Annotated in this window: 39 protein-coding genes (1 of these 39 cut by a window edge); 21 read left to right on the top strand and 18 right to left on the bottom strand. The window is 72.3% G+C overall.

Features of this window, described 5'->3' with window-relative positions:
* The first annotated feature begins 95 nt into the window (after positions 1-95).
* Both E6J59_08770 and E6J59_08765 read left to right on the top strand, forming a co-directional pair.
* Positions 96-734: a methyltransferase domain-containing protein gene (locus E6J59_08770; GenBank protein TMB20511.1), complete on the top strand. Its 639-nt coding sequence runs from the start codon at positions 96-98 to the stop codon at positions 732-734.
* A gap of 11 nt (positions 735-745) precedes the next feature.
* Complete coding sequence (locus tag E6J59_08765; GenBank protein ID TMB20510.1) at positions 746-1,465, top strand: 3'-5' exonuclease; 720 nt, start codon at positions 746-748, stop codon at positions 1,463-1,465.
* Between the two features lie 126 nt (positions 1,466-1,591).
* Here E6J59_08765 and E6J59_08760 read toward each other — a convergent pair whose 3' ends face one another.
* Both E6J59_08760 and E6J59_08755 read right to left on the bottom strand, forming a co-directional pair.
* Entirely contained in the window at positions 1,592-2,905 is a 1,314-nt protein-coding gene (locus tag E6J59_08760) for a sigma-54-dependent Fis family transcriptional regulator (protein ID TMB20515.1), read from the bottom strand.
* A 45-nt stretch (positions 2,906-2,950) separates the two neighbouring features.
* Entirely contained in the window at positions 2,951-4,588 is a 1,638-nt protein-coding gene (locus E6J59_08755; GenBank protein ID TMB20509.1) for a PAS domain S-box protein, read from the bottom strand.
* A 155-nt stretch (positions 4,589-4,743) separates the two neighbouring features.
* Between E6J59_08755 and E6J59_08750 the strand changes: the two genes are divergently transcribed.
* The 3 genes from E6J59_08750 to E6J59_08740 are packed head-to-tail and all read left to right on the top strand — an operon-like array spanning position 4,744 to position 6,387.
* Positions 4,744-5,418: a sigma-70 family RNA polymerase sigma factor gene (locus E6J59_08750; GenBank protein ID TMB20508.1), complete on the top strand. Its 675-nt coding sequence runs from the start codon at positions 4,744-4,746 to the stop codon at positions 5,416-5,418.
* 13 nt (positions 5,419-5,431) lie between these two features.
* Complete coding sequence (locus tag E6J59_08745) at positions 5,432-6,037, top strand: hypothetical protein (GenBank protein ID TMB20507.1); 606 nt, start codon at positions 5,432-5,434, stop codon at positions 6,035-6,037.
* Positions 6,034-6,387, top strand: a complete 354-nt coding sequence (locus E6J59_08740; protein ID TMB20506.1) for a DUF3106 domain-containing protein — start codon at positions 6,034-6,036, stop codon at positions 6,385-6,387. Before E6J59_08745 ends, E6J59_08740 begins: the two co-directional genes overlap by 4 nt.
* A 37-nt stretch (positions 6,388-6,424) precedes the next feature.
* Here E6J59_08740 and E6J59_08735 read toward each other — a convergent pair whose 3' ends face one another.
* Positions 6,425-6,793, bottom strand: a complete 369-nt coding sequence (locus E6J59_08735) for a hypothetical protein (GenBank protein TMB20505.1) — start codon at positions 6,791-6,793, stop codon at positions 6,425-6,427.
* A gap of 102 nt (positions 6,794-6,895) precedes the next feature.
* Between E6J59_08735 and uvrB the strand changes: the two genes are divergently transcribed.
* From uvrB to E6J59_08700, 7 genes are all read left to right on the top strand, one after another.
* On the top strand, positions 6,896-8,917 hold the full coding sequence (gene uvrB / locus E6J59_08730) for an excinuclease ABC subunit UvrB (GenBank protein ID TMB20504.1): 2,022 nt from the start codon (positions 6,896-6,898) through the stop codon (positions 8,915-8,917).
* Between the two features lie 147 nt (positions 8,918-9,064).
* Complete coding sequence (locus E6J59_08725) at positions 9,065-9,676, top strand: hypothetical protein (GenBank protein ID TMB20503.1); 612 nt, start codon at positions 9,065-9,067, stop codon at positions 9,674-9,676.
* Positions 9,677-9,706: 30 nt separating this feature from the next.
* Positions 9,707-11,593 carry an excinuclease ABC subunit UvrC gene (gene uvrC, locus E6J59_08720; GenBank protein TMB20502.1) on the top strand — a complete coding sequence of 629 codons (1,887 nt, stop codon included), beginning with the start codon at positions 9,707-9,709 and terminating at the stop codon, positions 11,591-11,593.
* A gap of 33 nt (positions 11,594-11,626) precedes the next feature.
* The gene (locus E6J59_08715) at positions 11,627-14,041 is read left to right on the top strand and encodes a DNA internalization-related competence protein ComEC/Rec2 (GenBank protein ID TMB20501.1); all 2,415 of its coding nucleotides are present in this window, start codon (positions 11,627-11,629) and stop codon (positions 14,039-14,041) included.
* Between the two features lie 167 nt (positions 14,042-14,208).
* Complete coding sequence (gene erpA, locus E6J59_08710) at positions 14,209-14,568, top strand: iron-sulfur cluster insertion protein ErpA (GenBank protein TMB20500.1); 360 nt, start codon at positions 14,209-14,211, stop codon at positions 14,566-14,568.
* Complete coding sequence (locus tag E6J59_08705) at positions 14,459-15,274, top strand: HAD family hydrolase (GenBank protein TMB20499.1); 816 nt, start codon at positions 14,459-14,461, stop codon at positions 15,272-15,274. Before erpA ends, E6J59_08705 begins: the two co-directional genes overlap by 110 nt.
* 116 nt (positions 15,275-15,390) lie before the next feature.
* A complete protein-coding gene (locus E6J59_08700) occupies positions 15,391-16,686 on the top strand; it encodes a DUF445 domain-containing protein (GenBank protein ID TMB20498.1) in 1,296 nt (431 codons plus the stop codon).
* A gap of 116 nt (positions 16,687-16,802) precedes the next feature.
* On the opposite strand, the gene glgA is transcribed toward E6J59_08700, so the two are convergent.
* Positions 16,803-18,260 carry a glycogen synthase GlgA gene (gene glgA, locus E6J59_08695; GenBank protein ID TMB20497.1) on the bottom strand — a complete coding sequence of 486 codons (1,458 nt, stop codon included), beginning with the start codon at positions 18,258-18,260 and terminating at the stop codon, positions 16,803-16,805.
* 21 nt (positions 18,261-18,281) lie between these two features.
* Positions 18,282-20,717, bottom strand: a complete 2,436-nt coding sequence (lon, locus tag E6J59_08690) for an endopeptidase La (GenBank protein ID TMB20496.1) — start codon at positions 20,715-20,717, stop codon at positions 18,282-18,284.
* On the opposite strand from lon, the gene E6J59_08685 reads away from it, so the two are divergent.
* From E6J59_08685 to E6J59_08670, 4 genes are read left to right on the top strand one after another with little or no spacing between them, the layout of a single operon-like run.
* Positions 20,548-21,336 (top strand): DUF2203 family protein, encoded by a 789-nt coding sequence (locus E6J59_08685; protein ID TMB20495.1) that lies wholly within the window; start codon positions 20,548-20,550, stop codon positions 21,334-21,336. The two genes, lon and E6J59_08685, sit on opposite strands and share 170 nt — an antisense overlap.
* Entirely contained in the window at positions 21,333-21,794 is a 462-nt protein-coding gene (locus tag E6J59_08680) for a DUF4149 domain-containing protein (GenBank protein ID TMB20494.1), read from the top strand. Before E6J59_08685 ends, E6J59_08680 begins: the two co-directional genes overlap by 4 nt.
* A complete protein-coding gene (locus E6J59_08675; protein TMB20493.1) occupies positions 21,794-22,537 on the top strand; it encodes an HAD family hydrolase in 744 nt (247 codons plus the stop codon). The genes E6J59_08680 and E6J59_08675 overlap by 1 nt, the downstream gene beginning before the upstream one ends.
* Positions 22,534-23,016, top strand: a complete 483-nt coding sequence (locus tag E6J59_08670; GenBank protein TMB20492.1) for a TIGR00725 family protein — start codon at positions 22,534-22,536, stop codon at positions 23,014-23,016. The genes E6J59_08675 and E6J59_08670 overlap by 4 nt, the downstream gene beginning before the upstream one ends.
* Before the next feature lie 40 nt (positions 23,017-23,056).
* Here the strand turns inward: E6J59_08670 and E6J59_08665 are convergent, their stop codons facing one another.
* From E6J59_08665 to E6J59_08620, 10 genes are all read right to left on the bottom strand, one after another.
* Positions 23,057-24,046 (bottom strand): hypothetical protein, encoded by a 990-nt coding sequence (locus tag E6J59_08665; protein TMB20491.1) that lies wholly within the window; start codon positions 24,044-24,046, stop codon positions 23,057-23,059.
* Positions 24,043-25,101: a DUF1679 domain-containing protein gene (locus tag E6J59_08660; protein ID TMB20490.1), complete on the bottom strand. Its 1,059-nt coding sequence runs from the start codon at positions 25,099-25,101 to the stop codon at positions 24,043-24,045. The genes E6J59_08665 and E6J59_08660 overlap by 4 nt, the downstream gene beginning before the upstream one ends.
* Positions 25,086-26,822 carry an ABC transporter ATP-binding protein gene (locus E6J59_08655; protein ID TMB20489.1) on the bottom strand — a complete coding sequence of 579 codons (1,737 nt, stop codon included), beginning with the start codon at positions 26,820-26,822 and terminating at the stop codon, positions 25,086-25,088. Before E6J59_08655 ends, E6J59_08660 begins: the two co-directional genes overlap by 16 nt.
* Before the next feature lie 32 nt (positions 26,823-26,854).
* Positions 26,855-29,422: a glycosyltransferase gene (locus E6J59_08650; GenBank protein TMB20514.1), complete on the bottom strand. Its 2,568-nt coding sequence runs from the start codon at positions 29,420-29,422 to the stop codon at positions 26,855-26,857.
* Positions 29,423-30,412: 990 nt separating this feature from the next.
* Positions 30,413-30,730 (bottom strand): class I SAM-dependent methyltransferase, encoded by a 318-nt coding sequence (locus E6J59_08645; protein TMB20488.1) that lies wholly within the window; start codon positions 30,728-30,730, stop codon positions 30,413-30,415.
* Between the two features lie 16 nt (positions 30,731-30,746).
* Complete coding sequence (locus E6J59_08640; GenBank protein ID TMB20487.1) at positions 30,747-31,625, bottom strand: hypothetical protein; 879 nt, start codon at positions 31,623-31,625, stop codon at positions 30,747-30,749.
* A 10-nt stretch (positions 31,626-31,635) separates the two neighbouring features.
* Positions 31,636-32,376, bottom strand: a complete 741-nt coding sequence (locus E6J59_08635; GenBank protein TMB20486.1) for a 5-formyltetrahydrofolate cyclo-ligase — start codon at positions 32,374-32,376, stop codon at positions 31,636-31,638.
* Positions 32,377-32,451: 75 nt separating this feature from the next.
* Complete coding sequence (locus E6J59_08630) at positions 32,452-33,381, bottom strand: tRNA (adenine-N1)-methyltransferase (GenBank protein TMB20485.1); 930 nt, start codon at positions 33,379-33,381, stop codon at positions 32,452-32,454.
* Positions 33,273-34,205 carry a TIGR00269 family protein gene (locus tag E6J59_08625; protein TMB20484.1) on the bottom strand — a complete coding sequence of 311 codons (933 nt, stop codon included), beginning with the start codon at positions 34,203-34,205 and terminating at the stop codon, positions 33,273-33,275. Before E6J59_08625 ends, E6J59_08630 begins: the two co-directional genes overlap by 109 nt.
* Complete coding sequence (locus E6J59_08620) at positions 34,202-34,402, bottom strand: thiamine biosynthesis protein ThiS (protein TMB20483.1); 201 nt, start codon at positions 34,400-34,402, stop codon at positions 34,202-34,204. Before E6J59_08620 ends, E6J59_08625 begins: the two co-directional genes overlap by 4 nt.
* Before the next feature lie 366 nt (positions 34,403-34,768).
* On the opposite strand from E6J59_08620, the gene E6J59_08615 reads away from it, so the two are divergent.
* Positions 34,769-35,161, top strand: a complete 393-nt coding sequence (locus E6J59_08615) for a hypothetical protein (GenBank protein TMB20482.1) — start codon at positions 34,769-34,771, stop codon at positions 35,159-35,161.
* Between the two features lie 88 nt (positions 35,162-35,249).
* Here the strand turns inward: E6J59_08615 and E6J59_08610 are convergent, their stop codons facing one another.
* Together E6J59_08610 and E6J59_08605 are read right to left on the bottom strand one after the other, a co-directional pair.
* Positions 35,250-36,341, bottom strand: coding sequence for an RluA family pseudouridine synthase (locus tag E6J59_08610; protein TMB20513.1), 1,092 nt, complete (start codon positions 36,339-36,341; stop codon positions 35,250-35,252).
* Positions 36,131-37,030 (bottom strand): alpha/beta fold hydrolase, encoded by a 900-nt coding sequence (locus E6J59_08605; protein TMB20481.1) that lies wholly within the window; start codon positions 37,028-37,030, stop codon positions 36,131-36,133. The genes E6J59_08610 and E6J59_08605 overlap by 211 nt, the downstream gene beginning before the upstream one ends.
* A gap of 135 nt (positions 37,031-37,165) precedes the next feature.
* On the opposite strand from E6J59_08605, the gene E6J59_08600 reads away from it, so the two are divergent.
* Positions 37,166-38,200 (top strand): mannose-1-phosphate guanylyltransferase, encoded by a 1,035-nt coding sequence (locus E6J59_08600; GenBank protein TMB20480.1) that lies wholly within the window; start codon positions 37,166-37,168, stop codon positions 38,198-38,200.
* Complete coding sequence (locus tag E6J59_08595) at positions 38,200-40,785, top strand: hypothetical protein (protein TMB20479.1); 2,586 nt, start codon at positions 38,200-38,202, stop codon at positions 40,783-40,785. The genes E6J59_08600 and E6J59_08595 overlap by 1 nt, the downstream gene beginning before the upstream one ends.
* 25 nt (positions 40,786-40,810) lie before the next feature.
* Here the strand turns inward: E6J59_08595 and E6J59_08590 are convergent, their stop codons facing one another.
* Positions 40,811-41,881: a ferritin-like domain-containing protein gene (locus E6J59_08590; GenBank protein ID TMB20478.1), complete on the bottom strand. Its 1,071-nt coding sequence runs from the start codon at positions 41,879-41,881 to the stop codon at positions 40,811-40,813.
* A 221-nt stretch (positions 41,882-42,102) separates the two neighbouring features.
* Here E6J59_08590 and lysS point away from each other — a divergent pair, with 221 nt between their 5' ends.
* The gene (gene lysS / locus E6J59_08585) at positions 42,103-43,587 is read left to right on the top strand and encodes a lysine--tRNA ligase (protein ID TMB20477.1); all 1,485 of its coding nucleotides are present in this window, start codon (positions 42,103-42,105) and stop codon (positions 43,585-43,587) included.
* Positions 43,584-44,043, top strand: partial view of an ABC transporter permease gene (locus E6J59_08580; GenBank protein TMB20476.1) — the start only. It continues 803 nt past the right edge of the window; only the first 460 of its 1,263 coding nucleotides appear in the window; its start codon is at positions 43,584-43,586; its stop codon lies beyond the right edge, outside the window. Before lysS ends, E6J59_08580 begins: the two co-directional genes overlap by 4 nt.

The raw sequence follows: 44,043 nt of genomic DNA, 5'->3' as shown, positions 1-44,043 counted from the left end.
TCTGGCGCACCATCTCTTCCATCGGATTCCTCCGTGAGGCGAAGCGGCCGGCGCTCTCGATAGCACCCCCGCGGGGGAGGTGACAATAGAGCGCGATGCGGATCGGTGACTTCGACGCCGTGCTGGAGCGCGTGTCCGTGGGCGACGCCTCCGTCGCGCTCTGGCGGGTCGCCGCGCTCGAGCGTCACCTCGACCGGGCGGCGCTGCTCGCCGCCGACGCGCCGGAGCCGCCGTACTGGGCGCACCTGTGGAGCGGGGCGGTCATCCTCGCCGGCGCGATGCCGCGCGGCGCGGGCACCGTCCTCGAGCTGGGCTGTGGCCTCGGGCTACCCGGCCTGACGGCCGCGTGCCGCGGCGCGCGGGTCACGTTCGTCGACCGCGAGCGGGTGGCCCTCGCCTTCGTGCGCGCGAGCGCGGCGGCGAACGGGCTCGGCGCCGTCGACCTGGTGGCGGCCGACGCGGCCCGGCCCGCGCTCGCGGCCCGCTTCGACCTGGTGCTCGCCGCCGAGCTCGTCTATGACCGGGCCGCCTTCCCGGCGCTCGCCCGCGCGCTCGCGGGCCATCTCGTCCCCGGCGGCCGCGCGCTGCTCGCCGATGCGGGGCGCATCGACACCCGCGCCTTCTACGCCGAGCTGGACGCGGCCGGCCTCGCGTGGCGGGCGCGCGACGTGACCGTGCGCGAGGAGGGCCTGCCCCTCACCATCAAGCTGGTCGAGATCGCGCACCGCTGCTAGAGTGCGCCGCCGTGCACTTCGCGATCTTCGACGTCGAGACCCGCATCGACAAGGCGCTGGTGAAGGCGGTCCTGCACCGCCACGAGGAGATCGGCGAGGAGGAGGCCTACGAGCGCACACGCGCGCAGATGGCCGCGCGCAGCCGCACCGGATCGGACTTCTTCCCCGTCGCCTTCCACGTGCCCGTGTCGATCGTGATCGGCGACGTTAACGACGAGCGCGTGCTGACCGCCGTGCAGGTCCTCGGCGCCGACGGCTACAGCGAGGCCGCGATCGTGCGCGCGTTCTGGGAGCGGCTCGAGCGCTTCCGGGGGACGCTCGTCACCTTCAACGGGCGGAACTTCGATCTGCCCGTGATGGAGCTGGCGGCGCTCCGCCACGGCTGCATCATCCCGCGCTACTTCAAGGGTGGCTTCCGCTACCGCTACTCCGACGTGGACCACTACGACCTCTACGACTTCGTCACCAACTTCGGCGCCTTCAGCGTGCGCGGGGGGTTCCACCTGCTGGCGCAGCTGGTCGGCCTCCCGGGCAAGGGCGCCGTGGACGGCGCCGGCGTGCAGGCGCTCTGGGAGAGCGGGCGCCTCGCCGACATCCACGCCTACTGCCGGCGCGACGTGATCCAGACCTACTTCCTCTTCCTGCGCCTCGAGCTGATGCGCGGGCGGATCACGGCCGAGCAGCACGCCGCCGCGGTCGCCGCGAGCGAGCCGTTCCGGGCGGAGGTTTAGCCAACTCATCTGGGGGCCCGTGCACTGCTCGGGCGCTTCGCGCCCTGCGCGCTTCCGACGCCCCCAGTTCAACTCCCGCGCGGCTCCCGCCGTGCGCAGCTCGAGCGCTCTCGCGCTCGGCCTCCGTTACCCCAGCCCATACTTCTCGATCTTGCGGTACAGGCGCTGGCGGTCGATGCCGAGGAGGCGCGCGGCCTCGTTCTTGTTGCCGCCGCTCCTGCGCAGCGCGGCGGCGACGAGCCGGCGCTCGGCCTCCTCGAGCGTCGGCACGTCGCTCAGGTCGAGGGCGGGGGCGTCGGGGGAGGGAAGCCCGCGCACGGCGGCGGGCAGGTCGTCGAGCGTGATCGTGTCGGCGGCCGAGAGCGCGAAGGCGCGCTCGATCGCGTTCTGCAGCTCGCGCACGTTGCCCGGCCAGGCATAGACCTTGAGGCGCTCCATCGCCTCCGCGGCGAGGCGCTTGGGCGCCACCTGGTACGCGCGGCTGAAGCGCTGGAGGAGGTGCTCGGCGAGGAGCGGGATGTCCTCGGGCCGGTCGCGCAGCGGCGGCAGTGCCACGTGCACCACGTTGAGACGGTAGTAGAGGTCCTGGCGGAAGCGGCCGGCCCGCACCTCGCCCTCGAGGTCGCGGTTGGTGGCGGCGATGAGGCGCACGTCGACCGGCACCGGCAGGCTCGCGCCCAGGGGTGTCACCTCTCGTTGCTCCACGGCGCGGAGGAACTTCGCCTGGAGAGAGAGCGGGATCTCCGCCACCTCATCGAGGAAGAGAGTGCCGCCCTCGGCGGCGCGGAAGACGCCGTCGTGGTCGTGGACCGCCCCGGTGAAGGCGCCGCGCCTGTGGCCGAAGAGCTGGCTGTCGAGGAGGGTCTCGGAGAGCCCTGCGCAGTTGATGGCGACGAAGGGATGGCCGGCCAGCGGGCCGCGCTCGTGGATGGTGCGCGCGACCAGCTCCTTCCCCGTGCCGCTCTCGCCGCTCACCAGGACCGTGCTCTTGTTCTCGGCGACGGAGTTGATGACGCGGTAGATCTCCTTCATCGGCGCGCTCTCGCCGGTCAGCTCGCCGAAGCCGTGCAGCCGCCCGATCTCGCGGCGGAGGCGCGCGTTCTCGCGCCGGAGCGCGTCGAGCTTGAGGACCCGCTCGATGGTGAGCAGGATCTCCTGCGGGCGCGCGTCCTTGATCAGGTAGTCCGCCGCGCCGAGCTTCATGGCCTCGACCGCGCTCTCGATCGTGCCGTAGCCGGTGAGCACGACCACCGCGGGCGGGAGGCCGCGCTCGTGCATGGCGTGGAGGAGGGCCATGCCGTCCATGACCGGCATCTTGAGGTCGGTGAGCACGACGTCGAAGCTCGCCTCGCCCAGGCGGGCGAGCGCCGCCTCCCCATGCGGCGCGTGCTCCACCGCGTGGCCCGCGCGCTCGAGGTTCTTGGCTAGCGTGCGCGCCATGTTGACCTCGTCCTCGACGAGGAGGATGCGCGCGCGCACCGCGGCTCAGCCCTCGGGGCGGTCGGGGAGCACCTCGGCGTGGCACTGGCAGGGCAGGTCGATGGTGAAGGTCGTGCCCACGCCGACCGCGCTCGCCACGCGGATCTCGCCCTGGTAGCGGCGCAGGATCGAGTGCACGACCGAGAGCCCGAGGCCCGTGCCCTGCCCGGGCGCCTTGGTCGTGTAGAAGGGGTTGAAGATGTCCTGCAGGTGCTCGGCCGGGATGCCGACCCCGGTGTCGCGCACCTCGACGCGGATCAGGTTCGGGCCCACCGCGGCGGTGCGGAGCGTCAGGTCGCCCCCCTCGGGCATCGCCTGCACGGCGTTGGTGATCAGGTTGAGCGCGATCTGGCGCATGGCATTCGGGTTGGCGAGGCAGGGCGGGATGGGCCCGAACTCCGTCGTCACGCGCACGCCGTTGTCCTGGAGGTACTTCTGCATCAGCTGGAGGGTGCGCGCGAGGAGGTCGTTCACGTCCAGCCGCTCGAGCTCGACGCCCGACTCACGCGAGAACTCGAGCAGGTTCTTGATGATCGCCTGCGCGCGAACGATCTCCTCCTCTGCGATGCGCAGGTCCTCGGCCACCTCGGCGTTCCTGCCGTCGACCAGCTGGTGGAGGTCGTAGAGCGCGTTCATCACGATGGCGAGCGGGTTGCGCAGCTCGTGCGCGAGACCGGCTGCGAGCTGGCCGATGGCCGCCATCTTCTCGGACTGGATGAGCTGGCTCTCCAGGCGCTTGCGGTCCGAGATGTCTACGCAGATGAGCTGCACCCAGCGGCGCGGGCCGTACTCGATGTAGCCGGCGTTGGCGAACACGGGAACCAGCTCGCCGCGCCGGGTGAGGAGGTGGAGGTCGTCGCGGCTCGCGTGCCCGCGCTCGAGCGCGGTCCGCCACAGGGTGGACGCGCGCCCCCGCTCGCCCGGCGGGTGCAGGTCCTGGAAGGGCCGCCCGCGCAGCTCCTCGCGCCCGTAGCCGAGCAGGCGCTCGGCCACGTGGTTGATGTCGAAGAGCGTGCCGGCGGCGGCGTCGACCATCAGGATGCAGGCCGGGGCGCCGTCGATGGCGCGCCGATAGCTCGCCTCCTGCTCGAGCAGCTCCTCGCGGTAGGCGGCCTCCTGGCGACGCAGCTCGTCCTCGCGTGCCTGGACGAAGAAGTCGGTGATGTGCAGCACGCGCTCCTGGAACTCCTGCACGAGGAGCTGGCGGAGCTGGTCCGCCTGGGCGGGATCGTCGGCGAACTCGCGCTTGATGTCCTCGGCGAGGAGCTGCGTCAGGCGGATCTGTGCCGCCAGGAAGCGGGAGGCGGGGAAGCGCGAGATGAACCCCTGGCGGGTGTGGCGCGAGAGCATCACGTAGGTCTCGAGGTCCGCGGGGTGTGCGATGTGCCGCGCCCAGCGGCCGACGGCCGCGCTCTGGTCGTCGCGGATGCGCGGCCAGTCCGCCTCCGGGATGCCCAGGGCAGGGCCGATGGCCCGCAGCCACGACTCCAGGACCGCCGGGGTGCGCCTCTGCATGAAGTCTGCGAGGGTCTGCCTGAGATCGGTGCGCTCGGGAGGAATCTGGCGCAGGCCCGCGTCCCGCAGGTAGCCGGTGATGCGCTCGAGATGGCGGACGAGCGCGGGCTCGAGCGGGAAGCGGCTCACGCTCTCGCGGTTAGCAGCTTCCCGGACCCCATGGAAGCCGCCGGCCGGGCCCGGGCGGGCGCAACCTGGCGGCGGGTCCTGTGTTTGCCGGCCGCGTGTCGGCGTGCGTCCTCGTCTGGGAAGGCCCGGTCCCTTCGCGTAGAATCCTGCCGCGCATGGCGCCTGCCAGCGTGGGTGAGCCGGGGCGTCCCGGAGAGCCGATCGTGCCGGGCGAGGGCGCCCGAGCGGCCGCCCCGACGGTTGCGGCCGGGGCCGCGGCCGACCCCGACGTGGCCCTGATGCTCCGCCTCCAGGCGGGGGACCAGGCGGCCTTCCAGGATCTCTTCCAGAAGTTCAGCCCGCGCGTTCTCCAGTACGCGCGCCGGCTGGTCGGCAGTGAGGCCCGGGCCGAGGAGGTGACCCAGGACGTCTTCGTGCAGGTCTTCCGCTTCCGGCAGCGCTACCGCCCCGAGAGTCGCTTCTCGACCTGGCTGTTCACCATCGCGACCAACCTCTGCCTGAACGAGATCCGGCGCCCCGAGCGTCGCCTGCGGGTGGACCTCTGGCAGCGACGGGGCGAGGACGAGGATCGCCGCGAGGGCCCGCAGCTCCCCGACCCCGCGGCGGCGACGCCCGAGGAGGGCGCGTCGAGCCGCGAGCTGGCGCGCCAGCTGGAAGCCGCGGTCGAGGAGCTGCCTCCGAAGCAGCGGGCGGCGCTGCTCCTCTCGCGGGTCGACGGCCTCGCCTACCGCGACGTGGCCGAGGCGCTCGGCTGCACGGAGGGCGCGGTGAAGGCGCTCCTCTTCCGCGCCACCCAGTCGCTCAAGAGGACGCTGCGGGAGTACCTCTAGGAGGAACGTGATCATGCGATGTCAGCGCGCGCAGAAGTTGATGACGGCCGCCGTGGACGGTGAGCTCTCGCCGCGGCGCCGCCGCGCGCTCGATGGGCACGTCGCGGTCTGCGCGGCGTGCCGCCGCGAGCTCGGGGTGACGGAGCGGATGCTCGCCGCGCTCGAGGGGCTGCCGACGGAGGCCCCCGTGTCCGCGAGCCTGGAGCAGGCCACGCTGCGCCGCGTCCGGCTGGCGGCAGCGGGCGAGGTGGAGCGTGCGCCCGCCAGCCGCTGGAAGCTCTGGCTCCCGGTGCCCGTGTTCGCCCTGGGGACGGCTGCGGTCCTGGCCCTCGCGATCGGCATCGTGCGGCGGACGGACCAGATGCCGGGCACGCTCCTGCTCCCGGCGCACCGGGCGGCCCAGGCCCCGCCGCGGCCGACGCGCGCGCCGAGCCGGATGGTGAAGGTCCCTCCGCCCGCCGAGCCGCCTGCCAAGCTGGCCGAGGCGCCGGATCTCTTCATGGACCTCCCCATCATCCGCAACCTGGACAAGCTCACGCACTTCGAGGCCATCCAGACGACCACGCTCGACGACGAGTCCGCCACCCCCGACGGGCAGGAGCCGCCCTCGAACGGATGAGGCGCGCGGCCGCCATCGCCGGCCTCGTGCTCGCGCTCGGCGCGCCGGGCGCGCAGGCCCAGGACTGGCACCAGCCCTGGCGGATGGCGCAGGCCCAGGAGCGGCACGGGCGGCCCTGGCAGTCGCTCACCCCGGAGGAGCAGTGGCGCGCGTGGGAGAACTACCAGCGCTACCAGCAGCTCCCCGAGCAGCGCCAGCGCATGCTCCAGAAGCGCTGGGAGCAGTTCCGCGCCATGCCGCCGCAGGAACGGCAGCGCCTGCGCCAGAACTGGCAGACCTACCGCGACTTCCCCCCGGGCCAGCGGCGGCAGTTCATCGACAAGTACGACCGCTGGAAGGGCCGCAAGTGACGGGGTCGGGGGGCCCGAGCCGCCCCGGCGTGCCGCGCTACTCCAGCACGACCAGCTCCCCGCCCACGTGCGCCGGATGGAGCTGGCAGATGAAGGGGAAGACCCCCGCCTTGTTGGCGACGAACTCGACCGTCTTCGCCTCGCCGCGGTTCACGACCTCGGCGACGTTGTAGTCCGGGATCGCGAAGCCGTGCTGGCTCGGCTCGGACTTCACGTTGTTGATCAGCTTCAGCGTGACCTTGGTCCCCTTCTTCACGACGATCGTCCCGGGCACCCAGATCTTCGTGCCCTCGTACTCGAGGTTGACGACGGTGAAGGTCATGGTGCCGGGCTCCCCGGCCGGCGCCCGGCTGGCCAGCGCGACCAGGCAGGCGAGTCCGGCGAGCGTTCCCACTAGCGTCCGCATGCGTGCCCTCCTCGGTTGGGGTTGTGGTGCCTCTTGCAACCACACCGCCGCCCGCAGTGCAACGTTGAGTCGCCGCCGCGCGCTGCTATGATCGGCCGCCGCATGCGCCGCGAGGGCACGTTCGGGCTGCGCGCCGACTTCGTTCCCCAGGGCGATCAGCCGCCGGCGATCGCCGCCTTGACCGAGGGCGTGCGGCAGGGCGTGCCCCACCAGGTCCTCCTCGGCGTCACGGGGAGCGGCAAGACCTTCACCGTCTCGCACGTGATCGCGAACGTGAACAAGCCAACGCTCGTGATCGCGCCCAACAAGACGCTGGCGGCGCAGCTCTACCACGAGTTCCGCACGCTCTTCCCCGACAACGCCGTGCGCTACTTCGTGAGCTACTACGACTACTACCAGCCCGAGGCCTACGTCCCCTCGACCGACACCTACATCGAGAAGGACGCCTCCATCAACGACGAGATCGACAAGATGCGCCACGCCGCCACCAAGGCGCTCCTCGAGCGCAACGACGTGGTCGTGGTGGCGAGCGTGTCCTGCATCTACGGCCTGGGCTCGCCGGCGAGCTACTTCGACATGCTCGTCTTCCTGGACCGCGAGACCCGGGTCGAGCGCGACACGATGCTGCGCAAGCTGGTCGACATGCAGTACCAGCGCAACGACTACGACTTCCACCGCGGCACCTTCCGGGTGCGGGGCGACGTGGTGGAGATCTTCCCGGCCTACGAGGAGGCCCGGGCGATCCGCGTCGAGCTCTTCGGCGACACGGTGGAGACCCTCTCGGAGGTCGATCCCCTCCGCGGCACCGTTCTGCGCAGGCTCGAGCGCGTGGCGATCTACCCCGCGAGCCACTACGTGGCGGGCGAGGAGGTCATGAAGCGCGCCGTCGAGACGATCCGGGCCGAGCTGGCCGAGCGGCTCGCGGTGCTCAAGCGCGAGCACAAGCTGCTCGAGGCGCAGCGCCTCGAGCAGCGCACGCGCTACGACCTCGAGCTCCTCGCCGAGATGGGCTTCTGCCCCGGCATCGAGAACTACTCGCGGCACCTCGACGGCCGCGCCCCGGGGCAGCCGCCCTACACGCTCCTCGACTACTTTCCCGAGGACTACCTCCTCGTCATCGACGAGAGCCACGTGACCGTGCCGCAGATCGGCGGCATGTACAGAGGAGACCGCTCCCGAAAGGAAACGCTGGTCGAGTTCGGCTTCCGCCTCCCGTCCGCGCTCGACAACCGCCCGCTCAACTTCGAGGAGTTCACGCGCCACGTCCGGCAGAGGATCTACGTCTCGGCCACGCCCGGCGAGTGGGAGATCCGCCAGGCCCGCGGCCGGGTCGTGGAGCAGCTCATCCGCCCGACGGGGCTCACCGACCCCGCGGTGGTCGTCCGCCCGGCGCGCCACCAGGTGGACGACCTGCTCGAGGAAATCCGCAAGCGGGTCGCCGCCCAGGAGCGCGTCCTCGTCACCACCCTCACCAAGAAAATGGCCGAGGACCTGACCGACTACCTGCAGGAGGTCGGCATCCGCGTGCGCTACATCCACTCCGACATCGAGACGATCGAGCGCGTCGACATCATCCGCGACCTCCGGCGCGGCGAGTTCGACGTGCTGGTCGGCATCAACCTGCTGCGCGAGGGCCTCGACCTGCCCGAGGTGTCGCTGGTTGCCATCCTCGACGCCGACAAGGAAGGCTACCTCCGCTCCGAGCGCTCGCTCATCCAGACGATCGGCCGCGCGGCGCGCAACGTGAACGGCACGGTGTTCATGTACGCCGACGCCGTCACCGACTCGATGCGGAAGGCGATCGACGAGACCACCCGTCGCCGCGCCGTGCAGCAGGAGTACAACCACATCCACGGCATCACCCCGCAGACCATCCAGAAGGCCATCGCCGAGCCGCTGGCCGCGGTGTGCGAGGCGGACTACCTGACCGTGCCGGTCGCCGAGGAGGAGGACGCGCTCGCGGCGCTGGCCCCGGCCGAGCTCGCGAAGCGCGTGACCGCGCTGCGCAAGGAGATGCGCGACGCCGCGAAGCAGCTCGAGTTCGAGCGCGCGGCGGAGATCCGCGACCGCATCAAGACGCTCGAGGCGCGGGCGCTGGGGGTGGCGTCGGCCGACGCGGGGTAGCGCGGCGTGCGCGTTTCAGCCGGGGTGGAACGCGCCGCTGCGGCGCAACGCCGCGCAGGCGGCGCGGGGACGCACTTCGCTGGCACGCTCCTCGCTTGCGAGGTCCTCGTCTTGCCCCCTCGGATACGCCGTGCCACCATCCCCGCCATGGCCTCGGAGCCGTCCTCCGAGACGATCCCCGTCCCCGCCTCGGTCCGCTTCCCGGTCGAGCTCGAGCCGCCCGAGGGCTTCTGCCCGGAAGAGCCGGCGTCGTGGCCGCGTATCGAGGGGCGCCTCGAGTGGGTGGGCGGGAGGCTCCTCTACATGCCCCCCTGCGGCGGCATCCAGCAGGGCGTGAGCGTCAGCGTGGTCGGCATCCTCGACCGCTGGCAGGAAGAGCATCCCGACTTCTTCGTGGGCGGCAACGAGGCCGGCATGATCCTGGGCGCGGACGTCCGCGGCGCCGAGGGCGCGGTGTGGCCGCGGGAGGCCGTCCTCCCGCTGACCGGACGTTACATCCGAGTCCCGCCGATCCTCGCCGTCGAGGTCGGCGGGCGCGAGGAGGGCGAGCCCGAGCTGCGCGCGAAGGCCAAGTGGTACCTCGGCCATGGCGTCGCCGTCGTGTGGCTCGTGCTGCCGAAGACCCGCGACGTGCTCGTGGTCACCGCCGGCGGCGAGACGCATCACGCCGTCGGCGATCGCCTGCCGCCACATCCCGCGCTGCCCGGGCTCGAGCCGCTCGTCGAGCGCTTCTTCCGCCAGCTGCCGCCCGCATCGTGAGCGCCCCGCCCGGCGCCTCGCTATAATCCCGTGCTCGTGAGCCCCGAAGAGGAGATCGCGCCGCCAGCGGCGGACTGCGCGCCCCGGCCGCTCGAGGAGAAGCTCGCCGCGGTGCCGCCGCGGCCGGGCGTCTACCTCCTCAAGGACAAGCACGGCAAGATCATCTACGTCGGCAAGGCGGCGAGCCTCCGTGCGCGCGTGCGCACCTATCTCCGCGGCGGCGACGAGCGCAGCCAGGTGCGCTTCCTGGTCGAGCGCCTCGCGGACTTCGAGACCATCGTCACCGCCAACGACAAGGAAGCGCTCATCCTCGAGAACAACCTCATCAAGCAGTACCGGCCGCGCTACAACATCCGGCTGAAGGACGACAAGAGCTACGTGAGCGTCAAGGTCACGGTCGGGGACCCGTGGCCGCGCGTGCTGGTGACGCGCCGGATCGTCAAGGACGGGAGTCGCTACTTCGGCCCCTTCGCGAGCGCGTCCGCGGTGCGCGACACGCTCGACACGATCCGCAAGGTGTTCCCGCTCCGCACGTGCAGCGACCCCGTGTTCCGCAACCGCAGCCGCCCCTGCATCGAGTACGACATCAAGCGCTGCCTCGGCCCCTGCGTGCTGCCGGTCGACCGCGGCGCGTACGAGGAGCACCTCCGGCAGGTGATGCTCCTCCTCGAGGGGCGCAACCACGAGGTGGTCGCGGGATTGCGCCACCGGATGGCCGCCGCTGCGGAGGCCGAGCGCTTCGAGGAGGCGGCCCGCCTGCGCGACCAGATCCAGGCGATCGAGAAGACGCAGGAGCGCCAGCAGGTGGTCGAGCACTGGGGCGCCAACCAGGACGTCTTCGGCCTCTACCGCGAGGGTGGCGCGATCGAGGTCCAGGTCCTCTTCGTGCGCAGCGGCAAGCTGGTCTCCAACCGCAGCTACAGCTTCAACGACTGGGAGTTCCCCGACGCGGAGGTCCTGGAGGCCGTCCTCACGCAGTTCTACCAGGCGACCAACCACGACGTGCCGGACGAGATCCTCCTCCCGGTCGCGATCTCCGACGCCGAGGTGCGCGCCGAGTACCTGAGCGAGCGGCGCGGGAAGAAGGTCGCGATCCTGGTCCCCCGGCGCGGCGACAAGCTCCGCCTGGTCGAGATGGCGGGCGAGAACGCGCGCCAGAGCTTCGCCGAGCGGCGCGACGTGAGCAGAGAGGGCGAGCGCATGGCGGCCGAGCTGCAGGCGCGCCTGCGTCTCGCCAACGCGCCCAAGCGCATCGAGTGCCTCGACATCGCCACCTTCCAGGGGGGCGAGACCGCGGGCGCCATCGTCGCCTTCGACGAGGGGGCGCCGCACAAGGACGGCTACCGCCGCTACCGCATCCGCACCGTCGAGGGCACGGACGACTTCGCGGCGGTGGCCGAGGTGCTGCGCCGGCGCTTCCGCGAGGCGCGCGAGCGCGGCGGGCTGCCGGACCTGCTCGTGATCGACGGCGGCCTCGGCCAGCTCGGGGTCGCGCGTGCGGTGCTCGCCGAGCTCGGCCTGACGGACCTCGAGGTCGTCGGCCTCGCCAAGGAGCGCGTCGAGCGCGACCCGACGGCGAGCGAGATCCGCCGCCGGCCCGAGCGGGTCTTCCTGCCGGGCCGGAAGAATCCCGTGGTGCTCAAACCCAACTCGAGCGCGCTCTTCCTCCTCCAGCGCGTGCGCGACGAGGCGCACCGCTTCGTGAACCTCTATCACCGAAAGCTCCGGGCCCGCGCCCGGCTCTGCTCGCGGCTCGACGCGATCGCGGGCATCGGTCCGCGGCGGCGGCGGGCCCTGCTCCGGCGCTTCGGGAGCCTCCGCCGCATCGGCGAGGCGAGCGCGGAGGAGCTGGCGGCAGTCCCCGGCATCACGCTCACGCTCGCGGCACAGATCAAGGAGGAGCTCGCCCGGACCTGAGCGGCCGTCGTCGTCCCGCCCCGGAGGAGACGCGTGGTGGAGGTGCGGGCCGGGCTCGGGGTGGTGACGGTCGGGGTGCTCGCGGGCGAGATCGGCGCGGCGGCGTGGGCGCCGCCGCCGGCGGTGCTGCTCGGGGCGCCCGCCCTGCCGCTCGTCCTCTGGATCGCGACGGGCAGGCGCTGGCGCAGCCTCGCGTGGGCAACCGTGGGCGTGGCCGCGCTCGCGCTCGGAGCTGGCCGCATGCACCCCGTCACGTCGCCCTTCCTGCAGGCGGCCGACGTGGCCCGCCTGCGGCTCCCGCTTGCGACCGTGCTCGAGGGCCGCATCGTGGCGGCACCCGAGCGGCACCCGGGCCGCGCGGTGCTCGTGGTCGAAGCCGAGGCGGTGGGCCGCGGGGCGGCGCGGCGCCGGGTGTGCGGCCTCGTGCGGCTCGCCGTCCGCCACCCGGCGCGCCGCTGGCGCTACGGCGAGCGGCTGCGGGTGGAGACGACGCTCCGCGCGCCGCACAACTTCGAGAACCCGGGCCGCTTCGACAACGTCGGGTACCTCGCCCGGCGGGGCGTGCGTGTGACCGCGTCGGCGTGGAGGGGCGGCGAGGTCGAGCGGCTGCCGGGGCGCACCCGCAGCCTCCGGGCGCGCCTCGAGCGATGGCGCGACCGCCTCGCGGCGGCGATGGCCGCGGCCGTGCCGCCCCCCGAGGGCGCGGTGCTGCGCGCCCTCATCGTGGGCGACGAGGAGGGTATCGACGCGGACCTGCGCGAGGCGTTCACGCGCGCCGGCGTGGTGCACGTGCTCTCCATCTCGGGCCTGCACGTCGGCCTGGTCGCGGTGGCCGGCTTCGCGCTCGCGCGCTGGCTCCTCGCGCGGAGCGAGCGGCTGCTGCTCGCCGCGGACGTCGAGCGGCTCGCCTCGGCGCTGAGCCTCGGGCCGGTGGCCCTCTACACGGCGCTCGCGGGCCTCGGGGTCGCGACGCTGCGCTCGGCGATCATGGTCACGGCCGCGGTCCTGGCGGGGCTCCTCGGCCGCCGGGCGGACGTGCTCCGCACCCTCGCGCTCGCGGCGCTCGTGCTGGCGCTCGCCTGGCCGGGAACGCCGCTCGAGATCGGCTTTCAGCTCTCCTTCGTGTCCGTCGGGGCGATCGTGTATGGAATGCGGCGGCTCGCGCCCGGCGCGCCGGTGGGGTCGTGGCGCGCGCGCCTCGGCGCGGCCGCGCTCGTCTCCCCCTGCGCGCTCCTCGGGACGGCCCCGCTGACCGCCTTCCACTTCCACCAGGTGTCACTGGTGGGCCTGGTGGCGAACCCGCTCACCATCCCGATCTTCGGCTCCGCGGTCGTGGTCATCGGGCTGGTCGGTGCGGTCGCGGAGCCCGTGCTGCCCGGCGCCGCCGCGGTGCTCTTTCGGCTCGCGGGCCTCGTGCTGCGTCCCGGCATCGCGCTCGTCCGCGCGCTGGCGCGGCCGGCGTGGGCGGCCGTCGACGTGCCGATCCCGAGCCTGCTCGAGCTGGCGCTCGTCTACGGGCTCCTCGCCGGGCTCCTCGCGCTGCCGCGACGCGGGGCGCGGGTCCTCGCCGTCCTGGCGCTCGCTGGTCTCGCTGCGGACGCGACGTGGTGGACGCGCGAGCGGTGCTGCGCCGAGCGCCTGCGCGTCACCTTCCTCGACGTGGGGCAGGGGGACGCTGCGGTCCTCGAGCTCCCCGGGGGCCGCGTGCTGGTGGTCGACGCGGGCGGCTTCCCGGGCGGGGACTTCGACACCGGCGCGGCGGTGGTGGGGCCCTTCCTCTGGTCGCGCAAGATCCTGCGCGTCGACGCGCTCGCAATGACTCACGCGCACCCCGACCACTCGGGCGGCCTGCCGTACCTGCTCGCGCACTTCCGTCCGCGCGAGTTCTGGTGGACCGGCGTCCCCGGCGAGGGGGTAGAGTGGGAGCGCCTCGCGGCCGCGCTCGCGGCGAGCGGGACCCGGGTCCGCGTCCTCGCCGCGGGCGCATCGCTCCCCGCGCTCGGCGACGCGACCGAGGTTCTGCACCCGCCCGCCGACGGCGGCTACGCCTCGCTCAACGACTCATCCCTCACGCTCAGCGTGCGCGCGGGCGCGACCGTCGTCCTCCTGACCGGCGACATCGAGGCGCGCGCCGAGGAGCGGCTCCTCCTCGCCCCGGCGCGCCTGCCGGCGGCGGTGCTCAAGGTCCCGCACCACGGCAGCCGCACCTCGAGCACGCCGCGCTTCGTCGACGCCGTGGCGCCGCGCGTGGCGGTCATCTCCGTGGGCGCCGACAATCGCTACCGCCTCCCGTCCGCCGAGGTGGAGGCGCGCTACCGGGCGCGCGGTGCATGCACGCTCCGCACCGACCACTGCGGGGCGATCACGGTTGCGGCCGATGGCGCCCGGCTCGAGGTGCGGACGACGCGGTCGGGCTGCGCCTGCCCGACGGCCACGCCGCGCTGGTGAGGCCGTGCCGGAGCGCATCTCGAGCCCCAGCCGATCGCGCACGCTGCTCACCCCGCCGTCGGGCCCGAGCTGCGAGTCCTCGACCAGGGCGCTCTTGCCGCGGGTCGCCCCACACCTGCCCGGCGCACCGCGTTGACTTTGCGGGACCCCGTCCCTATCGTACGTGCATGATCGAGGAGGCAAGCACGCCCACCCTCACCCCGCTCGCCCTCACGCCCCGGGCGGTCGAGATGGTGAAGCAGGTGCGGGCGAAGGAGGGGTTCTCGGAGGCCCACGCGCTGCGGGTCTCGGTCGTCGGGGGCGGGTGCTCGGGGTTCAGCTACCAGCTCGACTTCGATGAGCACGTGCGCGAGGAGGACCGGGTGCTCGAGTACGACGGGGTGCGGGTCCTGGTCGACCCGACCAGCGCCGAGTACCTTGCCGGCACCGAGATCGACTTCGTGTCGAGCCTCCACGGCGGCGGGTTCAGGTTCTCGAACCCGAAGGCCACCCACACCTGCGGCTGCGGTTCGTCCTTCGCGGTGTAGTGTCCGGGACACCGGGAGCGGGCGGGCCGTGAGCCCGCGTGCCGCCCTCGTGTACGAGCACGTCGCCTTCGACCTCGACGGCACGCTGATCGACTCGCGCGCCGACCTGACCGCGGCCGTGAACCACGTGCTCCGGCGCCTCGGCCTCGCGGAGCTGCCGCCCGCCATCCTCTACCGCTACGTGGGCGACGGTGCGCGCGTGCTGGTCGAGCGCGCGCTCGGCTCCGACCACCAGGACCGGCTCGCGGCCGGGGTCGAGGCGTTCATGGCCTACTACGGCGCGCACCTCCTCGACGCCACGCGGCCGTACCCCGGCGTTGAGGAGGCCCTCGCCGCCCTCGCCGCGCGCGGGGTCGCGTGCTCGGTGCTCACCAACAAGCCCGAGGCGATGAGCCGCGCGATCCTGGAGGGGCTCGGGCTCACCGCGCGCTTCGTCGCGGTCCTGGGCGGCGACTCGCTCCCCGTGCGCAAGCCCGATCCCGCCGGCCTCGAGCGGCTCCGCGCGCTCACCGCGACGGCGCGCGAGCGGATGCTGCTGGTGGGGGACTCGGGCATCGACGTGCGCACCGCGCGCGCGGGCGGCGTCGCGTTCTGCGGTGTGGCGTGGGGGCTGGCGCCCGAGGCGCTCGAGGCGGCGCAGCCCGAGCGGATCATCACGCACCCGCGCGAGCTCGTCGCGGTGGTCGAAGGCGGCGAGTTCCGATGAGCGATCCCGTGCCATTCGCGCGCGGCGGCGCCTGCCCGCCCCCGGTCGGGGGAACGAGGTCCGGCCGCTCGTTCGCCGCAGCCGCCATGATGACCCGGACGGCCTCCTAGGCAGCCGTGCCCGCCGCAGCCCGGAGCGCACCCCCGCGCCGCAACCGCGTGGGCTCCGTGTCCCTTGCGATGGCCGCGGGCGGCGCGGCTGCGTGCCACCTCGGCTTGCGGGGCGGGCCCTTCGCCGGCTCGACCTGGCTCCGGGTCGTCGCGGCGGGTTTCGAGGCGGCGACGGTCGGCGGGTTCGCGGACTGGTTCGCCGTGACCGCCCTCTTTCGCCATCCCCTCGGGCTCCCGATCCCGCACACGGCGATCATTCCCGCCCGGCGGGCGAAGATCATCGAGGGCATCGTCACCATGGTCGAGGAGGACTGGCTCTCGCCGGATGCGATCAGCGCGCGGCTGGCGCGCCTCGCGCCCGGCGCCCTCGTCGTCGAGTGGCTCCGCGACCCCGCGCACGTCGAGCGCGTGTCCGCCCCGGTGCGCGACGTGCTGCGCGGCCTCGCGCCCACGCTCACCGGGGCGGAGGCGGTCGGCTTCGTCGAGCGTGCCCTCCAGCGCCAGCTCCGAGAGCTGCCCGTCGATGTCGGCACGGGCGCCTGGCTCCGCCGCGCCGTCACGAGCGACGGCGCCGGAAAGGCCTTCGAGACGGTCGCCCTGTCGCTCGCCAACCTCGCCGAGCGCCCGCGCACCGCGACCCAGCTCCACTGGTGGCTCGACCGGTCGGCGCGTACGCTGCGCGCGGGTGGCCAGCGGCTCATCCCGTTCGTCCTGCGCCGCCGCTTCGTGCAGCGGCGACTCGTCGAGGCCGCCTGTGGATACGCCGCGGCCGAGCTGCGGGCGGCAGCGGGCGACCCGCAGCACCCGCTCCGCGGAGCGGCGCAGGGCGCCCTGCTCCGCCTTGCGGAGCGGCTCGCCGAGGGGGACCCCAAGGCGCTCGCCGACGCCGAGCGGCTGCGGACGGCGCTCCTCGAGAGCCTCGAGGCGGGTCCGCTGGTGTGCGACGTGCTCGCGCGGCTCCGTGCCCAGCTCGAGCAGGACCTCGCCGACCCGCACGGCGCGCTCGCGGCCCTCATCGATCGCTGGCTTCGCTCAGCCGCCGTCGAGCGGCTCGGCGACCCCGAGCGGCGCGCCGCCTTCGACCGGTGGGTGCGCGCGACGGCAGACGACCTGCTCCGTCGCTACCACCACGAGATCGGGCGCACCGTGCGAGAGAACCTGGAAGCGCTCGAGACGGGCAGGCTGGTGGCGCAGATCGAGGAGCGCGTCGGCGCCGACCTCCAGTTCATCCGCCTGAACGGGGCCGTGGTGGGCGGCCTGGTCGGCGTGGTCCTCGCGCTCGCGCACTGGCTCGCCGGCTGAGGGGCCTGCTGCCGGCCCCCCGGCCGGGCCCCTCCGCCGCAGGAGCGTGACGCGAGGCTGCCGTGCGCGGAGGCGGGGGCGCCACGGGAATCGGGCGGGCCCCCCGGATCGCCGGGTCACGCGCCGGCGCCGCCGCCGACCAGCGTCTCGTAGACCGCCCGATACTCGGCCGCCGCCCGGCTCCACGAGAAGTCCTGCGCCATGCCGTTGGCGATCAGGCGGGCCCAGAGGGCGGAGTCGCGGCGGGTGCGGAGTGCGCGCTCGAGGGCGGCCAGGAAGGCCGCGGGCGTGTAGGGGGTGAACTTGAAGCCCGTGCCGGCGCCGGTCGCGGGATCGAACTCCGCCACGCTGTCGTCGAGGCCGCCGGTCGCGTGCACGATGGGGACGGTCCCGTAGCGCAGGCTGTAGAGCTGGTTCAGGCCGCAGGGCTCGAAGCGCGACGGCATCAGGAAGACGTCCGCCCCCGCCTCGATGCGGTGCGCGAGCCCCTCGTCGAAGCCGATGCGCACCCCGACACGTCCCGGGAAGCGAGCCGCCAGCCCGCGGACCGAGTGCTCGTAGCGCTCGTCGCCGCTGCCGAGCACCGCGAGCTGCGCGTCCAGGGGCTCGAGGGCCCCGGGCAGGGTCGCGGCGAGCAGGTCGAGGCCCTTCTGCTCGGCCAGGCGGGAGACGACACCCAGCAGCGGCGGGTCGTCCCGGACGGCGAGCCCGAGCTCGGCCTGGAGCGCCTGTTTGCAGCGGGCCTTGCCGGCCAGGTCGTGCGCATCGTAGCGCGCCGGGAGGTGGGGATCGGTGGCGGGGTTCCAGACGCCGTCGTCGATCCCGTTCAGGATGCCGCGGAGCGCCGCGCGGCGGGCTCGCAGCACGCCGTCGAGGCCCTCGCCGAACGCGGGCGTCTGGATCTCGGCCGCGTAGCGCGGGCTCACCGTGGTGAGCGCGTCGGCGAGGACGATGCCGGCCTTCAGGTAGTTGATCTCTCCGTGGAACTCGAGGAACTCCGGCACGAAGTAGCGGGCGTCGAGGTTCAGGAGGTGCCACTGGTCGGCCGGGAAGCGGCCCTGGTAGGCGAGGTTGTGGAGGGTGAGGACGGTGCGCACGCGCGCGAGCTCCGGGTAGAGCTCGGCGGTGCCGCGCAGGAAGGCGGGCGCGAGCGCGCTCTGCCACTCGTGGACGTGCAGCACGTCGGGCGGCTCGGCCGCGGCGCGCAGCCACTCGAGCGCGGCGCGGCAGAAGAAGGCGAAGCGCTCGGCGTTGTCGGGCCAGTCGCGCCCGCCCTCGCCGTAGAGGCCGTCGCGGTCGAAGTAGCGGTCGGCGCGCAGGAGCACGGTCGGCACGGGCGCGCCGGGTACGCGCACGACGTCGGCCGGCTCCATGCGGCTCCCGACCGGCGCGTGCAGGCGCATGCCGGGCGGGGGCCCGCCGGCCGCGCGAAGCGCCGTGCGGTATCCCGGGGCGCACACCGTCACCTCGACGCCAGCTCCGGCGAGCGCCCGGGGCAGCGCGGCCAGCACGTCGGCGAGGCCTCCCGTCTTGGCGTACGGGTAGACCTCGGACGCGAGCATCACGACGCGCATCGGTCCGTCGGGCGGCGGCCCTCAGGCCGTGGCGGCGCGCTGCTCGCGCTCGCCCTGCGCCGGCTCGAGCGCGTGGTCGAGCACTTCCTCCACCCTGTCGACGAAGACGAAGCGCATGGCGCGCCGCACCGGCTCGGGCACGTCCTCCAGATCCTTCTCGTTGCGCCGCGGGAGGATGACGGTCTCGATGCCGGCGCGCTTGGCGGCCAGCACCTTCTCCTTGACGCCGCCCACCGGCTCGACCTTGCCGCGCAGCGTGATCTCGCCCGTCATGGCCACGTTTGGGCGTACGTGCCGACCCGTCAGGAGCGAGGCGAGCGAGGTGACGATGGTGACGCCGGCCGACGGCCCGTCCTTCGGGATGGCGCCGTGCGGGACGTGGATGTGGATGTCGGTGTTCTCGAAGAAGTCGGGCGCGATGCCGAGGCGGTTCGCGCGCGCGCGCACGTAGCTGAGTGCCGCCTGCGCCGACTCCTTCATGACCTCGCCGAGGTGGCCGGTGAGCGTCAGGTTCTTCCTGCCCGACATGCGGGTCGATTCGATGAAGAGGATGTCGCCGCCGTTCGGCGTCCAGGCGAGGCCGACCGCCACGCCGGGCTCCTCGGTGCGCTCGGCGACCTCGGAGAAGAACTTGTCGGGGCCGAGGTACTCGCGCACCTTCTCGGCGGTGCACACGACCGGCTCGGTGCGCCCTTCGGTGATGCCGCGCGCGACCTTCCGGCACACGCGCCCGATCTCGCGCTCGAGGTTGCGCAGCCCCGCCTCGCGCGTGTGGGCGCGGATGATGTGCACCAGGGCGTCGTCGCCAAAACGGAGGTTCTCCTCCCGGAGACCGTTCTCCGCGAGCTGCTTCGGGATCAGGTGCCGGCGCGCGATCTCGAGCTTCTCCTCCTCGGTGTAGCCGGCCAGCTCGATCACCTCCATGCGATCGCGGAGCGCGGGCGGGATCGGGTCGAGCACGTTGGCGGTGGTGACGAACATGACCCGCTGCAGGTCGAAGGGGACGTCGAGGTAATGGTCCTGGAAGGTGTTGTTCTGCTCGGGATCGAGCACCTCGAGCAGCGCCGAGGCGGGGTCGCCGCGGAAGTCCATGCCGAGCTTGTCGATCTCGTCGAGCATGAAGAGGGGGTTGTTGGAGCCCGCGTTCTTTATGTTCTGGATGACGCGGCCGGGGAGCGCGCCGACGTACGTCCGGCGGTGGCCGCGGATCTCCGCCTCGTCGCGGATGCCGCCCAGCGACAGGCGCACGAACTTGCGGCCCATGGCGCGCGCGATCGATCTGCCGAGCGAGGTCTTGCCCACGCCGGGCGGGCCGACGAAGCAGAGGATGGGGCTCTTCGGGTCTTTGCGCAGCTGGCGCACGGCCAGGTACTCGAGGATGCGGTCCTTGATCTTCTCGAGGTCGAAGTGGTCCTCGTCGAGGACCTGGCGCGCGTGGCGGAGGTCCAGGTTGTCCTCGGTCGAGACCGACCAGGGCAGCGACACCAGCCACTCGAGGTAGGTGCGCACCACCGAGTGTTCGGCCGACTCGGGCGGGATCATGCGCAGCCGCTCGAGCTCGTGCTCGGCGGCCTTGAGCGCCTCGGGCGGCATCCTCGCCTCCTCGACGCGCCGGCGCAGCTCCTCGACCTCGGCCGTCTTGCCGTCACCCTCGCCGAGTTCCTTCTGGATCGCCTTCATCTGCTGGCGGAGGTAGAACTCCTTCTGGTTCTTGTTGAGCTCGGACTGGACCTGCGACTGGATCTTGTGCCCCAGCTCGAGCAGCTCGATCTCGCGGTTCAGGATGGTGGAGAGTTTCTCGAGCCGCGCCCGCACGTCGAGCGTGGAGAGCAGGTCCTGCTTCTCCTCGAGCGAGATGTTCAGGTTGGAGGCGATCAGGTCGGTCACCTTGCCCGGGTCCTTGATGTTCATCACCACCACCTGCAGCTCGTCGGGCAGGTAGGGGATCATGGAGACGAACTTGGCGAACTGGTTCACCATGTGGGCCTGGACGGCATCCAGGTCCTTGGAGGGCTCGAAGCGGTCCTGCAGGTGGCGGACGCGGGCGCGGAAGTACGGCTCGCGCTGCGTGTAGGCGGCGATCTCGATGCGGCGGAGGCCCTGCACCAGGATGCGCACGCTCTGGTCGGGGTACTTGAGCATCTTGAGGATGCGGCCGGCGGTCCCGCGCGCGTAGAGGCCCTCGGGCGCGGGCGTCTCCTCCTCGGGGTTCTTCTGCTCCGCGAGGCCGAGCATGCGATCGGCGGCGAGGCAGTCCTCGACCAGCTTGAGCGAGGCGCCGCGCGAGATGAGCAGCGGCACGATGGCCGAGGGGAAGATCACCACCCCGCGCAGCGGCAGGATGGGCAGCTCGGCCGGCACCGTGACGCCGCTCGTGTCCTCGTCGAAGCCGAAGAAGCGCTGGCCCCCTTCGGGGTTCAAGCCCGGGGACTCGCGGCTCGGATCGTCCTCCGCCATGCCTAGACCTCCACCCCGATCTCGAGACGCGGGGCGACGCGCCCCGGCTCTTGGTAGACCACTCCCATGTACGCGCTCGTGCAAAACGCGGGTCGAATCTAACGCAGGGGGTCCGGACGCACAAGAGGATCCACGTGCACGGGAGGCACGCGCCGCCTCGACACTCCGGAGCGAAGCCGGTAGCATCGCCCTTCGCGTGAGAGCGACGAAGACGTTCCGCCTCGAGGAAGCGAACGCGATCGTGCCGCGTCTGCACATCCTGATGGAGCGCTTGCAGCGTGGCGCGCTCCAGCTGCACGAGGAGATGAACGGTCTCGCGCGCGAGACGGGCGTGACGCTCGCGGCGCTCGCGCCGGAGGAGCTCTTGCGGCGACGGCCTGCGGCGCGCGCCCTGGTGGAGGAGCTCGACGGGATCGTCGAGGAGATCGAGGCGAGCGGCGCGCACCTGAAGGACGTGCAGCTCGGCCTGGTCGACTTCCCCGCGGAGCTGGAGGGCGAGATCGTCTACCTCTGCTGGCAGTTCGGGGAGCCCGAGGTCGCCTTCTGGCACCGGATCGATGACGGCTTCGCGGGGCGGCAGCCGCTGCCCGGCCCGGCGCGTCCGCGCTACCTCCAGTGATCGGGCTGGTCCGCTTTCTCTACCTCCTCGCCCTGGCGCTCTGGGTGGGCGAGGTCGCGTGCTTCTCCTTCGTGGTGGCGCCCGCCGTCTTCGGCGTCCTCGGCGAGGCGCGAGCGGGCGACGTGGTCGGGGCCATCTTTCCCCGCTACTACGGGCTCGGCACGGCCGCGGGCGCGGGCGCGCTCGCCTGCGGCGTCGTGCTGGCGCGCCGGGCGACGGCCGGGGCCTGGTGGACGGGGGCCGTGGTCGCGCTGGCACTCGGGCTCGCGGCCACCCTGTGGGCGGGCCGGGTGGTGCACCCCCGCGCCCAGCGCCTGCGGGTCGCCCTCCACGCCCGCGGCGAGGCGCCCTCGGCCGACCCGGCGTTTCGGCGCGCGCACCGCGCCGCCGTCGCGCTGAACGGCGTCGCCCTGCTGGCCGGCCTGGTCGGGCTCTCCGCGGCCGCGCTCCGGCAGTGATGGCGGCGCCCTACCGCGGCGTCCTCTTCGACCTCTTCGGCACGCTCGTCACCGTCGATACCGGGCGGCTCCCCGAACTCGAGCTCGACGGCGTACGCCACCGCACCAAGATGGGCGCGCTCGCGCCGGCGCTCGCCGCGTGGGTGCCGGGCGTGTCGCTCGCGGATTTCGCGCGCGCGCTCCGCGCGGTGAGCGACGAGCTGGCGCGAGCGCGCGCCGTCGATCACACGGAGGTGCCCTCGCGCGAGCGCTTCCGGCGCGCGCTCGCGCGCGTCGGCTGCGCCGACGGCGTGCTGGCCGAGGCGGCCGCCGACCTCTCGCGCGCGCACATGGCGCTGGTCGCCGCCGCGACGGTGCTCCCGCCGGCGCACGGCGAGCTGCTCGCGGCGCTCCGCCCGCGCTACCGGCTCGGCGTGGTGACCAACTTCGACGACACCGCGACGGCCTACGACATCCTCCTACGGCACGGCATCGCGCCCTGGCTCGACACGGTGGTGATCTCGGAAGCCCTCGGGCTCCGCAAGCCGCATCCGGCCATGGCGCGCGCCGGGCTGCGCGGGCTCGGGCTCGGGGCGGGAGAGACTCTGCTGGTCGGCGACACGTGGGGCGAGGACGTCGCCGGCGCGCGCGCGGCCGGGCTCGACGCGGCGTGGATCGACGCCCACGGACACGGCGTTCCTGCCGGCGCCGCGCCGCCCCGCTACCTGCTGCGCGCGCTGCCGGAGCTGGCGGCGCTCCTGTGAGGGGCAGCCGTCGCCTCCAGATCGCCGTCGCGGGCGGCGGCGTGTGCGGCCCGCGCACCGCGGCGCTCGCGCGTGCGGTCGGGCGCGAGATCGCGCGCGCCGGCGCCGTCCTCGTCTGCGGCGGGCTGGGCGGCGTCATGGAGGCCGCGGCGCGCGGCGCGACGGAGGCGGGCGGCACGGTGATCGGCATCCTGCCCGGCTACGAGCACGGCGCCGGCAACCGCTACCTGACCGTCGCCCTGCCCACCGGCCTCGGACACGCGCGCAACGTGCTCGTCGCGGCCGCGGGCGATGCCCTCATCGCGCTCCCCGGCCAGCACGGCACGCTTGCCGAGGTCGCGCTGGCGCGCGTGCTGGGGCGGCCGGCGGTCGCGCTCGGGCGGTGCGACGTGCGCGGCGTCGTCGCCGCGCGCACGCCGGGCGAGGCCGTGCGGCGCGCGCTCGCGCTCGGGCGGCGGGCCAGGAGGCTGTCCGACTAGCCGATACCGCGGCGCTCGTGGGCGCGCGCTCGACGGGGCATCATAGGGCCCGCAGTCCTTCGTCCAGCATGATCTCGGCCCACTCCGGAACCGGGGGGACGCGCTTGTAGAGATCGCGCCGCGCGCGATGCAGGCACTCCAGGGCCCGGTAGAACGGGTAGTGGGGCGGGACCCCCCCGTTGCCCGCCGACAGGTACGACTCCAGGAAATGCTGGGCGGGGCCGTCCAGGGCATGGAAGGAGCCCAGGTGAACCAGCGCCAGCCGTTGGAGGGACACGACGAACCAGGCGACATCTCGGCCGGGGTCCGCGACGTCGTACTCGTCCAGGTCGATCACCGTCGTGCGCGGGCCGCTCAAGAACACGTGCTCGGGAATGTAGCTGCCGTGCCCGGCGCAGTATTCGACGGTGCCGGGCGCCGGCGCTGCGGCTTCCAGCTCTCGGAAGAGCCGCGCACCCTTGTCACTGAACGGCTGTCCGAAGCTCGTGACCTGGTCGGTCCATTGTCGGAAACGGGAGAACTCCCTGCGGATGTCCACCGCGTTGCCGAGCCGGGGCGCTGCGATGTGAAATCGTGCCAGCCACTGCCCACACCGCTCGGCGGCCGCGCGGCGCTCGTGCGGGATGCCGCTCAAGAGCGTCTCCTTCGCCGACGGCCCCTGGACTTTCTCTTCCAGCAGGACTCGCACCGAGGGCAGATACGCGAGCGGCTGGGGAATGGAGAATTCCGCCTCCGGGCCGAAGCCGGCTTGCCAGACGGTCTCCCTTGTTCGAAATACGCCTACCTGATCGACCTCGTACACTTTGCCGATCACGCCGTGGCACCCGGTTTCGGTTTTCACGGTGATCTCGCACGTGCAGCGTTCCCGATGCCATTTGAGCGGTTGGATGCGCACCGCCTGCGGCGCACCCCAATGCCACTCGGAGACGCACAGCCGACCGAGCTCCGAGCGGAATTCGCCCTGATCGAGCACGGCCGCGAAGGGCGAAACGGTGGCGCGTTTGCCGCCGCGAACGGGTCCGAGCATCATCCCACCCCCGTCGTGGCCTTGATGCCCGGGGCGAAATGTTCATCCAAGACCGTTCCGAGCTCTCGCTTGAAGTTGGCAAAGTGTCGAGACAGGCTGCGGTGGTGCCCCCACCAGGCGAGCCACTCCAGGGACTGGTAGAGGGCCACGCCGGCCAGCTGCCGACGAAAATCCTCCCAGCCCATGCGCTGCCCGGTCTCAGCCTGGTACTGCTCGAAGTATGCGGTCCACATGGCGTGCCGCTGCGCCGCGGTCCATTTGCCCGAAGTGAGGCTCACGAGATCGAACGTGCCCGGACCCAGCGCCGCCGTTTCCCAGTCGATCACGACGATTCGCCTGGCCGTGCTGCCTTCTCGCAGCATGACGTTCTTTCCGAAGAACTGGCCGTGGATCACGGACCGCGGCAGCGCCTCGAGCCAGGCGATGCGTTCGACATAGCAGTCGAGCCCGCGCCCGACGAGCTCGCGTTCCGGGGCGTCGAGACTGGGCAGGATCTTCTCGACGCGCTCGACACACCCACGGTAATGCGCCCGGTCATACCGGGGGAGAAAGCTCGTCTGGGCCTCCGGCAGGTCGCGGGTCGCCGCGTGAAAGCGGGCGGCCCAGCGGGCGGTCGCCGTCCAGTGGGGCAGGTCGAGCGTGTTGTGCAGTACCGTCCGACCAGCATCTTCGAGAAAGATCCAGAATCGCCCGTGATCGGGCTCCCACCGGAACGCGTAGAGGTGGAGCGTCCCGAAGTGCTCCGGGGAAAGGAGCGATAGATACATCCGGAGTTCGCGGCGGCCGTGCTCGAGATCGAACTCGCGCACCGTCCGCGCCTTCTCCATCTGATGGTCCGGGTTCAAGTCCTTGAAGAAGACGCGAAGCGGCTCGTCGCCGTCGAGCGAGAGGCGCAAGCGCTCGGTACGGAAACTCGAGCTCGACGACGAGAACTCCCGGCGCATCGCGCGAATCCGGACGGGTCGCCCTCGGAGGCGGGACAGCCCCTCCTCGAGGGTCTCCGCCATCAGCGAGGTGATCCGGTCGTCGCTCGACTGCCGGCTCAGCGGGCCTGCCATGCCAGGGACGGCGTCGCCTCCGCGAGGCAGCCCCGCTCCAATTGCAGCTCCACGTCGCACATCGAGAGCGCGCTCGTCCGGTGGGTGATCAGGAACGCCGTGCGGCCGCGCATCAGGCGACCCATGGCCTCGAGGATCGCGGCTTCGGTCTTCACGTCGACCGCGCTCGTGGGCTCGTCGAGGATCAGGAGGGGCGCGTCCTTGAGGAACGCGCGCGCAAGCGCGATGCGCTGGCGCTCGCCGCCGGAGAGCTGCATCCCGCGCTCCCCGACCGGCGTCGCGTAGCCCCGCGGCAGGCGGACGATGAAGTCGTGCGCGCCCGCTGCCTCCGCGGCCCGCGCGATGTCGAGGTCGCTCGCCGCCGGGCGCCCGTAGGCGATGTTCTCCGCGATGCTGCTCGAGAACAGCACGGGCTCCTGGAGCACGATGGCGAACTGTTTGCGCAGGTCGGCGAGGCGGTAGTCCCGCAGGTCGACGCCGTCGAGGAGGATGGTGCCGGCCGTCGGGTCGTAGAATCGGGTGAGGAGGCTCACGAGCGTCGTCTTCCCGGCGCCCGTCGCCCCCACGATCGCAACCCGCGTGCTCGCCTCCACCTCGAAGGTGACGTCGCGCAGTACCGGGTGCTCGCCGTCGTAGGCGAAGCAGACCTGCCGGAATGCCACCGCGCCGGCGGCGCGCACCAGAGGACGAGCGTGGGGTCGCTCGGGGACGTCGGGCCGCTCGTCTAGGAGCGCGAAGGCCCGCTCGGCGCTCGCGAGGTAGGACTGGAGCGCCGACGCCTTTCGGCCGATCGTCTTCAAGGGTTCGTAGAGCTGCCCCACGTACCCCATCACGATCAGCAGCTGTCCCAGCGTGAGGGCGCCGGAGCGGACGTGGCGGACGCCGATGACCAGGACGGCGGCGGTACCGAGCGCCGTGACGAGCCCCACGAACAGGCCATAGCGGCCCTGGAGCAGCGTGAGGCTCATGCGCGCCGCCATCCCCTCGCGCGAGCGGCTGACGAACCGGTCGGTCTCGCGCGTCTCCTGCCCGAACGCCTTGACCACGCGCAGCGCCCCGAGCATCTCCTGCACGATGGCGGCCGCCGCGCTCTCGAGCTTCTTCGCGTGCCGCGACTGGCTGCGCATGCGCGGGCGATAGAAGCGCGACAGGAAGAAGAGGGGCGGCGAGATGGCCAGCGCCACGAGCGCGAGCTGCCGGTCGAGATGGGCGGTGACGGCGAGCATCGTCACGAGCGTGACCGCCGCCGCGAGCGCCGGAATCACGCCTTCAACCGTGACGTATTGGATCGCGGGCGCGTCCTGCTGGATGCGGTGGAGGGCGTCGGCGGTTCCCCGCGAGTCGTGATACGAGACGGACAGGCGTTGGACCTGCTCCACGAGGCGGGCGCGGAATTCGAGGACCAGCCGCTCCCCGACCCAGGAGCGCAGCAGCGTGCCAGCGAGCGCCTGCACCTGGCCTATCGTCGCGACGGCCACGAGCAGGGCGATCGCGAACAGCAGGATCGCGGCGGGGGACTGCCCGGCCACCGGGAACAACGGCCGCAGGAACGCGGGCAGCGGGTGCCCGCCGAGGACCGAATCCACCACGATCTTGACCGGCACTGGATTGAGGAGCGCCACGGGGCTCGCGAGCAGCCCGAGCCCGAAGACGCCCGCCAAGTGGAGCCAGTACGGGCGCGCCTGCCGCAGAAGCCGCCGGTACAGGGCGGCGCTGCCCATCACACGCCGCTGTCCGGAAGGCGCGTGCGGCCTCACGATTCCTGCCTTCCCGCTCGCTCGATCGCGCGGGCGACGGCGCCGATGGCTGCACCGCACTCGAAGACGCCCCGCAGCGTGACCAGCAACGCGGCGAGGCCGAGGACCACTCCGCCCGTCCATGCCCCGTCGAGGGTCGCTCCCAGAGAGAGGCCGGCGGAGATCACGACGACCCCGAGCCCCGTGAGCGACAACCCGGGCCAGGCCCGGAAACGCACGAGTTGTCGGCCGGCGCCGTGGTCCTCGCACGCCATCAGCAAGCGGGCCACGCCGAGGAGACCGGCCCGGATCTCGAGGTCCCAGCGGTCGAATTCACCGCCGCGGCGAACCGGGCCACCGAGCGATCGGAGGACCGCGCCGGTGGACTGCAAGATCCGCTCGGGAGCCACTCCACGCTCCCGCCAGATCGCCCACGACCGCGGCCGGGGAGACGACCATTGGGCGCCGTCACCCAGGCACGGGTGAAAGCCGTTTCCCAACCGGCCAAAGAGGCGCGCCAGGGGCTGGATCAAGTTGAGCGCGGCGGTCCGAGCGCGCCGCTTGCAGCGGGCGAGGCGCGACGGGGGCGCGCCGGAGAACGTTGCATGCGCTGCGCTCAGCGCGGCTTGGGTCACGGACACCGAGGTTGCGAGGGCGAGTACGGCGAGGACGAGCCATGGAGGGGTCCAGAGGGGTCCCAGCCCGGCCAGGAGACCGAGGACCGGGATACTCACGCACAATTCGGGCATGAGGAGCAGGCTGCCGAGCGCACTGGGTCGGCGCTCGTACATGCGCTGAAACGGTGCCGTTCCCCAGACGCCGTGATAGATCCGTCCCCGTCGCCACCGCAGCGATTCCTGCAGGCCCTTCCCGTAGATCCTCCCGGCCCAGGTCACGTGGCCCGTGCCGTTGTATTTCTCGGGCCATTTTCGCTCGAGCAGCGCCTCCGCCCTGCCGTAGCCGACCTGCTGCCTCCAGTACGCGCGCACCGAGTTGCGGCAGTGGTGCCAGACCATGGCCGCGGGGTGGAAGCCCAGCGTCCACCCCAGCCGCTGAAGTCGCCAGCACACGTCCACGTCATCGCCTGCGGTGCGGAACTGGGGATCGAACCCGCCGATGGCTTCGAGGCAGGTCTTCCGGAATGCCATGTTGCAGCCGGGGATGTGCTCCGCTTCGCGGTCGGAGAGGAGGACGTGGACCGGGTTGCCCGGTGCGTTCGCGACGCACTCCGCGATGCGTCCGTCGCCGGGCGGCGGGATGTTGGGACCGCCCACCCCGGCATGCGGCGTGCGCAGGAAGGCCGCGGCGAGGTAGGTGAGCCAGTGCGGGTCGGGATAGGCGTCATCGTCTATGTACGCCACGATGTCGCCCGTCGCCGCGGCGAGGCCCGTGTTCCGCGCGTTGCTCAGCCCCCTGTGCTGCGCGCGGATCAGGCGGACCGGATACTCTCCCACGATCGTCGCCGTGCCGTCCGTCGACCCGTCGTCCACGACGATCACTTCGTAGTCCGGGTACTCGATCCTGCGCAGACCTTCGAGGCATTCGCGGATCGTGCGACGGCCGTTGTACGTACAGACCACGACGGAGATGCGGGGCCAGCGAAGTCCGGACGGGAAGGGCACCTCCGCGAACGCTTCCCGCACGGCGGCGACCGCCGGCTTCGGCCGCCGGTCCCCGCTCGTGAGGCCGAAGGCCCAGTCGTCGACGTCGGCGCCGCCCCGATGCCACTCGTCGGTCCACGCGAAGACGAAGACCCCGGCGCAGCCCCCCGCGAAGGCGGTGCGAATCTGGTCGTCGAGCGAGCGCGCCTGGGCATCCTCGCCGTTGCGGAGGCTGTCCAGCCCGATCTCGCTCAGGATGAGCGGACGATCGCCGACGAGGTTCTGCAGTCGCGCCAGGTAGGCGTCGAGCTGGTCATGCGACTCGAGGTAGACGTTGAAGCAGAGGAGGTCGAGGAACGGCAGCTCGAGGTACTCCGTGGTCGGGTAGTTGACGTACGTGACGAGGCCGTCGGGATCCTCCTCCTTGACGATCCGGTACAGTCTCTCCAGGTACCGCGCGATGCGCCGCGGGCCGAGCCAACGTACGAGGGACGCCGGGATCTCGTTCCCCAGGGCGTAACACAAGAGGGCCGGATGGCCGGCGCAGCCTCGGACCCGCGCCCGGATCAGCGCTGCGATGTCCGGGGCGCCTTTCCGGTCGATGAGGAAGCCCACGTACTGCTCGGCCGACAGCCCCACCATGACCCTCAGGCCGTGGCGCAGCGCGGCGTCGAGCAGCGCGCGGGGCGGCGTCGTGTGGGGGATGCGGACGGTGTTGATTCCGACGGACGCCATCTGAGCGAAGTCGCATTCGATCTGCTTTAGATCGTGATACTCGTTCCCTTTCTCGTCCGGACGAAAGGCGCCGTACGTGACACCGCGCACGTAGAGCTTCTCGCTGCCCACGAAGAGGAACTTGCCCGCCACGCGCGGCCGCTCTTCGTGAGTGCCTGCACGGGCGCCGACCCGCCTCGGAACGACGATTATTTCCCACGGGGGGGTCTCTGGTTCGATCGCCCCATCCAGGGGCGCTATCGGGTGCATCGACATTCGGCGAGGTGGGACCGATATGTCAGCGAAGTGTCTAGACGACGTCCGCGAAGTGTCTAGAACATCCTCTTGTGGGCTTTCGGGAGTTCGTACAATCCCCAGTACACGTGACTACCCCGGGACAGGGGACCCCGCCGATCACCCTCTCGAGACCGGCTTGCTCCCCTGTAAGACTGGCTTCTTCACTTCTTGGAGAACGCTCATGCGGTTGGCTCTGGCGAGGGACGTCGGGATCGGTAAGTGCGTCACACCTCGGTCGCTCGAGGTTGCAGCCGAACGTCATCCAGTGCCGGCACCCCGGTTACGCGTCGCGGCACACGCGGAACGGGCCGGCAAGTTCCTCAGGGAAGACACCTGCCGCTGTCCGTATTCGGTGAGTTGGCGCGACGCGCCGCGTTGTAGATACGCGCCCCGAGATATCCTTTCTTGCTCGAGCGGTCCGAACGCGAGCGAGAGCGACTCCGGGAGGAGCGCGACCGGCACGAGAAGGATATGGAGGCTGCGCGCCGGCCGCGAAGCGGCAGGCCGGCGTTCTCGACGCTGGGGTACCGAGTCCGTGCCCGCGGCGGCCTGGCCGAAAGCCCGGGCCGGCCTACGGGCCGCGCCCGTGGCGGCCGGTTGCCCGGCCACGTCGATGAGCACGTTGATGTCCTGCCCCTGGAGACGTGCACCCGCTGCGGCGGCGCCGTCGGCACCGAGCAGGTCGAGGTGCAGTCTCAGCCGCCGGGCGGGTCGAAGGGGACGGCCGCGGCGGCGGTCTCTGTGGCGCCCCCCCCCAAGCCTTCACTCATGCTCGGGCCCAGCGAACTGTCTACGGGAAGGTGACGAACAGGTCCCTCAAGGCGGTGGCGTTCGCCGCGTCACCCAGCATCGGGATCACGCCGAAGATCTCCTCGATCGTGCGCAGCGTCGAGCTGTGGGTGTAGTGGATGGTAGACGGTCCACTGGTCTGCGATGCATCGGTTCGATTTTCCTCGATGGACGTCATGAATGCGGCCGGAGAGTCGCGTTTGCGTCCGGTGCCGGCACCGCCTGGTAGTATGCGATGGGCAAAAAGAGCATAGCTCCGCGGCCGACCATCCTCGGATCTGCAAGCTCAGCCTCGGTCATGAGGGTGAGAATTCGGTCCTCGGCGTTGTCTCTCAGACGATGACTCGAGTGAAGCCAGGGGGCCAAGAGGCCATTTCTGCTGGACGCCGCTCCTCCGAAATCGAGCATGTGAAAAAAGCCACCCGGTTTGAGGACGCGCCGGACCTCACGCAGTGTCTCCTCCTTCTCGTTCTCTTGGAGGTGGTGGAACATGAAGGAGGAGAATACGCTAGGAAGGCGTGACCGGGCCGCCCCGCGCGCGCGGCAGGGGTGCGGACCGCGGCGGCCCGGGGCTCCGGTAGGGAAGCGGGATGTACTGTACCGACGGGCGGCCCGTCTGCGGCTGCGGGAAGAGCCGCATGTAGCCCGCGATCTCGTGCGGCATGTCGGTGTTGATCGGGAGCCCGAGGCGCCGCAGCATATCGACGTCGAGCGGGTGGTCGTGCGTCCACTCCCCGCGCGTGAAGACGGTCGCCAGCTCCTCGGCCTTCTCCGGGCCGAGGCGCGGCGTCAGGATGCCGCGCACGCACTCCCGCAGCTGCACGATCGCCTTGCGAGCCACGTCGGCCAGGATGACGGTCTCGTCGTCGACCTCCTGGTTGCGCTCGGTCTTCCACTCGACCGCGCGCACGATCGAGGCGGCGGGGTGCTGGCCGAGCTGTGGATCGAGCGAGCCGAGCACGGCGTTCGGATCCATGACGATCTCGTCCGCGGCGAGCGCGATCAGGGTGCCGCCGCTCATGGCGTAGTGCGGCACGTACACCGTCACCTTGCTCTTGCGGGCGGAGATCGCGTGCGCGATCTGCTCGGCGGCGAGCGCGAGGCCGCCCGGCGTGTGGAGCACGATGTCGATCGGGATGTCGTCGGCCGTGAGCCGGAGCGCGCGCAGCACCTCCTCGCTGTCCTGGATGTCGATGTAGCGCACGAGCGGGAAGCCGATGAAGCTGAGCGTCTCCTGGCGGTGGATGAGGGCGATCACCCGGTGCCTGGTGCGTCGCTCCCAGCCACGCAGGAACTGGAGGCGTCGCATCTCGAGGCGGCGCCGCTGCAGCATGGGCAGGAGCGCCGAGAGGAGGAAGAAGACCCAGACGACGTCGAGGACGCTCAACGCGACGGGCTCAGAGCCGGCGTGGCGAAGGGGTCCCCGTGCCGCCGCGCTTGAGCCGCTTGCGGAGAAGCGGGATGGCGTTGATCTTGAGCGGTCGGAGCAGGTCCCAGTAGATGCCGCGCGGGCGCGGGTGCGCCGGGCGCGTGGCCACTACCTCGGTGGGGGTGACCAGGAAGTCGACGGGCAGGTCGTGCGGCAGCATGCTGATCCGCTCGGCGACCACCTGAAATGGGTGGACGGTGGTCAGGATGGGCGTCGACTCGCGCACCTTGCCTTCTTCTCGGAGGAGACCGTATTCCAGGTCGCAGTAGCCGCCGCCCTTGCCGAGCCGCGCGCCGTCGCGGCCCACCGCGACCGAGCCGCACACCACCAGATCGACGGGACGCATCTCGCGCGGCGATACGGCGCGCCCGTAGCGGCAGGCGCCGGAGATGCTCGCCGCGAGCGCCGCCTTCTTGCCGAGGCGCTGCGGGTCGATCTCGACGAAGCACTTCTCGGTGCGCAGCCGCGGCACCGCCATGTAGAGGATCTTGCCCTCGGCGAGGGCGAGCCGGCGCACCGGGAGCTGGGGCGCGTCCGGGTTCACTTTCACCACCAGCGCGCGGCGCCACACCGCCATCTCGCGCAGGAGCTGCGCGGCCCGCTCGGCGCCGGCGAAGTTGGGAACGCGGCCGAGCGCTCCCGGGAATCGCGCCACGCCCTCGCGCTGAATCGTCTGCCAGACCTTCTGGCGGATCTCCGCCTTCGTCATCGCGCGCCGGCGTCGTCCCGCGACCTGGGGGGACGCTATACTAGGGTCTGCGGGGAGTCAATTGGATCCGCCCCTTCACCGCTCCGCGGCCGGCGCGAGACGGCGTGCGAAGATGAGGAAGCCGGTGTGCGCGACCATGCGATGCTCCGGCCGCACGCTCCGCTCGCGGACATGCCAGAATCGGACCAACGTCTCGAGCGACTCGACCGCGCCGAAGGACCCGTGCTGGCGGAAGCCGTCGACCGCCTGCTTCACCTGGAGCGCGGTCGGCACGAAGGCGGTCACCACCGCCCCGGGACGGAGCGCCGCGGCGGCGGCATCGAGGAGGCGCCAGGGCTCGGCCAGGTCGACCACCAGGCGATCGGCGTCGCGCTCCTCAAGGCCCGCGAAGGCGTCGGCGGTGCGGAGGGTCCAGTTGGGCGCGGGGCCGTGGTAGCGGGCGACGTTGTCGCGCGCGAGCGCCGCGAAGTCCTCGCGCGCCTCGTACGAGGTGAGCCGCCCGGTCGGGCCGACGGCGCGCAGGAGCGCGATGGTGAGGGCGCCGGGCCCCGTCCCGATCTCGATCACGTGGTCGCCTGGCCCGATGCCCCCCCAGAGGAGGATCGGGCCCACGTCTTTGGGGTAGATGGGCTGCGCCTGCCGGGGCAGGCTCGGGACGAGCTGCGCGTAGGTGGGGCGGAGGACGAGGAGCGGCTCGCCGCCCGCCGTCTCCACGGTGCTGCCCTCGGGAAGCCCGATGAGGGCGTCGCAGGGCAGCGGTGCACCCCGCACCGAGACGGTGCGCCCGCGCCGCAGCACGCGCAGGTAGGTGCGCTCCTTGCGGTCGATCAGGACGACCGCCTCCTCCGCACGCAGGAGGGCGCGCTCGCCGACCGCTGCCGGCTCCGGCGCGGCGCTCACGCGGGGGCGTCCGCGACCACGGGGGACGCCTTCGTCCCGACCTCGCGCACGAGGCGGCAGAAGGCGCACAGCGAGCCGTAGGCCGGCATGCCGCAGCTCTCGCACTCGGTCGGCTCGTCCCGCTCGACCCGGGCGAACGCCGGCTGCGCGGCGCGCAGGAACTCCTTCACGAAGGCGAGCTTCGTGCCGGGGCTCGCGGCCTCCAGCCGGTTGAGCACGTCCTTGTAGAGGAGCTGGGAGGCGCCCGCGGCGTTCGGACACTCGTCGACGATGTAGTCGATGCCGCGCATGAAAGCGTAGACCGCCGTCTCGTACTCGCTCACCAGGTAGAGCGGCTTCACCTTGCGCACGAACTTGGGATGGGTGGCGGGCAGCACCGGTCGCTGGCGCGCGAGGTGGTCCTTCTGCCAGCGGAGCACGTTGCCCAGGAGCCGCGCCGCCTCGTCGTCCAGGTTGTGGCCCGTCACCAGCACGTCGAAGCCGCCCGCGAGCGCGGCGGTGTCGAAGTAGTGACGCTTCATGGTCCCGCACGCGGAGCACGGCGGGCGGCGCGTGAGCGCGGCGACGGCGGGCACGGCGAGGCCCGCCGCCTCGTCCTCGAGCGCGACCACGCGCAGGCGGAGGCGGCGCTGCGCGGCGAAGGCGACGACCTTGGCGTGCGACAGCTCCGAGTACGTCCCGATGCCGAGCCCGAGGTAGAGCCCGGTCGTGTCGTAGCCCAGCTCGGCGAGCACGTCCCACAGGGCGAGGCTGTCCTTGCCGCCCGAGACCGCGACCACGAGGCGCTCCGCGGGCGTGAACATGCGCTCGCCGGCGATCGCGCGCTCGACCTGGCGCCGGAAGTAGAAGAGGTAGCACGGCCGGCAGAAGGCCGAGTTGTGGGGGCGGAGCTGGACCTCGGCCTTCGCCCGGCAGCGCGTGCACTTCACGTCGCACCCCCGGAGATGACGGCGCGGATCTCCACCTCCTCGGCGTCCTCCACCACCTCCGCGTCGGTGAGCAGGAGGTCGCCGCGGATCACCATGGCCGTGCCCGGCAGGATGCCGAGCTCCTGGAGCAGCTGCGCGACCCGCCGCCGCCCCGCGATCTCGACCGTGCGACGCTGCGGGTGCAGGTGAACGCGCATGCGAGGGAAGAGATGAACGCTAGCACGCGTCCCCCACCCCCTCAAGGTTCCAGAGGATCCACACAAGTTCGACCGGCGCCCTTGACAGAGGCCGGCCACGTCCGTATACGGGAAACCTGTCCGGCGGGGGATCCACCGTTCCTCAACCGGGCATTTTTTTCAGCGCCCTGCGGCATGGCAGAAGGCAAGAAGGCCAAGACGGCCGAGAAGGGCGGCGATACGACGCGCAAGCGCCTGTGTCCGTCCTGCGGCGCCGAGAGCCGCGTCGTCCAGCTCACCGGCTTCGGCCCGCGGGGCTTCTATTGGGTGTGCGACAAGAACTGCGGCTACACGGAACGTACCCGCTGAAGGAGGCCCGGAGCGTCCATGGCGCGCGCGCGCAAGAGTGACAAGGGTGACAAGAGCGGGGGTAGCAAGGCGAAGGCGTTCACGATCTTCGACCCCGACGAGAACCACGCCGAGGAGGGCCAGGAAGAGCTCCCCAAGGACGAGGCCGGGCGGCGCAAGATCAAGCGCCAGTACGAGGAGCTGCTCGGCATCCGCATCGAGAAGCTGCGCGGCCGCATCCTGAACCGCGAGCGCATCAACAAGACGATCGAGGGCATCTACTTCATCTGCGCGTCGTGCAAGAAGGTGTGCCACAACGTGGACGACGGGCTGGTGGAGGATCCGAACAACCTGAACAACCTGTGCAGCGCATGCTCCAGCGCGAAGGAGCCACGCGGCGGTAAGGGCGGCGGCAAGGCCGCCGCCGCGTAGCGCGCACTCGGAGCGTCCCTCCGGGAGCGGTGCGCCGCGGCGTCCCGCTCTCCATGCGGCTCCCGCCGCGCACCGCCGTCTCGGAGTCCTACGCCCCGAGGGCCAAGTCGGCCGGGAGGGGTGCGCTCAGGGTGAGCGGCCGCCCGTCCGCTGGGTGCGGGAGCGTCATGCGCACGGCGTGGAGCGCGTGGCGGCCGGGCGGGAGACCAGCCGGCGCTCCGCCATAGAGGACGTCGCCGAGCAGCGGGTGGCCGCGCGCGGCCAGGTGCACGCGCACCTGATGCGTCACGCCGGTCAGGATCGTCGCCTCGACGAGGCTCCGCTCGCGGCCCGCCCGGACGACCCGGACCCGCGTCTCCGCCGGCCAGGCACGTGCTCCGGCGGTCGCGGGCACCATGCGCCGGCGGTCGCTCGGGTCGTGCGCGAGCGGGAGCGGGATGCGCGCGCCCGCGAGCGCGCTCGCATCGCCGGCGACCCAGGCGAGGTAGCGCTTCTCGACGGCGTGAGCGCGCAGTGCGGCGCGGAGCGCGCGGTGCGCCGCGCGCGTGCGGGCGGCGACCAGCAGCCCCGACGTGCCGCTGTCGAGGCGGTGCACGAGCCCCGGCGCGAGCGGATCGCCGACGCCCGCCATCTCCGGGTAGCGCGCGAGGAGGAAGGCGGCGGCCGTGCCGCGCTGGCGCGGATCGAGCGCGTGGCCCGGCATGCCGCCCGGCTTGTCGAGCGCGACCAGGGCGTCGTCCTCGTAGAGGACGGGCAGGGCGAGCCCCGGCTCGGGCGCGATGGCCGGCGGGAGGTCGGGTAACGTGACCCGGTCGCCGGGTACCACCCGGCTGCCCTTCGCGGCCGGACGCCCGTTCAGGCGCACCGCGCCCTCGACGATCAGCCGGCGCACGAGCCGTCGCGACAGCTCGGGCAGCGCACGGTGGAGGAAGGTATCGAGCCGGGCCGGGCCCGACCCGACGCTGAGCGTCAGCGCGACCACGGGGCGCCGCCCTCGGCCGTGGCGGCCGCGGGGGCGCGCTCGGCGGCGAGGTTCTCGCGCACCAGCGTGTAGACGCGCCGCGAGAAGAGGAGCGACAAGTGGCCGAGCCCGCGCACCTCGACGTTGAACGCACCCGGGTAGTACGCCCGGCTCGGCGGGACGACGACCGCATCGTCGGCCGAGTAGATCGAGATGCAGTCGGCGAGCTGCGGCACGGGATCGTCGGCGGCGAGGCGGGCGAGGAGCGGCGAGCCGGGGCGCATCTGGACGACCATGGGGTCGAGCCGCAAGCGGGGGAAAGCCTCCGTGCCCTGATGCGGCGTGCCGAGGGTGATGAGCCGGCCGACGGCGCTCGCCCCGCCGCGCGTCCGGATGTACGCGCGGGCGACCAGCCCGCCCATGCTGTGCGCCACGATGTCGACCCGTGACGCGCCCGACGCGCGCCGGATGCGATCGATCGCCTCTCCCAGGCGCTGCGCGCTTCGCTCGATGTCGCCGCCCACGGGGGCGTGGGCGACGGGGTGGAGGTGCCGCCAGCCGTCGCGCTCGAGCCGCCGCGCGAGCCAGAGGAAGTTGGCAGCGTGCTGCGCGTAGCCGTGCAGCAGGACGACCGGAGGGCGCGGATCGTCGGGGTCGAGCGGCCGCACGCGCCGGCGCCGGAGGGCGAGCGGCGTGGCGAGCCCGAGGAGCGCGGTCGCCGCGCACTCGACAGCGAAGGCCCAGGCGCGGCCGGGCCAGGGAGTGCGGTCCTCCCCGTCCGCCGCGCACGCGGGCGGATGGCGCCGGCGGTGGCGCGCCGCCCCCCTGTACGCGTACACGTTGAAGAGCGCGCTCGCCGCGACGATGCCGAGGACGAGCAGCATGGCGATGTGCGCGAGGGCCGCCACCCGGCGAGGACAGCCGCTATGACCCGGCGTGTCAAGGGTCGAACCTTGCTTTTCGCCAGGCGGCGCCTAATCTTGGCGCGCGGGCCGATCAGCCCGCGCGCGCACGTGCCACACCCTCCTCGTCAGGCGATCATCATGGCGGGCGGTGCGGGAACCCGGTTCTGGCCCCGCAGCCGCGTCCACATGCCGAAGCAGCTGCTCGCGCTCAGCGGGAGGCGGAGCCTGCTGCAGGAGACGGTTGCCCGCGTCTCGCCACCCATACGGCGCGACCGCATCCTGGTGGTGACGGCGCGCGCGCAGGCGCGCGCCGTCGCGCGCCAGCTGCCCCGCCTCGGGCGCGGCGCCCTGCTGGTCGAGCCCGAGGGACGCAACACCGCGGCGGCCATCGCCCTGGCCGCCCTGCACGTCGCCCGCCGCGCGCCCGAGGCCGTGCTCGCGGTGCTGCCGGCCGACCACGTGATCGACGACCTGCCCGCCTTCCGTCGCGACCTCGCGCTCGCGCTCGAGGTCGCGGAGCAGAGCGGGGCGCTGGTCACCATCGGCGTTCCGCCGACGTACGTCGAGACGGGCTACGGCTACATCCGCATGGGCGCGCCGCTGCCCGGCACCCGCGGGCGCGGCGCCTGGGCCGCCGAGTTCATCGAGAAGCCGGAGCGCGCGCGCGCCCAGGCGCTCATCGCGGGCGGCGACGTGCTCTGGAACTCGGGCATCTTCGCGTGGCGGGCGAGCGCCGTCCTGGCCGCGCTCCGCGTGCACCTCCCCGAGGTGGTGGGACCGCTCGAGCGGGCGGGAACGAACGCCCGTGCGCTCGCGGCGGCCTACCGCCGCCTGCCCGCGGTCTCGATCGACCGCGGCGTCCTCGAGCGCGCCGAGCGCGTGGCGACCGTGCGCGCGCGCTTCGGCTGGAGCGACGTGGGGAGCTGGGCGGCCGTTGCGGCGCTCTGGTCGGGCGGGAACGGGCCCAACGCGCTCCGCGGGCGCGCCGTCTCGATCGACAGCCGCGGCTGCCTGGTCGACAGCCCCCTGCGGCTGGTCGCCGTGCTCGGGGTGGAGGATCTGGTCGTGGTCGACACACCCGACGCGGTCCTCGTCTGCCACAAGGACCGCGCGCAGGACGTGCGTCTGGTGGTCGACGAGCTCCGCCGCCGCGGGCTGAGGCGCTACCTCTGATGGCGGAGACGGTCGGATCGGCGCGCCTGGCGCCGCTCGCCCCGCCGGCGCCCCAGCCGCTCGCCGCGCAGCGCTCGACCATGCTCGAGCGCTTCGGCCCGCTCGCCCGGCTCCTCGTGCGCGTCCTCTTCCGCCGGGTGCGCGTGCGACCCGAGGCCGTCGAGCACCTCCGCCAGCTCGCCCGCCAGGGGACGCTCATCTACGTGATGCGCTACCGCTCGGTGCTCGACTATCTCCTGGTGAACGCCGTCCTGCTGCGCGAGAAGCTGCCGCTCGCGCGCTTCGCGCCCGGCGTCTCCACGGTCGCGTTCCGGCCGCTCGCCGAGGTGCTCGGCTGGCTCTTCCGCCGCCGGCGCCGCGCGGGCAGCGGCCACGTGGCCTGCTCGACGCTCGTGGCCCGCGGGGAGAGCGTGCTCCTCTTCATGCGCAGCCAGGCGGTGGCCGGGCGGCGCCGGCGGGCGCTGGCCGCCGCCCGCCTCGGCCCACAGTACCTGCGCGACGTGGTGCGCGCCACGCCGGCGGCCGACCGCCCGGTGTTCCTGGTCCCGGTCGCGATCTTCCGCGGCAAGGGCTTTCGCCGCAAGGAGTCGCGGTTCGCGACCCTCGTCTACAGCGTGCAGGAGGCCCCGGGCGAGGCGAAGCGCCTCTTCACCTACCTCTGGAACGCCGAGGAGACGCAGCTCACGCTCGGCCGCGAGATCGTCCTCGACCGCTTCGTGCAGGACTACCGGGGCGAGAGTGACGAGCGCGTCGTACGCCGGCTGGCGCGCGCGCTCCAGATCTTCCTCTACCGCGAGGAGCGGCTGGTGTGGGGGCCGCCGCTCCTGCCGCGGCGGGTGGTGCGCCGGCACGTGCTGCACGATCCCGAGCTGGCCCGCCTGGTGCGGCGCATCGCGGCCGAGCGCGGTGTGCCGCGCCGGCGGGTGTGGAAGGAGGCGCGCCGCTACTTCGACGAGATGGCCGCCGACTTCAACGGCCTCTACTTCGGCCTCCTCGAGGCGGTCTTCAACCGCATCTGGCCGCGCGTCTTCAGGGGAATGGAGGTCGTCGGCCTCGAGAACGTGATCGAGTGCGTCAAGGAGCACCCGGTCGTGCTCGTGCCGTGCCACCGCAGCCACTTCGACTACCTGATCCTCACCTACATCTTCCACCTGAACTACCTCTCGCCGCCGCACATCGCCGCCGGCAACAACCTGAGCTTCTGGCCCCTGGGGCCGCTCTTCCGCGGCGCCGGCGCCTTCTTCATCCGCCGCACCTTCGAGGACAACGAGCTCTACAAGATGGTCTTCCGCAAGTACCTCACCTTCCTCATGCGCGAGGGCTACACGCAGGAGTTCTTCATCGAGGGCGGGCGGACGCGGACGGGGAAGATCCTCACCCCGCGGCTCGGCATGCTCTCCGCGATCGTCAACGCCTTCGTCCAGGGTGTGCGGCGGGACCTCTACTTCGTCCCCATCTCGATCCACTACGGGCGCATCCCGGAGGAGGAGGCCTACGGGCGCGAGGTCGCCGGCGAGGAGAAGGAGCGCGAGTCGCTCGGCGCGCTCCTGCGCGCGCGCAGCGTGCTCAAGCGCCGCTATGGGACGGTCTACGTGAGCTACGCAGACCCGATCTCGCTGAACGCCGCTCTCGGCGCCGCCCGCGAGCGCTTCCGGGCGGGGCTCGGCGCCCAGGAGGTCGAGGAGGAGAAGCACCGCTTCATCCAGCGCCTGGGCTTCCGGCTGCTGCGCGCCGTGAACGAGGCTGCGGTGGCGGGCGCCACGGCCGTGAGCGCCACGGCGCTCCTGGGCGCGCCGCGCGCGGCCTGCCGCATGAGCGACTTCCTCGCCGCGGCCCATGCCCTCACCGGCCTGCTGCGCACGAAGGGGGTGCGGATCACCGAGTCACTCGACCGCAACGAGCGGTCGGATTTCCGTGAAAGCGTCAACTGGCTCGCGGGCGGCGGGCTGGTTGAGCGGCTGGTGGACTCGGGCGGCGTCGTCCTCCACGTACCGACCTCGAAGCGGGTCAACCTCGACTTCTACAAGAACAACACGATTCACTTCTTCCTCGTCCCCTCACTGCTCACGCGAGCGCTCCTGGCCGAGGTGCCGTTCACCGCTCTGCGCGCGCACATCGGCTGGTGGCTCGACCTCTACCGCTGGGAGTTCCCGCTCCCGGAGCGCGACGCGGTGGCGGCCGAGATCGGGCGCTGGCTTGCGTACTACCGCGAGGTGGGCGCGGTGGTGGGCGACGGGGCCGCGCTCGACCACCCTCTCATCCGCGCCACCGCCGGCATCCTCGAGAACTTCCGCGAGGCCTACCTGGTCGCGGCGCGCACCGTGGCCGCGCTCGAGGAGTGGCCGATCCTGGACAGCGGGCTCGCGCAGCGCATGCGCCGCCAGTTCCAGACCAGCCTCCTCCTCGGCGAGGTGCACAAGCCCGAGGGCAACTCGATGATCACCTTCGGGAACGCCCTCTCGCGGCTGGCCGAGCTGGGACACGTGACCATGGTGCGCCGCGGCCGGGGCGGCCGCGAGCGCTGGGTCGACCGCGGGCCGGCGTTCGACCGCCTGCCGGAGCTGATCCGGCACTTCGGCCCGTAGGGACAGCAGCCGGACCGGCTCGCGATCATGACCCGGCCTGGCCGGCGAGCTGGGGGAAGAGCGCGGCGAGCGCGGGCGGCACCGTCACCTTCTCGTCCTGCGTCGAGTCGGGCAGGTCCTCGAACTGCAGTACCCCGATCTTGGCGAACGCCTCCCGGACGTGCGGGGTGAGGAGGCCGAGCCGCTTGAGGTTCGGGACGATCTTGGAGAACAGCAGCTGGCGGAAGGCCTGCATGAAGGGCGTCTCGATCGACCACCGGGTCCACACGTCGAGGTCGTAGCCGAGCCGCTCCCAGACCTCCTGCATGAGGAGCCGATCCCGCATGAGGTGCGCCGCCTCGATGACGAAGTCCTCGCGCTCGCGCAGCTCGGACGCCGTCATCTGGCGGTACACATCCTCGAGCGAGAGCACGCCGAAGGCGACGTGGCGCGCCTCGTCACGCATGACGGCGCTCGTGATCTGCTGCAACAGATGCTCGTGCGGGTTCATGAAGTGCATCATGCCGAAGGCCGCGAGCGCGAGCCCCTCCACCATGATCTGCATGCCGAGGTAGGTCACGTCCCAACGCGGGTCGCGGATGATCTGCGTGAGCAGCGTGTGGAGATGCGGGTTGACCGGGAAGGCGAAGGGGAGTTTCTCGGTCAGATAGCGGCGGTACACCTCGACGTGACGCGCCTCGTCGATCACCTGGCTGGCCGCGTAAAACTTGGCCTCGAGCCACGGCACCGTGTTGACGATCTGAGCGGTCGCGAGCAGCGCCCCCTGCTCGCCGTGCAGGAACTGGGAGAGCATCCACCCGAGCTGGTGCACGCGCAGGCGGACGAACTCCTTCTCCTCCAGCTTCCGCGGTGGGCTGAGGAGCGTGTTGACGACGTCGGCCGACAGGAAGTCCGGGAAACGCTCGGGATCGACGTCGATCGACCAGTCGATATCGGTCGAGGCGTTCCACTGCAGGCGCTTGCCTTTCTCGTAGAGGTTGAGCAGCGCTTCCCGGCGCACCTCGTAGTCCCAGGTGAAGACGGTCTCCGAGGTCTCGCCAACGGCCTCGAGCCGGCCGGCCGGAGGGATGGGAATGGAACGTGGCGTGTCTTCCACGGTTGCCTTCTCCTTCGGCCGGCGCACATACTCGGCCCGCAGCGGCGCCCGGGCGCCAGCGGCCCATTCCTACCGCGTCGCGACGAGAGAAGGAAGGCACTCGGGGCCCCTGCTGTTTTGAGGCCGAGGTGCAGCGTCCGAGCACTGGACGGGCGCCCGGAGTAGTTTGACCGACCCCCGGCTCAGCCAGTAAACACACTCGAGTCCGAGACGTCCGCAGCATGCCCGAAGACCACGAGCAGATCGTGGTCAGGCGGAAAAAGCTCCAGGCGCTTCGGGAGCGGGGCGTCGACCCGTACCCGAACGATTTCCGGCCTGACCATACGACGGCCGAGGTGCATGCGCGTCTCTCCGCGCTGGGCGAGGCCGAGCTCGCCCGCACGGGGACGCTGTCGATCGCGGGACGCGTCATGGCGCTGCGCGACTTCGGCAGAGCGGGCTTCCTCCAGGTGCAGGACCGGGCGGGGCGGCTCCAGGTGCACGCACGCCGCGACCGCCTCGGGGACGAGGGCTTCGAGACCTACCGCCTGCTCGACCTGGGTGACGTGATCGGCGTCGCCGGACAGCCGTTCCGCACCCGGACCGGCGAGCTCACGCTCGAGGCGACGGAGCTCCGCCTGCTCGCCAAGGCGCTCCGCCCGCTGCCCGAGAAGTGGCACGGCCTCCAGGACGTGGAGACGCGCTACCGGCAGCGCTACCTCGACCTGATCGTCAACCCGGACGCGCGCCGCATCTTCGAGGTGCGCGCGCGCGCCGTCCGCTACCTGCGCGACTTCCTCGTCGCGCGCGGCTACCTCGAGGTCGAGACCCCGATGATGCAGGCGATCGCCGGCGGGGCCGCGGCGCGCCCGTTCGTCACCCACCACAACGCGCTCGACCTGGACCTCTACCTCCGCATCGCCCCCGAGCTGTACCTGAAGCGCCTGGTCGTGGGCGGCTACGAGCGTGTCTTCGAGCTCTCGCGCGTCTTCCGCAACGAGGGGGTGTCCACGCGCCACAACCCCGAGTTCACCATGCTCGAGTTCTACCAGGCCCACGCGACCTACGAGGACCTGATGGCGCTCACCCAGGAGATGCTGGTGGGGCTCGCGGAGCAGGTGACGGGCGGGACGACCCTCCACTACGGCGGCGAGACGATCGACCTGGTACCTCCCTGGCCGCGCCGGACCATGGCGGAGCTGGTGAGCGAGCACGCCGCGCTGCCGGCCGAGCGCGTGCACGACCGCGAGCTCCTGGCGCGCTGCGCGGCGAGCCGCGGCATCGCGATGCCGCCGGAGCCGACGGCCGGCCATCTCCTCGCGGCGGTCTTCGAGGCGGTGGTCGAGCCGCTCCTCGTGCAGCCGATCTTCGTCACCCAGTTCCCGGTCGAGCTCTCGCCGCTCGCGCGCCGCAACGACCGCGACCCGCGCTTCGTCGACCGCTTCGAGCTCTTCGTGGCGCGCCACGAGATCGCCAACGCCTTCTCCGAGCTGAACGACCCCGAGGATCAGCGCGAGCGCTTCGAGCAGCAGCTCCGCGCGCGCGCTGCCGGCTGGGCCGAGGCGCACGTCATGGACGCGGACTACGTGCGTGCGCTCGAGTACGGGATGCCGCCGACGGCCGGGGAGGGCATCGGCCTCGACCGCCTGGTCATGCTGCTCACCGGCGCGACCTCGATCCGCGAGGTCATCCTCTTCCCGCATCTCAGGCCGGAGGGGGCGCCGTGAGCTGGGAGCTGTTCGTCGGGCTGCGCTACCTGCGCGCCCGCCGGCGCACTTTCCTCTCCCTCATCTCGCTCATCTCCCTCCTCGGCGTGACCATCGGCGTGGCCACGCTCGACATCGTGCTCGCGGTGATGACCGGCTTCGAGCAGGACCTGCGCGACAAGATCCTCGGCATGAACCCGCACATCGTGGTCGTGAGCTACGGCGGCCCGCTCGAGGGTGACCCGTCGCTGGTCGAGCGCACGCGCGCGGTGGCGGGGGTGGCCGCCGCCGAGCCCTTCGTCTACGGGCAGGCGATGCTCGCGGTCGGGCGGAGCGCGGCGGGGGTGGTGGTGCGCGGCATCGACCCCGGGGCCGCGGGGGCGGTGGTGGACCTCGAGCGGCATCTCCGGAGCGGCACGCTCGCCGCGCTCGCGAGCCCGCGCCCGATCACGCTGCCGCCGGAGGAGGGTGGGACGA

Source organism: Deltaproteobacteria bacterium (assembly GCA_005879795.1).
Lineage (GTDB): Bacteria > Desulfobacterota > Binatia > DP-6 > DP-6 > DP-6.
The sequence above is the reverse complement of the archived record's forward strand: the minus strand, read 5'-3'. Positions and strand labels throughout refer to the sequence as shown.

Bases quoted from the DNA above. Each gene is read 5' to 3' on its own strand.
- E6J59_08620 (TMB20483.1), bottom strand. From the start codon at position 34,402: ATGCGCGTTCACCTGCACCCGCAGCGTCGCACGGTCGAGATCGCGGGG.
- E6J59_08635 (TMB20486.1), bottom strand. From the start codon at position 32,376: ATGACGAAGGCGGAGATCCGCCAGAAGGTCTGGCAGACGATTCAGCGC.
- E6J59_08645 (TMB20488.1), bottom strand. From the start codon at position 30,730: ATGTTCCACCACCTCCAAGAGAACGAGAAGGAGGAGACACTGCGTGAG.
- E6J59_08595 (TMB20479.1), top strand. From the start codon at position 38,200: ATGGCGGAGACGGTCGGATCGGCGCGCCTGGCGCCGCTCGCCCCGCCG.
- E6J59_08685 (TMB20495.1), top strand. From the start codon at position 20,548: ATGAGCAGCGGCACGATGGCCGAGGGGAAGATCACCACCCCGCGCAGC.
- E6J59_08745 (TMB20507.1), top strand. From the start codon at position 5,432: ATGCGATGTCAGCGCGCGCAGAAGTTGATGACGGCCGCCGTGGACGGT.
- lon (TMB20496.1), bottom strand. From the start codon at position 20,717: ATGGCGGAGGACGATCCGAGCCGCGAGTCCCCGGGCTTGAACCCCGAA.
- E6J59_08665 (TMB20491.1), bottom strand. From the start codon at position 24,046: ATGATGCTCGGACCCGTTCGCGGCGGCAAACGCGCCACCGTTTCGCCC.
- E6J59_08750 (TMB20508.1), top strand. From the start codon at position 4,744: ATGGCGCCTGCCAGCGTGGGTGAGCCGGGGCGTCCCGGAGAGCCGATC.
- uvrB (TMB20504.1), top strand. From the start codon at position 6,896: ATGCGCCGCGAGGGCACGTTCGGGCTGCGCGCCGACTTCGTTCCCCAG.
- E6J59_08615 (TMB20482.1), top strand. From the start codon at position 34,769: ATGGCGCGCGCGCGCAAGAGTGACAAGGGTGACAAGAGCGGGGGTAGC.
- E6J59_08655 (TMB20489.1), bottom strand. From the start codon at position 26,822: ATGGGCAGCGCCGCCCTGTACCGGCGGCTTCTGCGGCAGGCGCGCCCG.
- E6J59_08725 (TMB20503.1), top strand. From the start codon at position 9,065: ATGGCCTCGGAGCCGTCCTCCGAGACGATCCCCGTCCCCGCCTCGGTC.
- E6J59_08735 (TMB20505.1), bottom strand. From the start codon at position 6,793: ATGCGGACGCTAGTGGGAACGCTCGCCGGACTCGCCTGCCTGGTCGCG.
- E6J59_08675 (TMB20493.1), top strand. From the start codon at position 21,794: ATGGCGGCGCCCTACCGCGGCGTCCTCTTCGACCTCTTCGGCACGCTC.
- lysS (TMB20477.1), top strand. From the start codon at position 42,103: ATGCCCGAAGACCACGAGCAGATCGTGGTCAGGCGGAAAAAGCTCCAG.
- E6J59_08600 (TMB20480.1), top strand. From the start codon at position 37,166: ATGGCGGGCGGTGCGGGAACCCGGTTCTGGCCCCGCAGCCGCGTCCAC.
- E6J59_08760 (TMB20515.1), bottom strand. From the start codon at position 2,905: ATGGCGCGCACGCTAGCCAAGAACCTCGAGCGCGCGGGCCACGCGGTG.
- E6J59_08770 (TMB20511.1), top strand. From the start codon at position 96: ATGCGGATCGGTGACTTCGACGCCGTGCTGGAGCGCGTGTCCGTGGGC.
- E6J59_08650 (TMB20514.1), bottom strand. From the start codon at position 29,422: ATGCACCCGATAGCGCCCCTGGATGGGGCGATCGAACCAGAGACCCCC.
- E6J59_08740 (TMB20506.1), top strand. From the start codon at position 6,034: ATGAGGCGCGCGGCCGCCATCGCCGGCCTCGTGCTCGCGCTCGGCGCG.
- glgA (TMB20497.1), bottom strand. From the start codon at position 18,260: ATGCGCGTCGTGATGCTCGCGTCCGAGGTCTACCCGTACGCCAAGACG.
- erpA (TMB20500.1), top strand. From the start codon at position 14,209: ATGATCGAGGAGGCAAGCACGCCCACCCTCACCCCGCTCGCCCTCACG.
- E6J59_08660 (TMB20490.1), bottom strand. From the start codon at position 25,101: ATGGCAGGCCCGCTGAGCCGGCAGTCGAGCGACGACCGGATCACCTCG.